The sequence below is a fragment of the Alloalcanivorax venustensis ISO4 genome, from assembly GCF_015356855.1.
GTDB lineage: Bacteria > Pseudomonadota > Gammaproteobacteria > Pseudomonadales > Alcanivoracaceae > Alloalcanivorax > Alloalcanivorax venustensis.
On sequence record NZ_ARXR01000004.1, the window covers coordinates 1 to 56,130 of the forward strand.

The 56,130-nt window shown below is 64.3% G+C and carries 51 protein-coding genes and 1 pseudogene (1 of these 52 only partly in view); 24 read left to right on the forward strand and 28 right to left on the reverse strand.

The window, feature by feature from the left end:
• Positions 1-56 precede the first annotated feature (56 nt).
• The 4 genes from ISO4_RS03180 to pdxH form a co-directional block, all read right to left on the reverse strand.
• Complete coding sequence (locus ISO4_RS03180; protein WP_228547893.1) at positions 57-431, reverse strand: metal-binding protein; 375 nt, start codon at positions 429-431, stop codon at positions 57-59.
• Positions 432-527: 96 nt separating this feature from the next.
• Positions 528-749, reverse strand: a complete 222-nt coding sequence (locus ISO4_RS03185) for a hypothetical protein (RefSeq protein ID WP_194855128.1) — start codon at positions 747-749, stop codon at positions 528-530.
• A gap of 597 nt (positions 750-1,346) precedes the next feature.
• Positions 1,347-1,811, reverse strand: a complete 465-nt coding sequence (locus ISO4_RS03190; protein WP_194855129.1) for a hypothetical protein — start codon at positions 1,809-1,811, stop codon at positions 1,347-1,349.
• A 1,214-nt stretch (positions 1,812-3,025) separates the two neighbouring features.
• Positions 3,026-3,655: a pyridoxamine 5'-phosphate oxidase gene (gene pdxH / locus ISO4_RS03195; protein WP_194855130.1), complete on the reverse strand. Its 630-nt coding sequence runs from the start codon at positions 3,653-3,655 to the stop codon at positions 3,026-3,028.
• 161 nt (positions 3,656-3,816) lie between these two features.
• On the opposite strand from pdxH, the gene ISO4_RS03200 reads away from it, so the two are divergent.
• On the forward strand, positions 3,817-4,383 hold the full coding sequence (locus tag ISO4_RS03200) for a gamma-glutamylcyclotransferase (protein WP_194855131.1): 567 nt from the start codon (positions 3,817-3,819) through the stop codon (positions 4,381-4,383).
• 94 nt (positions 4,384-4,477) lie between these two features.
• Here ISO4_RS03200 and ISO4_RS03205 read toward each other — a convergent pair whose 3' ends face one another.
• Positions 4,478-5,500: an AraC family transcriptional regulator gene (locus ISO4_RS03205; protein ID WP_067605056.1), complete on the reverse strand. Its 1,023-nt coding sequence runs from the start codon at positions 5,498-5,500 to the stop codon at positions 4,478-4,480.
• 148 nt (positions 5,501-5,648) lie between these two features.
• On the opposite strand from ISO4_RS03205, the gene ISO4_RS03210 reads away from it, so the two are divergent.
• The 3 genes from ISO4_RS03210 to ISO4_RS03220 all read left to right on the forward strand — a co-directional run bounded on the left by ISO4_RS03210 (position 5,649) and on the right by ISO4_RS03220 (position 8,008).
• The gene (locus tag ISO4_RS03210; protein WP_194855132.1) at positions 5,649-6,851 is read left to right on the forward strand and encodes an alkane 1-monooxygenase; all 1,203 of its coding nucleotides are present in this window, start codon (positions 5,649-5,651) and stop codon (positions 6,849-6,851) included.
• A 90-nt stretch (positions 6,852-6,941) separates the two neighbouring features.
• Positions 6,942-7,562 carry a flavin reductase family protein gene (locus ISO4_RS03215; protein ID WP_194855133.1) on the forward strand — a complete coding sequence of 207 codons (621 nt, stop codon included), beginning with the start codon at positions 6,942-6,944 and terminating at the stop codon, positions 7,560-7,562.
• Positions 7,559-8,008 (forward strand): YchJ family protein, encoded by a 450-nt coding sequence (locus ISO4_RS03220; protein WP_194855134.1) that lies wholly within the window; start codon positions 7,559-7,561, stop codon positions 8,006-8,008. Before ISO4_RS03215 ends, ISO4_RS03220 begins: the two co-directional genes overlap by 4 nt.
• On the opposite strand, the pseudogene ISO4_RS03225 reads toward ISO4_RS03220, so the two are convergent.
• A pseudogene (locus ISO4_RS03225) lies at positions 7,989-8,779 on the reverse strand (siderophore-interacting protein). The gene ISO4_RS03220 and the pseudogene ISO4_RS03225 overlap by 20 nt on opposite strands.
• An 89-nt stretch (positions 8,780-8,868) precedes the next feature.
• On the opposite strand from ISO4_RS03225, the gene ISO4_RS03230 reads away from it, so the two are divergent.
• Positions 8,869-9,300, forward strand: coding sequence for a MarR family winged helix-turn-helix transcriptional regulator (locus tag ISO4_RS03230; RefSeq protein WP_194855135.1), 432 nt, complete (start codon positions 8,869-8,871; stop codon positions 9,298-9,300).
• 196 nt (positions 9,301-9,496) lie between these two features.
• Here the strand turns inward: ISO4_RS03230 and ISO4_RS03235 are convergent, their stop codons facing one another.
• The 3 genes from ISO4_RS03235 to ISO4_RS03245 all read right to left on the reverse strand — a co-directional run bounded on the left by ISO4_RS03235 (position 9,497) and on the right by ISO4_RS03245 (position 15,378).
• A complete protein-coding gene (locus tag ISO4_RS03235) occupies positions 9,497-10,921 on the reverse strand; it encodes an efflux transporter outer membrane subunit (protein ID WP_194855136.1) in 1,425 nt (474 codons plus the stop codon).
• Positions 10,914-14,108 carry an efflux RND transporter permease subunit gene (locus ISO4_RS03240; protein WP_194855137.1) on the reverse strand — a complete coding sequence of 1,065 codons (3,195 nt, stop codon included), beginning with the start codon at positions 14,106-14,108 and terminating at the stop codon, positions 10,914-10,916. Before ISO4_RS03240 ends, ISO4_RS03235 begins: the two co-directional genes overlap by 8 nt.
• 82 nt (positions 14,109-14,190) lie before the next feature.
• Complete coding sequence (locus ISO4_RS03245) at positions 14,191-15,378, reverse strand: efflux RND transporter periplasmic adaptor subunit (protein WP_194855138.1); 1,188 nt, start codon at positions 15,376-15,378, stop codon at positions 14,191-14,193.
• A 706-nt stretch (positions 15,379-16,084) separates the two neighbouring features.
• Between ISO4_RS03245 and ISO4_RS03250 the strand changes: the two genes are divergently transcribed.
• Positions 16,085-17,026, forward strand: coding sequence for an AraC family transcriptional regulator (locus tag ISO4_RS03250; RefSeq protein ID WP_228547899.1), 942 nt, complete (start codon positions 16,085-16,087; stop codon positions 17,024-17,026).
• A gap of 13 nt (positions 17,027-17,039) precedes the next feature.
• Here ISO4_RS03250 and crcB read toward each other — a convergent pair whose 3' ends face one another.
• Positions 17,040-17,426, reverse strand: a complete 387-nt coding sequence (gene crcB, locus ISO4_RS03255; RefSeq protein WP_142949835.1) for a fluoride efflux transporter CrcB — start codon at positions 17,424-17,426, stop codon at positions 17,040-17,042.
• A 172-nt stretch (positions 17,427-17,598) separates the two neighbouring features.
• On the opposite strand from crcB, the gene ISO4_RS03260 reads away from it, so the two are divergent.
• The 7 genes from ISO4_RS03260 to ISO4_RS03290 all read left to right on the forward strand — a co-directional run bounded on the left by ISO4_RS03260 (position 17,599) and on the right by ISO4_RS03290 (position 22,696).
• Positions 17,599-18,396, forward strand: a complete 798-nt coding sequence (locus tag ISO4_RS03260; RefSeq protein WP_194855140.1) for a LysR family transcriptional regulator — start codon at positions 17,599-17,601, stop codon at positions 18,394-18,396.
• A 134-nt stretch (positions 18,397-18,530) separates the two neighbouring features.
• Positions 18,531-19,538 (forward strand): isocitrate dehydrogenase, encoded by a 1,008-nt coding sequence (locus ISO4_RS03265; protein ID WP_194855141.1) that lies wholly within the window; start codon positions 18,531-18,533, stop codon positions 19,536-19,538.
• 112 nt (positions 19,539-19,650) lie between these two features.
• Complete coding sequence (locus tag ISO4_RS03270) at positions 19,651-19,920, forward strand: DUF883 family protein (RefSeq protein WP_142949832.1); 270 nt, start codon at positions 19,651-19,653, stop codon at positions 19,918-19,920.
• A 3-nt stretch (positions 19,921-19,923) separates the two neighbouring features.
• Positions 19,924-20,400, forward strand: a complete 477-nt coding sequence (locus tag ISO4_RS03275) for a hypothetical protein (RefSeq protein WP_194855142.1) — start codon at positions 19,924-19,926, stop codon at positions 20,398-20,400.
• Positions 20,401-20,480: 80 nt separating this feature from the next.
• Positions 20,481-21,422 (forward strand): cation diffusion facilitator family transporter, encoded by a 942-nt coding sequence (locus ISO4_RS03280; RefSeq protein WP_142949830.1) that lies wholly within the window; start codon positions 20,481-20,483, stop codon positions 21,420-21,422.
• 100 nt (positions 21,423-21,522) lie between these two features.
• Positions 21,523-22,257: a glutathione S-transferase gene (locus ISO4_RS03285; RefSeq protein WP_142949827.1), complete on the forward strand. Its 735-nt coding sequence runs from the start codon at positions 21,523-21,525 to the stop codon at positions 22,255-22,257.
• A 109-nt stretch (positions 22,258-22,366) separates the two neighbouring features.
• Positions 22,367-22,696 carry a hypothetical protein gene (locus ISO4_RS03290; RefSeq protein WP_194855143.1) on the forward strand — a complete coding sequence of 110 codons (330 nt, stop codon included), beginning with the start codon at positions 22,367-22,369 and terminating at the stop codon, positions 22,694-22,696.
• A 7-nt stretch (positions 22,697-22,703) separates the two neighbouring features.
• Here the strand turns inward: ISO4_RS03290 and ISO4_RS03295 are convergent, their stop codons facing one another.
• The 5 genes from ISO4_RS03295 to ISO4_RS03315 all read right to left on the reverse strand — a co-directional run bounded on the left by ISO4_RS03295 (position 22,704) and on the right by ISO4_RS03315 (position 29,201).
• Entirely contained in the window at positions 22,704-23,579 is an 876-nt protein-coding gene (locus ISO4_RS03295; RefSeq protein WP_194855144.1) for a CHAD domain-containing protein, read from the reverse strand.
• A 146-nt stretch (positions 23,580-23,725) separates the two neighbouring features.
• Positions 23,726-25,219: a flavin-containing monooxygenase gene (locus tag ISO4_RS03300; protein WP_194855145.1), complete on the reverse strand. Its 1,494-nt coding sequence runs from the start codon at positions 25,217-25,219 to the stop codon at positions 23,726-23,728.
• A 181-nt stretch (positions 25,220-25,400) separates the two neighbouring features.
• A complete protein-coding gene (locus ISO4_RS03305) occupies positions 25,401-27,122 on the reverse strand; it encodes a flavin-containing monooxygenase (RefSeq protein ID WP_194855146.1) in 1,722 nt (573 codons plus the stop codon).
• Positions 27,123-27,396: 274 nt separating this feature from the next.
• Positions 27,397-28,326: a ferritin family protein gene (locus ISO4_RS03310; RefSeq protein WP_142949822.1), complete on the reverse strand. Its 930-nt coding sequence runs from the start codon at positions 28,324-28,326 to the stop codon at positions 27,397-27,399.
• Positions 28,327-28,355: 29 nt separating this feature from the next.
• The gene (locus tag ISO4_RS03315; RefSeq protein WP_142949821.1) at positions 28,356-29,201 is read right to left on the reverse strand and encodes an SDR family NAD(P)-dependent oxidoreductase; all 846 of its coding nucleotides are present in this window, start codon (positions 29,199-29,201) and stop codon (positions 28,356-28,358) included.
• A gap of 80 nt (positions 29,202-29,281) precedes the next feature.
• Between ISO4_RS03315 and ISO4_RS03320 the strand changes: the two genes are divergently transcribed.
• On the forward strand, positions 29,282-29,902 hold the full coding sequence (locus tag ISO4_RS03320) for a TetR/AcrR family transcriptional regulator (protein WP_194855147.1): 621 nt from the start codon (positions 29,282-29,284) through the stop codon (positions 29,900-29,902).
• A gap of 4 nt (positions 29,903-29,906) precedes the next feature.
• On the opposite strand, the gene ISO4_RS03325 is transcribed toward ISO4_RS03320, so the two are convergent.
• The 3 genes from ISO4_RS03325 to ISO4_RS03335 all read right to left on the reverse strand — a co-directional run bounded on the left by ISO4_RS03325 (position 29,907) and on the right by ISO4_RS03335 (position 35,502).
• On the reverse strand, positions 29,907-30,362 hold the full coding sequence (locus ISO4_RS03325; RefSeq protein ID WP_194855148.1) for a DUF2147 domain-containing protein: 456 nt from the start codon (positions 30,360-30,362) through the stop codon (positions 29,907-29,909).
• Positions 30,363-30,574: 212 nt separating this feature from the next.
• Complete coding sequence (locus ISO4_RS03330) at positions 30,575-31,708, reverse strand: aminotransferase class V-fold PLP-dependent enzyme (protein ID WP_194855149.1); 1,134 nt, start codon at positions 31,706-31,708, stop codon at positions 30,575-30,577.
• 503 nt (positions 31,709-32,211) lie between these two features.
• On the reverse strand, positions 32,212-35,502 hold the full coding sequence (locus ISO4_RS03335) for a carboxyl transferase domain-containing protein (protein ID WP_194855150.1): 3,291 nt from the start codon (positions 35,500-35,502) through the stop codon (positions 32,212-32,214).
• Between the two features lie 161 nt (positions 35,503-35,663).
• Here ISO4_RS03335 and ISO4_RS03340 point away from each other — a divergent pair, with 161 nt between their 5' ends.
• From ISO4_RS03340 to ISO4_RS03350, 3 genes are all read left to right on the forward strand, one after another.
• Positions 35,664-36,299 carry a TetR/AcrR family transcriptional regulator gene (locus ISO4_RS03340; RefSeq protein WP_194855151.1) on the forward strand — a complete coding sequence of 212 codons (636 nt, stop codon included), beginning with the start codon at positions 35,664-35,666 and terminating at the stop codon, positions 36,297-36,299.
• A gap of 69 nt (positions 36,300-36,368) precedes the next feature.
• Entirely contained in the window at positions 36,369-38,249 is a 1,881-nt protein-coding gene (locus ISO4_RS03345; protein ID WP_194855152.1) for a choice-of-anchor I family protein, read from the forward strand.
• Positions 38,250-38,568: 319 nt separating this feature from the next.
• Complete coding sequence (locus tag ISO4_RS03350; protein WP_194855153.1) at positions 38,569-39,009, forward strand: MarR family winged helix-turn-helix transcriptional regulator; 441 nt, start codon at positions 38,569-38,571, stop codon at positions 39,007-39,009.
• A 19-nt stretch (positions 39,010-39,028) separates the two neighbouring features.
• On the opposite strand, the gene ISO4_RS03355 is transcribed toward ISO4_RS03350, so the two are convergent.
• A complete protein-coding gene (locus ISO4_RS03355) occupies positions 39,029-39,649 on the reverse strand; it encodes an HD domain-containing protein (protein WP_067607322.1) in 621 nt (206 codons plus the stop codon).
• A 137-nt stretch (positions 39,650-39,786) separates the two neighbouring features.
• On the opposite strand from ISO4_RS03355, the gene ISO4_RS03360 reads away from it, so the two are divergent.
• Both ISO4_RS03360 and ISO4_RS03365 read left to right on the forward strand, forming a co-directional pair.
• Positions 39,787-40,482, forward strand: coding sequence for a Crp/Fnr family transcriptional regulator (locus ISO4_RS03360; protein WP_194855154.1), 696 nt, complete (start codon positions 39,787-39,789; stop codon positions 40,480-40,482).
• Positions 40,483-40,615: 133 nt separating this feature from the next.
• Complete coding sequence (locus ISO4_RS03365) at positions 40,616-40,885, forward strand: hypothetical protein (RefSeq protein ID WP_142949812.1); 270 nt, start codon at positions 40,616-40,618, stop codon at positions 40,883-40,885.
• Between the two features lie 3 nt (positions 40,886-40,888).
• Here ISO4_RS03365 and cysQ read toward each other — a convergent pair whose 3' ends face one another.
• The 3 genes from cysQ to ISO4_RS03380 are packed head-to-tail and all read right to left on the reverse strand — an operon-like array spanning position 40,889 to position 43,830.
• On the reverse strand, positions 40,889-41,701 hold the full coding sequence (gene cysQ, locus ISO4_RS03370) for a 3'(2'),5'-bisphosphate nucleotidase CysQ (RefSeq protein WP_194855155.1): 813 nt from the start codon (positions 41,699-41,701) through the stop codon (positions 40,889-40,891).
• Complete coding sequence (nudE, locus tag ISO4_RS03375; protein WP_194855156.1) at positions 41,702-42,256, reverse strand: ADP compounds hydrolase NudE; 555 nt, start codon at positions 42,254-42,256, stop codon at positions 41,702-41,704.
• A 56-nt stretch (positions 42,257-42,312) separates the two neighbouring features.
• Positions 42,313-43,830, reverse strand: coding sequence for a flavin-containing monooxygenase (locus tag ISO4_RS03380; RefSeq protein WP_194855157.1), 1,518 nt, complete (start codon positions 43,828-43,830; stop codon positions 42,313-42,315).
• A gap of 133 nt (positions 43,831-43,963) precedes the next feature.
• Between ISO4_RS03380 and ISO4_RS03385 the strand changes: the two genes are divergently transcribed.
• Entirely contained in the window at positions 43,964-44,971 is a 1,008-nt protein-coding gene (locus ISO4_RS03385; RefSeq protein ID WP_194855158.1) for an AraC family transcriptional regulator, read from the forward strand.
• 182 nt (positions 44,972-45,153) lie between these two features.
• Here the strand turns inward: ISO4_RS03385 and hldE are convergent, their stop codons facing one another.
• Positions 45,154-46,581 (reverse strand): bifunctional D-glycero-beta-D-manno-heptose-7-phosphate kinase/D-glycero-beta-D-manno-heptose 1-phosphate adenylyltransferase HldE, encoded by a 1,428-nt coding sequence (gene hldE, locus ISO4_RS03390; RefSeq protein WP_142950029.1) that lies wholly within the window; start codon positions 46,579-46,581, stop codon positions 45,154-45,156.
• Positions 46,582-46,742: 161 nt separating this feature from the next.
• Here hldE and ISO4_RS03395 point away from each other — a divergent pair, with 161 nt between their 5' ends.
• The 4 genes from ISO4_RS03395 (at position 46,743) to ISO4_RS03410 (ending at position 51,511) form a co-directional block, all read left to right on the forward strand.
• A complete protein-coding gene (locus tag ISO4_RS03395) occupies positions 46,743-47,921 on the forward strand; it encodes a hypothetical protein (RefSeq protein WP_142950028.1) in 1,179 nt (392 codons plus the stop codon).
• A 131-nt stretch (positions 47,922-48,052) separates the two neighbouring features.
• Complete coding sequence (locus tag ISO4_RS03400; RefSeq protein WP_323745329.1) at positions 48,053-48,829, forward strand: lysophospholipid acyltransferase family protein; 777 nt, start codon at positions 48,053-48,055, stop codon at positions 48,827-48,829.
• The gene (locus ISO4_RS03405) at positions 48,826-50,085 is read left to right on the forward strand and encodes an O-antigen ligase family protein (RefSeq protein ID WP_194855159.1); all 1,260 of its coding nucleotides are present in this window, start codon (positions 48,826-48,828) and stop codon (positions 50,083-50,085) included. Before ISO4_RS03400 ends, ISO4_RS03405 begins: the two co-directional genes overlap by 4 nt.
• A gap of 322 nt (positions 50,086-50,407) precedes the next feature.
• On the forward strand, positions 50,408-51,511 hold the full coding sequence (locus ISO4_RS03410; protein ID WP_194855160.1) for a glycosyltransferase: 1,104 nt from the start codon (positions 50,408-50,410) through the stop codon (positions 51,509-51,511).
• 24 nt (positions 51,512-51,535) lie between these two features.
• Here the strand turns inward: ISO4_RS03410 and ISO4_RS03415 are convergent, their stop codons facing one another.
• The 5 genes in view from ISO4_RS03415 to ISO4_RS03435 are tightly spaced (at most 8 nt apart) and all read right to left on the reverse strand, a layout consistent with a single transcriptional unit that may run on beyond the window.
• Entirely contained in the window at positions 51,536-52,993 is a 1,458-nt protein-coding gene (locus ISO4_RS03415; protein ID WP_194855161.1) for a hypothetical protein, read from the reverse strand.
• Positions 52,994-53,001: 8 nt separating this feature from the next.
• Positions 53,002-54,357 (reverse strand): lipopolysaccharide kinase InaA family protein, encoded by a 1,356-nt coding sequence (locus ISO4_RS17230; protein ID WP_194855162.1) that lies wholly within the window; start codon positions 54,355-54,357, stop codon positions 53,002-53,004.
• On the reverse strand, positions 54,354-55,268 hold the full coding sequence (locus ISO4_RS03425) for a glycosyltransferase family 2 protein (protein ID WP_194855163.1): 915 nt from the start codon (positions 55,266-55,268) through the stop codon (positions 54,354-54,356). The genes ISO4_RS17230 and ISO4_RS03425 overlap by 4 nt, the downstream gene beginning before the upstream one ends.
• The gene (rfaP, locus tag ISO4_RS03430) at positions 55,265-56,119 is read right to left on the reverse strand and encodes a lipopolysaccharide core heptose(I) kinase RfaP (protein WP_194855164.1); all 855 of its coding nucleotides are present in this window, start codon (positions 56,117-56,119) and stop codon (positions 55,265-55,267) included. Before rfaP ends, ISO4_RS03425 begins: the two co-directional genes overlap by 4 nt.
• Positions 56,116-56,130: the 3' end of a glycosyltransferase family 4 protein gene (locus ISO4_RS03435; RefSeq protein ID WP_194855165.1), read on the reverse strand. Its footprint extends 1,086 nt past the window's final position; only the last 15 of its 1,101 coding nucleotides appear in the window; its start codon lies beyond the right edge, outside the window; its stop codon occupies positions 56,116-56,118. Before ISO4_RS03435 ends, rfaP begins: the two co-directional genes overlap by 4 nt.

Sequence of the window (56,130 nt, forward strand, 5' to 3'; positions counted from 1 at the left end):
GGTGTCCACTAAAGCGGGGGAACTACAGAGTCCGACTGCCGCAACTTGTTAAATGCTCACGCATGCGTGCCGCCTGCGTAGAGATGGTTTACACAATAAGCACTGCCATTCACCTGCTTTTCTTCACAACCAGACCGCATGCATACCTTAGAGGCAAGGCCGCCTCGATTCTCCATCATTCGCTCTTTGATCAAGCGCTCGCCATCGAATTCACGCCAGCCTTCTGGTGATGGTACCTTTACTGCATAGCAGGTTTGATACTTATCCCATTCATCCACTTTATAGAGCTGCCCACATACCGGGCACTCCATAAGCTTCACCCAATCACCAATGTCGCGCTCAATTAAGCCCGAAATAAACTCAGAATGAGCATTGCTTATATCAGTTAGCGTCGGCTGACTGGGAAATCCACACATGACTTCCTTGCCCATTTAACGTTCAAACAGCGGCGCACGCAGTGCGTCCGCGAACTGCTTTTCTTGGTTATATACACAGCTTTCATAAAACGATCACATATAATAACTACATCAGCCTCTAGGCTCGATTTTGTCTTCCTGACTTGACTCAGACAAGCTTTGACTTTCTTTCTTCATCTGCTTTCTCACCATAACACCCATTAAGTATGAGTTTGCGAAACTCCAGACGAGAACGATTAAAGGTGCATACCATGGCACCCAGCCAAAAAAGGCTGCGACGATAGCTGCGAGCAACAGGTACCAACCAAACTGAACCATAGCTCTTGGATTCATACCTACACGCCTCTCAAAAATTCAAAAGTATTGCATAGCGTTAGACGCTAGATAAAAAATACGACTACACTTGTATATAACGCCCAGCAAAGGCTTCGTAGGTCGGCCTGCTGTTGCTTTTTATGTGTTGCTCAGTATGCTCTACACGCATTCCCCTTCCAGCGCCATGAAGAAATATAGCCATCGTTGATTTCGAATGTTGTTTGGCAGGACTTTGTGTATGAATAGCCGGAACTACCGCCGACGCTGGTCGTGGTTGCTGTGTTTGTATAATTATTATACGTCGTATAATACGTTGGGCTCGTTCCTGGCACATAACCACTACGAGACTCTTGATAGGTTAAGTATTTCACCCCGCCCGTTGCTTCATATACTTGTTGCGGCGGCCCCCATTTACTTATTAATTCCATCTCTGTGCTTCCAATCCATGTCTGCAATATAGCCTCATAGTTTGCCGTGGTTGCACACCCTGCAAGCAAAAATACAATAACAAAAAAAGCTATTCGTAGATTCATTTCTCCCCCCAACTTCTTATCTTGTTGTACATAACGCTCGAGCTAAGCCGCGCTGCGACGCGGCGTCGGCTTGAATGAACTGTTAGGTGCGTGTGCGACGTTGCACCGAGATCTGTTTCGTGATGCGGCGATTGATCTTTCGCTTCCATTCAAGCTGTTTGTCCGAGAGCTTTCGCTTTAGGCGCGTACTGACCAAGAATCTATATTCAGTGTCATAGATGTATCCCATCTGGCACCCGTGCTCGATGACGTCGAGGTTAGCGTTGGCATACGGGTCTTTTGCAATTCGTTTCAGGCCATCGAAAAGGTTGCCCGTATCAATACCAATGAAGCGATTGATACAAACGTTGCCGACGTACGTTGACTGGCCTGTGATGCGATTTCTTATGTAGCAGTGTTCTTTGATTTCTTGTCCACAAGGGCAGTGATCGAACTCTTCCGTTATCTCAACACTTACCAAGTCCCACTCAGTGCGAGCTACCTCGAATATTTCCGACCGTGATAGCGGGAGTATGTGAGTCTTCAACCTTTCGAAGTTATGTTCCACAGTGGTCTCCGGCACGGACCTAACAGGTATTAGGACGCCAGCTCGAATAGCCAATGAACGCACCGGCGTCGTATCACGTTATAGTTTTCAACAAGACGACGGGGTCCAGTCTTATCTTTTGCTTCAACCGGATACACCTTCTTCATACGACCATCAGACAAAAAATCAAAGCCGGATCCCGGAATGCATCCATACCTGCGCTGAAATTTTTAGGTTTCTTTCAGTCGCAGTAATAACCATAGCAATTTGACTTTGGTTCTGGAGACCGATCATAACGATTGGTAACGCCATCGTTATCATTATCTCTGTAGTCCCATGATGAATTATTACGATTCGTCGCCCCCATTCCAGAGCTGAATTCATCGCGTTGATAACCGCCGTTACTTTGAGAGTTTCTATTGTTATACCGGTAGCTGTCGGGGCCACTTCTATAGTGACCCTGAACGTACGTTCCATCACTTTTCATATAGCCGTTAATCCACTGGTCTGAAAGGGCTGAGCCAGAAACGAAAAAGCAACAGACGATTGCCGCAAGTTCCAATCTCTTTCTCATTGGTCACCTACTATTTTTTAAAGTCTTCACAAAACAGCACAAACTATGTGCGCCCCAATATTGCTTTGGCAGTGTCGTATTCAGGTATATTTTGAATTAATCATGATTTTCGCCAATGGCCTGTCACCCATTCCCATTGGCTGTGATTGTAGTCATACCTCCAATGACCTTTCACCCATTCGCTTTTCCCTGGTGGTCTCCGTGGTCTAAGTGCTTGGGGCCGATCTGGTGGTTTCGGCGGCCGCGATCGCTTTGGGCTTTTCATTATAAGCGCCCTCCTTCAGGTTCTGCTTGGACCAACGACTACGTACTTCCGTTGTCTCTTTGGGACTAGAGCTTCGTCGGCATCTTTTGATTCGACTATGTAGCCGAAGCCTACGTTTGGATACGTACTAGACTTCTGTCTTTTCGTTGCTTCTGCAAATAAAAGCGTGACCCGTTTCACAAGTCAACACTTGTAGCCATTTGTCGCTAAAGCACAATAATCGTGAGATATAGAAGCCTGCGAAAAGTAATGACTAACTAACGTTGTTCTGGGCGAGGTTTCATATTGAGATTTAAAAGGGTATGCATGCGAAATAAACGCCATCGCGGCTGAAGCGGTGCGCCGCCCGACCGCTCCTACAGGGCGGGTGCGGGTGGTTTTAGCCGGGGTGGGTAGTCAGGGCGCCAAGCGTTCCCGCGCCCATTCGCCGCCATCCCTGATATAGCGGAACCGGTCATGCAACCGACTAGGCCGCCCATGCCAGAACTGGATCTCCTCGGGAACGATACGGTAACCACCCCAGGTCTCCGGCATGGGGATGGTCTCACCTTCCGGATACTGCTCGTCCAGCTTCGCCATATCCGCTTCCAACTGCTCCCGGCTTGCAGGCCGGCTCTGATGGGAGACGGCGGCGCTGAGCTGGCTGCCCCGGGGGCGGCTGGCGAAGTAGTTGCGGGATTGTTGGGCGGGGATTTTCTCGGCGCGGCCGTTGACGATCAGTTGGCGGTCGAAGGGGCCCCAGAACATGACGAAGGAGACGTTGGGGTTGGCGGCGATGTCGTCGCCTTTACGGCTGTCGTAGTGGGTGAAGAAGACGAAGCCGCCGTCTTCAATGCCTTTGAGCAGCACCACGCGGCTGGAGGGGCGGCCGTCGGCGGAGACGGTGGCCAGAGTCATGGCGTTGGCCAGGGGCAACTCGGCGTTGATGGCGTCGTCGACCCAGCGGCGGGCTTGTTCCACCGGGTCCGCCAGCAGGTCGGCTTCGGTGAGGCCGGGGGCGTGGTATTCCTGGCGTACGTCTTTCATGAGATATCCTTGGCGATTCCGAGAGGCGTCTAGGTTATGCGCAACGCATAAGATGTTATCCGTTACGCATAAAAGATGCAGTCGCGGGTAAAGGCCGTGCCGGCTGCACGGCCGTGCCCGCGCTTCATCCTGTATCCTGCATCCTGTATCTTCCTTCCGTTATGACTCTCGACACTTCCGAACTCAATAAATCCCGCCAGGACCTGAGCGGCCGGGCCGATGTCTGGCTGTTCGGCTACGGCTCGCTGATTTTCAAGGCGGACTTTCCGTTTCTGGAGCGCCGGCCCGCCAGCATCGAGGGCTGGGCGCGGCGCTTCTGGCAGGGCTCCCACGATCATCGCGGCACGCCGGAGCGGCCGGGCCGTGTGCTGACGCTGGTGGAGAGTACGGGCACGGTGTGCGCGGGCATGGCGTACCGGGTGGCGCCGTCGGTGTTCGAGCATCTGGATGTGCGGGAGAAGAACGGCTATTTGCGGTTCGCCACGCCGATGACGTTCGCCGACGGTGGCCATGAAGAGGGGCTGGTGTACATCGCCACCGAGGATAACGCGGCCTTTCTGGGGCCGGCGCCGGAGGACGAGATCGCGCGGCACATTCATGGCAGCCATGGGCCCAGCGGGGCGAACCGGGATTATTTGCTGCGTTTGGCGGAGGCTTTGCGGGAATTGGGGGCGGAGGATGAGCATGTTTTTGGGTTGGAGCGGCGGCTTCTTGCCTTGGTGCCTTAGCGGGGGTGTCGGGTTACGGCCTTTGGCCTAACCCGACCTACCGCCTGTAGGTCGGGTTGAGCGCAGCGAAAGCCGACGTTCCTGTGGCGTCGGGTCAGGGCGCGCGGCGCATTCTTAGTGGCGTGGTGCCGAACCAGCGCTGGAAGGTGCGGCTGAAGTTGGAGGGGTCCTGGTAGCCGAGTTTCTCGGCGATGCGCTCCACCGGCAGGCTGGTTTCCAGCAGGTACCAGGCGGCCAATTCGCGGCGCACGTCGTCGAGCAGTTCCTGGAAGCTGGTGCCTTCGGCTTTGAGCTTGCGGATCAGGGTGCGGCGGGACATGGCGAATTCCTCGGCGGTGTCGTCCAGGGTCGGGTAGTCGCCGTCGCGGTCGAGCAGCATCACGCCGATGCGCTGGCTGAGCGGGCCGCCGCTCTGGATCTGCCGTAGTTGGTGCTCACAATCGCGCAACGCCGCGCGGTGCGTGGTGGGGTCGGCGGTCAGGCAGGGGGTGTCCAGCAGCGCGGCGGGCAGCGTGATGGTGAGCTGGCCGGTGCCGAAGGTCACCGGGCAGCCCAGATACTCTTCGTACACCGACGCCCAGGCGGGCTCGTCCAGCGGCAGGGTGACGGCCACGTCGCGCAGCCGCCGCGAGGTCACCGTGTCCACCAGCTGAAAGTAGGTGGCGAGGATCGAGCCGGTGACGAACTCGCGGATCTCGGCCAGGTCCACCTGCTCGTCCAGGGTCAGCACAGCGTGGTCGTCGAATTCCTCGAAGCGCACCCCCACCAGCTGGAACCTTACTCCCACATAGCGGGACACCACCCGCAGCACTTCGCGCAGGTCCGGCGCGGACACCACCGCGTAGCCCAGTGGCCCGTGGGCGGACACCGAGGTGACGCCGGCGGTTTCCAGGCCGATCCAGGGCTGGCCGGTGAGGTCGATGGCGCGGCGGATCAGGCGCGACATCTGCTCCAGGCTCAAATAGCGGTGATCGCCCAGCAATTGCTCCCATTGCAGGCGGGTGTCCTGGAATATCACCGCGTTATCGAAGCCCCGCTCATGCAAATACGCGCACAAAAGGCGCGGATAGGTGGGGTGAATCGCGGGGCGCAGCCGGTTTGTGATCTGCACGGTCATGGGTGCCGCTCCCTGGAAGCCTTCCCTCCAAGGTAGTGAATGTCGGCCGCCTTGTCACTTTATGACGATTTATTGCCACTCTAAGCGGTGCCGGTTGGCCCCGGACAGGCGGAGGATGGAACCATTACATAACAAAGAGGTGAGGTTTATGAGCAAGGCAGGTGTATTCACCGGGCCGTCCGGTGTGATCTACCGCGACCGCAAACGGCATCTGTGGTTTTCGTCGCTGTTCGTGCCGGCCATCGTGTTCGTGGGCCCGGCGCTCTATTTCGCCACCGGCAACAACGCGCTGATGTTGTGGCTGCCGCTGGCGTTCTACTACCTGACCGTGCCGGTGCTGGACATGCTGATCGGCGAGGACACCAGCAACCCGCCGGAAGAGGTGGTGCCGCAGCTGGAAAACGACCCCTACTACCGCTGGATTCTGTACGCTCTGGTGCCGCTGATCTGGGGCGCCTGGTTCTACGGCGCCTGGTTCGTGGGCACCCAGAACCTGCCCTGGCACGGCGTGCTGGCGATGATCTACCTGATCGGCGGCACCTGCGGCGTGGGCATCAACCTGGGCCATGAGCTGGGCCACAAGAAGGGCAAGGGCGAGCGCTGGCTGGCCAAGTTCGTGCTGGCGCCGTGCGCCTACGGCCACTTCTTTATCGAGCACAACAAGGGCCACCACAAAGACGTGGCCACCCCGGAAGATCCGGCCTCCTCACGCATGGGCGAGAGCATCTGGAAGTTCGCGCTGCGTGAGCTGCCCGGCGCCGCGAAGCGCGCTTGGCGCCTGGAGAAGGACCGCCTGACCGCCCAGGGCAAATCGGTCTGGTCCCTGGAGAACGAGATCATCCAGCCGGCGATCATCACCCTCGTCGCCTGGGGCACCGTGCTCGCCATCTTCGGCATCGGTCTGCTGCCCTACATTCTGGGCACCGCCTTCTGGGGCGCCTTCCAGCTGACCTCCGCCAACTACATCGAGCACTACGGCCTGCTGCGCCACAAGAAGGCCAACGGCCGCTACGAGCGCACCCAGCCGCACCACAGCTGGAACAGCAACCACATGTTCTCCAACTGGGCGACCTTCCACCTGCAGCGCCACTCCGACCACCACGCGCACCCGACCCGTCGCTACCAGAGCCTGCGCCACTTCGAGAACCTGCCCGAGCTGCCCAACGGCTACTTCGGCATGTTCTTTATCAGCTACTTCCCGCCGATCTGGTACAAGGTGATGGACAAGCGTCTGCTGGAGCACGCCGGCTACGATGCCCGCAACATCAACTTCGATCCGGCCAAGCGCGAGAAGCTGATTGAGAAGTACGGGATCAAGCACGGGGATGCGCCGGCGAAGGTGGTGGTTTGAGTTGATAGTTGATAATTGACAGTTGATAGCTTCAAGCGTGGGCCTGGCCCGCGCTTGTCGGTTATAGCCCGGCCCAAGTAGCATTGCTCAATGACTACTGACATTCATTTCTACGAACCCTCCGCTGGCCATGGGCTGGCCCATGATCCGTTTAACGCTTTGGTGGCGCCCCGACCGATCGGCTGGATTTCTTCGCGTAGCCGCGATGGGGTGCTGAACCTGGCGCCGTACAGTTTCTTCAACGCCTTCAACTACAAGCCGCCGCTGGTGGGCTTCGCCAGCATCGGCTACAAGGACAGCGTGCGGAACATTGAAGAAACCGGGGAGTTTGGCTGGAACCTGGCCACCCGCCCACTGGCCGAGGCGATGAACCAGAGCTGCGCGGCGGTGGGCCCGGAGGTGGACGAGTTCCAGCTGGCGGGGCTGACGCCGGAGCCGTCACGGGTGATCGGCGTGCCCCGGGTGAAGGAGACACCGGTGTCGTTCGAGTGCCGGCTCAGCCAGATTCTGCGGCTCACCGGCGCCGACGGCACCGAGACCGACACCTGGATGGTGTTCGGCGAGGTGGTGGGCGTGCACATCGCCCGGCATCTGCTCAAGGACGGCGTCTACCAGACCGCCGACGCCGAACCGATCCTGCGCGGCGGTGGCCCGGCGGATTACTTCGGCATCAGTTCGGATACGTTCTTCCAGATGTACCGGCCCAAATGATTGAACCCATCCCCTGCCCCTGTGGTTCCGGCCTGGATTACGCCCAGTGTTGCCGGCCGCTGCATCGCGGCGAGCCGGTGTCCTCGCCGGAGGCGTTGATGCGCTCGCGCTACAGCGCCTTCGTGCGCGACGACGCTGACTATGTGCGCGCCAGTTGGCACCCGGATACCCGGCCCGCCGAGCTGACGCTGGAAGGCGGCGATCAATGGTTGGGCCTGGAGATCGTCGACGCGAAGCAGGACGGCGACGCGGGGCAGGTGCACTTCCGCGCCACCCACCGGGATGGCGATGGCTTCGCGGTGCTGAAGGAACATTCTCGCTTTGTGCGCGAGAACGGCCACTGGTTCTATCTGGACGGCGAACACACTGTCACGCCGTTCAAGCCCGGCCGCAACGACCCCTGCCCCTGCGGCAGCGGCCGCAAGTTCAAGAAGTGCTGCGGCTGAGTGCCTCTTTATCCTTGCGTTTTTCGAGCTGGTGGCGGTCCTCGGTGAGGCCGATCTGCCAGTAGCCGCTGGCATAGAGGCGGTGGCGCTCGATCTGGCGTTCCTGGGTGAGGTAGCGCCGCACGGCGCGCACCGCGCCGCTTTCGCCGGCCACCCAGACCGACGGCGAGCCGTCCAGCCAGGGTAGCCCGACGATGGTATCCACCCAGCCCATGGCGGGCTGTTCCGGGTTGGGGTTCACCCGCCAGATCACTTCCATGCCGGGCGGGAACGGCAGGGCCTGTCGAGAATATCCAGCACCGCGTAGCCGCGGGCGCTGGCGGGCAGGCGTTCGATGTTGGCGCCGATGGCGGGCAGCGCGGACATGTCGCCGGCGAACAGGAACCAGTCCGCGTCGAAGTCCGCGAACTTGGGCGCGCCGGGCCCGGCAAAGCCGATCCGGTCACCGGGACGGGCGGCGGCGGCCCAACCGGAGGCGGGGCCGTGGTCGGCGTGCATCATAAAATCCACCGCCACTTCGCCGCGTTGGTGGTCGAAGTGGCGCAGGGTGTAGGTGCGCACGATGGGTCGTTCTTCCGGCGGCGCGTCGCCGAACGGCGGCAGCGGGATCTCCGTTTGCCCCGGGCGGGGAATCAGCAGTTTGAAGTTGGCGCTTTCGTGGTTCTTCGGGAAGTCGCTGAGATCGCCGCCGCCGAGCACCACCCGTTTCATGTTCGGGGTGACACTCTCGGTGCGCAGCACTTCCAGAATACGGGGGGCCGGTCTGGGCATGGGTTACCTCATGGTGGTGGCGCTTGCGGCGCCCGCCTAACTAGTGGACAATATCAACCATAATTTAACTAGTTGATGTTGTCAACCATATGAATGACGATTCCGATATCCGCCAGGTGCTCTGGCAACTGGCGTTTCAATTCAAGGTCAGTTCCAAGCGCGCGGTGCGCGATTACGATCTGCCGCTGAACGGCATGCACATACGGCTGCTGCAAATGATTCGCCGCCACCCCGATTGCACCGCCCAGCAGATCGCCAGTGTCACCGGCCGCGACAAGGCGCAGATCACCCGGGTGATCAAGGAGCTGGAGAGCATGGCGCTGATCACGCGTACGCCGGATCCGGGGGACCGCCGCGCCCAACTTCTGTCGCTCAATGAGAAGGGGCGGGGTCTGATGGCGCGTATCAAAGACGCCGAGGACGAGGTGAAAAAGACGCTTCTCAAAGGCATTAATAAGAAAGACCAAAATACCTTTATTGAAATCGGTAATCGAATGTTGGATAACCTTCGCGAACATTAGAACAGACTCCGCTACAAAACCGGTCTCTGGGATCCTGCCGGGTGGCTGTAAGCCACCCTTTCGCGGGCGGGGCCCGCTCCCACAAGGCCCGCTCCTCCAGCACCCGCTCCCAAAGAGCACCTTCTCACAAGGTCTTAAAAAAAGGGGGCCGTCCTGGCCCCTGGGGTAAGAAAACGAATCAGCGCGTCGTTTTCGGTTAATCGTTTGCCGAGGCGATGGGTGTGGCGTCGCCGGGGGCGCCGGCCAGGGCGCGATAGATGTTGACCATGGCCAGGGTTTCGGCGGTGCGGCTTTCGATCAGCGCGTCGCGGGTGTCGATCAGCTCCTGCTCGGCGGCGAGCACTTCGAAGAAGCCGATAAAGCCCTGCCGGTAACGGGTGCGGGCAAGCTCGGCGGCTTCGCCGGCGGCGTCGGTGGCGGCGCCCAGGCGTTCGCTGCGTTCGCGGCTGCGGGCGTAGCGCACCAGCTGGGTTTCGGTTTCTTCCAGCGCCAGCAACACGGTCTGCTCATAGTTGGCCAGGGCCGCCTGGCTGTCCGCGTCGGCGGCGTCGATGCGGCTGCGCACCCGGCCGAAGTCCAGGAAGGTCCAGTCCACGCCCAGCGCCACCCGGCGGGTTTCCGCGCCGGCGCTGAACAGGTCGCCGCTGTCGCTGGCCACGGAGCCGATCAGCGCGTCCAGGCTGAAACTCGGGAACAGATCCGCTGTGGCCACGCCGATGCGGGCGCTGGCCGCGGCCAGGCGCCGTTCCGCGGCGCGGATGTCCGGCCGGCGGCGCAGCACCTCGCCGGGGCTGCCCACCGGGATCACCGGCAGGCTTTCCGGCAGCGGCGCCGGCGGCGCCAGCTCGTCCACCAGCGCGCCCGGGTTCTGCCCGGTGAGCACGGCGATGCGGAACATGCGTGCGCGCACCGCCGCCTGCAGATCGGGGATCACCGCGCGGGTAGCCTCCAACTGGGATATCGCGCGGACTTCGTCGAAGGCGGTGCCGCGCCCTGCCCCCACCCGCGAGCGCACGATCTCCAGGGACTGGCGCTGGTTGTCCACGTTGCTGCGCGCCACCAGCAGTTGCTGTTGCAGGCCGCGCAGCTCGAAGTAGCTGGTGGCCAGCTGACCGACCAGCGCCACCTGCAGCGCGGCCAGGTCGGCACCGGCGGCGCCCAGCTCGGCCCGCTGCGCTTCGCTGGCGCGGCGCAGGCGGCCGAACAGATCCAGCTCCCAACTGAGACCGGCGGCCGCCTGATACAGCTCGACGCGGTCGTCACCGGCGCCCGGCGGCGTGCGTTCCACATCCGCCAGGTGCTGCTCGGCGGCGGACGCGGAAACGCCCACGTTGGGCAGTTGCTCGGCACGGCTGCCGCGCAGCAGCGCTTCGGCGCGCTGGTAGCGGGCCAGCGCCGCGCGCAGGTCGCGGTTGGCGTCCAGGGTCTGGCGGATCAACCCCGCCAGCATCGGGTCGTCGAAGCCGGCCCAGAAGCGCTGCTCGTCGGCGCTGCCGGCCGACGCCTGCGGCGCCTCCAGGAAGCGCTCCGGCGCGTCCGGTTGCACCGGTTGATAGTCCGGCCCCACGGCGCAGCCGGAAAGCCACGCCAGGGCCGTCAGCAGGACAATGGATTTATGCATGATTGTCTCCAGAAGTCTGGCCGTGCGCTTCGCCGTCCATGGTTGAACCGTGATGGCTCACCGGCCGGCCGCCGCCGGCCAGCTTGCGCAGGGCGACGTAGAACACCGGGGTCAGGAACAGGCCGAACAAGGTCACGCCGATCATGCCGGCGAACACCGCCGTGCCCAGTGCCTGGCGCACTTCGGCACCGGCGCCGCTGCCCAGCACCAGCGGCACCACGGCGGCGGTGAAGGTGATCGAGGTCATGATGATCGGGCGCAGCCGCAGGCGGCAGGCTTCCAGCGCCGCTTCCACGGTGCCCTTGCCCTGCAGCTCCAGCTCGCGGGCGAACTCGACGATCAGAATGGCGTTCTTGCACGCCAGCCCGATCAGCACCACCAGGCCCACCTGCACGAAGATGTTGTTGTCGCCGCCGGCGAACCACACGCCGATCAGCGCCGAGAGCATGCACATGGGCACGATCAGGATCACCGCCAGCGGCAGGGTCCAGCTTTCGTACAGCGCCGCCAGCACCAGGAACACCAGCAGAATGGAGAGCGGGAACACCACCAGCGCGGCGTTGCCCTGGGTGGCCTGCTGGTAACTCAGGTCGGTCCATTCGAAGTCCATGCCCGGCGGCAGAACCTCTTCGCCGAGGGCGGTGAGGCCGGCCATGGCCTGGGCGGAGGACAGCACGGTGGGGTCGGTTTCGCCGGCCAGGTCCGCCGCCGGGTAGCCGTTGTAGCGCAACACCGGATCGGGCCCGAAGGTCTCGGTGAGCGTGACCATGGAACCGATCGGCACCATTTCGCCGCGGTCGTTGCGGGTGCGCAGCCGGGCGATGTCTTCCACGTTTTCCCGGAACGGCGCGTCGGCCTGGGCCATCACCTGCCAGGTGCGCCCGAAGCGGTTGAAGTCGTTGACGTAGGTGGAGCCCAGGTAGGTCTGCAGGGTGTCGAACAGCTCCGTCACCGACACGCCCTGGGCCTTGGCTTTCAGCCGGTCCACTTCCGCGTCGAGCTGCGGCACGTTGGCCTGGTAGCTGCTGATCGGGAAGCCCATGCCCGGCGTCTGCGCCACCGCGCCCTGGAAATTGTTGACCGCGTCCTGCAGCGCGCCGTAGCCCAGGTTGCCCCGGTCCTCGATAAACAACTGATATCCGGAGCCGTTGCCCAGGCCGAGGATCGGCGGCGGCATAAAGGAAAACGCCAGCCCTTCCTTCAACGCGCCGATCTTCTGGTTGATTTCCGCGTTGATCTCGGAGGCGCTGCGCTCGCGCTGGTCGAACGGCTTGAGCGGGAAGAACACCACGCCGGTGTTGGAGGTGTTGGTGAACTGCAGTGCGTTCAAACCGGGGAACGCGATGGCGTGCTCCACGCCTTCGGTGTTCATGGCGATATCGACCACGTCGTTGAGCAGTTCGTCGGTGCGCTGCAAGGACGCGCCCTCCGGCAGCTTCACCCCGGCCATCAGGTAGAGTTTGTCCTGGATCGGAATAAAGCCCGGCGGCACCACCTGGAACATGGCGCCGGTGCCGGTGAGCAGCAGGATATACACCAGGAACACCGCACCGCGTTTGCCCAGCGCCCGGGACACCGCGCCCTGATACTTGTTGGAGCTTTTATTGAAGAAGCGGTTGAACGGCCGGAACAGCCAGCCGAACAGCGCGTCGATCACCCGGGTGAGCCGGTCCTTGGGCGCGTCGTGGGGCTTGAGCAGCATGGCCGCCAGCGCCGGGGACAGGGTCAGCGAGTTGATGGTGGAGATCACCGTGGAGATGGCGATGGTCACCGCGAACTGCCGGTAGAACTGCCCGGTAACGCCGTCGAGAAACGCCATCGGCACGAACACCGCGCACAGCACCAGGCCGATGGCGACGATCGGGCCGGACACTTCCTTCATGGCCTGGTGGGCGGCGGCGAGCGGCGTCAGCCCCTCTTCGATGTTCCGCTCCACGTTCTCCACCACCACGATGGCGTCGTCCACCACGATGCCGATGGCCAGCACCAGGCCGAACAGCGTCAGGGTATTGATCGAGTAGCCGAGCAGATAGAGCGCGCCGAAGGTGCCCACCACGGACACCGGCACCGCCAGCAACGGAATGATCGAGGCGCGCCAGGTCTGCAGGAACAGCGTCACCACCAGCACCACCAGCAGCACCGCTTCCAGCAGCGTCTTGATCACCGACTTGATGGAGTCGCTGACGAAGATGGTGGTGTCATAGACCGCTTCGTACTCCACCCCTTCCGGGAAGCGCGGTTCCAGCTCATCCATGATGCCGATCACCTGCTCGCGGATTTCCAGCGCGTTGGCGCCGGGGGCCTGGAAGATACCGATTGCCACCGCGTCCTTGCCGTCCAGCTGCGCGCGCAGGGTGTAGTCGCCGGCGCCCAGCTCCAGGCGCGCCACGTCGGAGAGCCGCACGATCTCGCCGTCGTCGCCGCTCTTGAGCACGATGTCGCCGAACTCCTGCACGGTGCGCAGTCGGCCGCGGGCGTTGATCAGCGTCAGGAAATCACTGTCGGGCATGGGCTCGGCGCCCAGCTGGCCGGCGGACACCTGCACGTTCTGTTCGCGCATGGCGCCCACCACATCGCTGGCGGTAAGCCCGCGCGCGGCCACCTTGCCCGGGTCCAGCCAGGCGCGCATGGCGTAGTCGCCACCGCCGAACACCTGGGCGTCGCCCACGCCCTGAACCCGCGCCAGCCGGTCCTTCACATGCAGCCGGGCGTAGTTGCGCAGATAGAGGGTGTCGTAACGGCCGTCCGGCGACGTCAGGTGCACCACCATCAAAAAGGTGGGCGACTGTTTCTGGGTGGTCACGCCCTGGCGGCGCACCGCTTCCGGCAGCCGCGCCAGCGCCTGGCTGACCCGGTTCTGCACGCGCACCGTGGCGTCTTCCGCGTCGGTGCCGGGGCGGAAGGTGATGGTCATCTGCAGCACGCCGTCGGAGCCGGCCACGGATTTGAAGTACATCATGTCTTCCACGCCGTTGATGGATTCCTCCAGCGGCGTGGCCACGGTTTCGGCGATTTCCTTGGGGTTGGCGCCGGGGTAAACGGTGCGCACCACCACCGACGGCGGCACCACTTCCGGGTATTCACTCACGGGCAGGTTGGGGATGGAGATCAACCCGACCGCGAAGATAATGATGGACACCACCGCCGCGAAGATCGGTCGGTCCACGAAGAAACGTGAAAAATTCATCGCAATAGCTCCCATGCGACGGGCCGCCGGCCCGCCGGATGCAGTCGTTCCCCGAGAATTAAGGTTTTAGGGTGGTAAGGCTTTAGGGCTGCGACGCGGCAACGGCCTTGCCGTCGACGGCCGGCGCGTCGCGCATGGCGACGTCGCGGGGCGCCACTTGCATGCCCGATCCGAATATTTTCTGCAGGCCGTTGACGATCACCCGGTCGCCGCTTTCCAGGCCCGATTCGATCACCACCAGCTGGCCCACCTGGCGGCCGGTGACCACCTGATGGCGGCCCACCGTGTTGTCGCCGTCGATCACATAGACGTAGCGACGGTCCTGGTCAGTGAGCACCGCTTTGCGGTTCACCAGCAGGGCGCGGTCCAGTTCCGCCACCGGCATTTCCACGCGCGCGAACTGGCCGGGTTTAAAAGCGCCATCCGGGTTCTCCAGCACGGCGCGGTATTGCAGGGTGCCGGTGTTGGGGTTGAGCCGGTTGTCGATAAAGTCCAGCGCCCCCTGGTGCGGGAAGCCGTCCTCGCCCACCAGGCCGATGCGTACCGGCTCGGTCTTTCCCGGCTCAAGCGACTGGCCGCTCCGCACAGCGCTGTCCTCGTTGCTGTCGAAGTACACGTACAGCGGATCCACCGACACCAGCGTGGTCAGCAGCGTCTGGTCGGCGCTGGCCAGGTTGCCCTTGGTGACCAGGGCACGGCCGGCGCGGCCGTCCACCGGCGCGGTGACGCGGGTGTATTGCAGGTTCAGTTCGGCGCTCTGCAGCGCGGCCTGGGCCTGCTGCACACTGGCGCGGGCGTTAAGCAGGGCGGCGCGGCGCTGGTCGTATTCCTCCTGGGAAATGGCGCGGCTCTCCAGCAGCCGCTGGGCGCGGCCGGCCTCGCCTTCGGCCAGTTGCAGCCGGCTGCGCGCCTGCTCCAGTTCGGCGCGCGCCGCCCGGGCGCGGGCCTGGTAGGGGCGCGGGTCGATCTGGAACAACAGGTCACCGGCTTTCACCAGCTCGCCTTCCTCGAACGCCACCTGATCGATGTAGCCGCTCACCCGCGGGCGCAGCGCCACGGTCTGCGGTGCTTCCACCCGGCCGGTGAAGGTTTCCCTCAGGGTTACCGGCTCGGCGAGTACGCGCGCCACGTCCACCTCCGGCGGTTCGCCGGCGTGCTGCGCTTCGCTGCGCGCGTCGCAGCCCGCCAGGAACACCATGGCCAACAGCAAAGGCGTCAGCCCCCAGAACAAGCCCGCGTCGCTGGCGGACTCACCGTTAAAAATATCCATGTCGTTTCTCTCCACATGTAATAAAAGGCCACATGTCATAACGGCCACACTGAACAAGGGTCCGCCTCGCGGCCTGGCCTTGGCACTAATCGAACGGGTCGACCCGAACTCGACAGGACGGTAATTCCTCAAGTCGGGAGCCTCTGGGCAACTCCCTTGCGTGCTCTGCGCGTCCTGAAGCGAGCAGATGCAAGGCGTGGTTCGCCGCCAATGGCCGCAGCCCTTGGCAAGAAGCACAACGCAGCAGATGTTCGCTTCAGGACGCGCCCTTCGGGGCTTTCAGGCGAGCCCGCCCTCAGCGTTGCGCTTTTTCGTCGGGCCGTCAGCACGACTTCAAAATCGCGCCTTGACGGCGGACTCGCCTGAAAGCCAGAGCACGCAAGGGAGTTGCCCAGAGGCTCCTTAGGTCAATTAAAAAAATGAATGCTTTCGTCTATGGCGACGATGAAGCGCTACTTTAGGGAGAGGGCATCGGACGGCGGTAGCGTATTCCTGCCGCGTGCTTGCCCGATTCTGTTAAGCAGGGAAAGGTTCACGAAACTGTTATCTGCGTATTCCTTCCACGGGTTGCGCGATCCTGCAGGGTGCTTGCCCAAAACTGCAGCCCGTGTCGGAGTCGCTTTCCGGGGCCGCCGCCGGGCGTATACTGAGCCGCAAGCCAATTCGGGAGGGTTACGACGTGAAGGCAAGCACTTCGATCGCGAGCATGGAAAACGAAGCCGCCGAGGAACTGCGACGTCTCGGCGAGATTGTGTCTCGCAAGATTCTGCCCTGGGCGCCGCTGGACGGCCTGCAGCCCACCCCCATCGAGGGCCTGGAACTTATCCGCTCGGACACCCCCACCACCTGTGTGTCGTCGGTGTACGAGCCTTCCCTGTGCCTGATCGCCCAGGGCGGCAAGACCGTCTGGCTGGGCGACAAGGAGATCGTCTACGGCCCGCTGAGTTGTCTGGTGTCGTCGGTGCATCTGCCGGTGCTCGGCCAGGTCACCCAGGCGAGCCCGGACAAACCCTATCTGGGCGTCAAGCTGTCGGTGGACCCTCAGGAAGTCACCGATCTGATCATCGAGCTGGGCGACGATCTCAGCGAACCGGAAGAAGAGTGCCCCGATATCTCCTGCGGTCTGTGCCGCACCCAGGCGGAAAAAGGCATGGTGGAGGCGGTCACCCGCCTGGTGTCGCTGCTGGACAGCCCCGCGGATGCGCGCATCCTGGCGCCGCTGGCGCGCCGCGAGATTATCTATCGGGCGTTGATCGGCGAGACCGGACCGAGAATGCGCCGCTTCGCGTCGGCGGACAGCCAGGCGCACCGTATTTCCAAAGTGATCGCCGTGCTCAAGGATCGCTTCACCGAGCCGCTGCGCATCCGCGAGCTGGCGGAACAGGCGAACATGAGCGAGTCGTCCCTGTTCCACAGTTTCAAGCAGGTGACGCGCATGTCGCCGCTGCAGTTCCAGAAGAAGCTGCGCCTGCACGAAGCCCGGCGCCTGATGCTGAGCGAGGGGCTGGAAGCGGCCACCGCCAGCTTCCGGGTGGGGTATGAAAGTCCGTCCCATTTCAGCCGCGAATACAGCCGCCTGTTCGGCGCGCCGCCGCGGGCGGACGTGATCAAACTGCGCGGCGAGACGCCGCAGGCGGTGCGCCTCTAGGCCTAATCAGGGGCTACAGCCGGTCGCGCACCAGCGCCACCATGGCGAAGCCCAGGCCGGTCATCGCCAGGGAGCCGGCCACGTGCACGGCGATGCCGGCCAGCGCCACCGCCCAGCGGCCGCTTTGCAGATGCTCGAACATCTCCGCCGAAAAGGTGGAGAACGTGGTCAGCGCGCCGAGAAACCCGGTCACCAGGAACAGCCGCCACTCCGGCGCCAGCGCCGGCAGCCAGGCGAACACCCCCAACGCCAAGCCGATCAGCCAGCCGCCCAGCAGGTTGGCCGCCAGCGTGCCCAGCGGCAGCGCCGGAAACAAGGCGTTCAGCCACAGCCCCAGCAGCCAGCGGGCATTGGCGCCCAGGGCAGCGCCGCCACTGATCGCCAGTACGTATAACCACATGCGTTCGTTTCCCCAGCGGATGGAAAGGTCTATTAGCATGCCATTCCATGGGCGCGAACGTTACCCCTGGTTACCTCATTTGCACCGGCTATAACACTGAACGGTGACAACACTATGGCGTCCGCCGCCAACAGGGGTACTGTGGTAAAAAAACAACCCGCCGGTGAATGCTATGGACCGGATCCGCAGCGAGGACCTCAGGGACTTTCTTACCGTCGCCGAGGAAGGTGATTTCGCCCGCGCCGCCCAACGCCTGGGTCGCCATCCCATGTTGTTGAAGGAGAGCGTGCGGGAGCTGGAGCGCGACATGGGCGCGCCCCTGCTGATCGTTAACGCCACGACGGTGAGCCTGACCGGCGCCGGCGACGCCCTGGTGATCAGCGCCCGGGCGCTGCTCGCCAGCCAGGAAGCCAGCCGCGCGCCGCGCACGCGCCTGCCCGCCAACGGCCAGTTGCGCATCGGCGTGCCCGCGGCGCCCTTGCCGCCGCTGGTGCCCCGCATTCTCAGCGCCTTCCGCGCGCTGTTCCCGCGTATCGCCCTGAACATTCGCGAGGCCTCGGACGGTGCCCAGTTACACGAACTGGAGGCCGGCCGGCTGGACATCGGCTTCGTGCATTCCGCGCAGAGCCCGGCAGCGCTGCCCTGGGAGGCGCTCACCGAGGAGCCGCTGTGCGTGATACTGCCGCCCCGGCACCCGCTGCTGACGCTGCGCACCGTGGCCCTGGAACTGCTCGCCGCGGAGCCCTTTATCCTGCCGTCGGCGGGCCTGGGCGTGGCGATCGTGCCCTGCGACCCGGACACCGACGATCAATATGGGGCACTGCTGCGCCCCCTGACGGTTCACGGGCGGCCGGCGCCCGCCACCCTGCCGCTGCTGCTGGCGCGCGGCAAAGGCCCGCCGGGCGTGGTGCTGAGCCAGTTTCTCGACACCGCGCGCCAGTTCGCCGGGCACCCGCCGACGACCCACTGAGCGTGGCACGGTCCTTGTATCCCTGGGGCCACGCCTGCACAGAAGCGGCCCTGTTCGTATAGACTAAGGTCGCTTGCGGCGCCCCCGCACGCTTGCTTGAATAGCGTCCCGAAAACCGGCAATCAGGAGTTCCCATGGCGGCAACACGCGTTACAGTCATCCCCGGCGACGGCATCGGCCCGGACATCATGAGCGCCACCATCCGTGTTCTCGACGCGCTCGATTGCGGCCTCACCTATGACTACGCGATCGCCGGGCAAACCGCCCTGGACAAGGGCGAGGACCTGGTGCCCCAGGAAACCCTGGATCTGATTGAAAAGAACCCGGTGGCGCTGAAAGGCCCGATCACCACACCGGTGGGCAAGGGCTTCCGCTCGGTGAACGTGACCCTGCGCAAGCACTTCGATCTGTTCGCCAATCTGCGCCCGGCGCTGTCCATTCCCGGCGTGCGCTCGCGCTACGACAACGTGGACATCGTCACCATCCGCGAAAACATCGAAGGGATTTACTCCGGCGAAGGCCAGACCGTCAGCGACGACGGCGAGCGCGCCGAGCTGCGCAGCGTGATCACCCGCAAGGAGTCCAAGCGGCTGATGCGCTTCGCCTATGAAGCGGCCCGCCGGCTCAACCGCCGCAAAGTGACGGTGGTGCACAAGGCCAACATCATGAAGTCCACCTCCGGCCTGTTCCTGGACGTGGCGCGCTCCATCGCCAAGGAGTACGACGACATCGAGCACGAGGAGATGATCGTCGACAACTGCGCCATGCAGCTGGTGATGAACCCGCACCGTTTCGACGTGATCGTCACCACCAATCTGTTCGGCGACATCCTCTCCGACCTGTGCGCCGGCCTCACCGGCGGCCTGGGCCTGGCGCCCGGCGCCAACGTGGGCGAACACAAGGGCATCTTCGAAGCGGTGCACGGCAGCGCGCCGGACATCGCCGGGCAGAACATCGCCAACCCCACCGCCCTGATGCTGGGCGCGGCGATGATGCTGGAATACCTGGAACGCAACGAAGACGCGGAACGGATGCGCAAGGCGATTCGCTTCGTGGTGGGCGAAGGCAAGGTCACCACGCCGGACCTGGGCGGCAAGGCCTCCACCTCCGAATTCACCGACGAGGTGATCCGTAACCTCTGAGCTTTTATCCGGCGCTTTATCAATCTTTTGCATGTGTCCGTAGGCAGAGGCTCTGTTCATCCTCTATGCTCGAATTCCACTTACGGATTCTTCATCGCAACAGGAGGTTGTAATGAGTCAATCGCCGGAAACCGAAGCTCTCAAGAAGGACATGGACCAGCTGCGCCGCGATCTGGGCGCGCTTACCGAAGCGTTTAAACGCAACTCCCAGCAACGCGCCCAGGCCGGCGTGGAACACGCCCGCGATCAGTTCGACCAGGTGCGCCGTCAGGCCGAAGGCCAGGCCGAGCAAGTGGGTTCGCACATCAAGGAGCGCCCCTTCACCAGCGTGCTCAGCGCGTTCGGCGTGGGCCTGCTGATCGGCAAACTGATCAGCCGCTGATCGATGAATATACGCGGCCCCCTGTCCAGCCTGTTCAGCCTTAACGCGCTGGTCTGGCTGGCCATGCTCACCGGCTTCGCGGCCCTGCTTTGCCTGGCGGCCGCCGCCTGGTTCGCCATGGCGCCGCCCCTGGGCGCGCCCCTGGCGTCCCTGTTCACCGGCCTCGGCCTGCTGGTCATGGCGGTGCTGCTCGTGATGGTGGTGCAACGTACCACTCACAAATCCGGATCCAGCGGCAAGGACAGCCGCGAGCTCTCGCGCCAGGACGAGCGCATTGAGGACAATCTCCGGCCCCTGGTGGGCGACCGCGCCGCGCAATGGACCCGGGAGCACACCGGCACGGTGGTGGTCGGTGCGCTGGCCGCCGGCATCCTGCTGGCCGCCAGCCCCAACGCCCGCCGTCTGGTTACCCGGGCGGCGGGCCCGGTGCTGACCCGCAAGGCCATGGACGCCTACAAGGATTTCTCCGACCAGGGTTGAAACCCTCGGTAACCATGGTGCCGTTCCGCGCGCCGGGATTTGCGCTAGACTGCGCTTTTTAACGGCAACCGGAGCGGGCCATGAAAAGCGAGCGCGGCGCACTGATTCTTTCCGTGGTGATGTCCCTGGTCGTGGGCGCCGCCGCGGTCACCGCCGCGTCCCTGACCCAGTCCAAGGCCATCCTTCTGGATGGCCTGTTCAATCTCATCTACTTTCTGGTCGCCCTGGTGACGGTGCGCATCAGCGTGCTGGCGGCCCAGCCCGACGACCGCAAATTCCCATTCGGCTACGGCTACTTCGAATCCCTGGTGAACGCCGGCAAGGGCCTGCTGATTCTCGGCGTGGCGCTGTTCGCGCTGGTCGACGCGGTGCTGGCGCTGCTCGCCGGCGGCCGCGAAATCGTCGCCGGCCCGGCCATCGGCTACGCCGTGTTCGCCACCCTGGCCTGCTCGCTGACCGCCTGGGCGCTGCACCGCAGCCGCCGGCACGTGGACAGCCCGCTAATGCGCGCCGATTTCGAGAACTGGCTGGTGAATGCGCTGATCTCCTCCGGCGTGCTGCTCACCTTCTGCATGATCCCGGTGGCGCGCTTCTTCGATCGCGACGACATCGTGCCCTACGTGGATTCGGTGCTGGTGATCGCGGTGGTGCTGTTCTGCCTGAGCGTGCCCATCCGCATGGCCAAGGGCGCGATCATGGAGCTGCTCAACCGGGCACCGCCCCGCGAGCTGCGCCGCCCGGTGCTGGCCGCCATCGACGCGGCGCTGGCCGACCTGCCCGTGCGCCAGTGTCAGGTGCGCATGGTGCGCCCGGGCCGCCAGCTGTATGTGATGATCCATGTGGTGCTGCCGGCGGATTTTCCGCTCACCGGGCTGCCGCAGCTGGACACCCTGCGCGAGCGCCTGACCAGCGCGGTGTCGGCGGTCTACCCGCACCAGGTCACCGACACCCTGTTCACCGCCGATGCGAAATGGGCCGAACCCTGCGAGGCCATGCCGGTGGTGTCCACGCCCCGGCGCTAGCGACGGCGGGACGGACCCCCGGTATTTCATTTGTCAGCGCCCGCGGTTTGCCCTACCGTTCCAGCAACGAGCCCATCCGGGCCGCGCTGGGAGGAAAACCATGCGCTATGAACTCTTCTACTGGCCCGGCATTCAAGGACGCGGCGAGTTCGTCCGACTCGCCCTGGAAGATGCCGGCGCGCCCTATCTCGATGTGGGGCTGGGCGACGCCCGCGACGGCCTCGGCCTGCCCGCCATCGACAGCTACCTCAACGGTGACGCCACCCCGCGCCCGCCGTTCGCGCCGCCCTTTCTGAAAGCCGGCAATCTGGTGATTTCCCATGTGGCGAATATTCTCCAGTTCCTCGGCCCGCCCCTGGCCCTGGTGCCCGACAACGAGCCGGCGCGCTACTGGATCCACGGTCTGCAACTGACCGTGAGTGACTGGGTGGCGGAGATCCACGACATTCATCACCCGATCGGGCCGTCGCTGTATTACCACCAACAGGAAGCGGAAGCGCGCCGCCGGGCGGTTGCCTTCCACCAACAGCGGCTGCCACGCTTTCTCGATTATTTCGAGCGGGTTCTGGAACTGAACCCGGCCGGGCCGGAGTATCTGGCTGGTGGCGAGCACTGCTACGCGGACCTGTCGCTGTTTCAGGTCATTCGCGGTCTGCAGTACGCGTTTCCGAGAACCATGAACACGCACAGGGCGCGCATTCCCAGAACGCTGACGCTGGTTGAACGGGTCGCGGCACGGCCGGGCATCCAGGCGTATCTGCAGTCGGATCGACGCCAGCCGTTCAACGAGAGCGGCATCTTCCGCCACTACCCGGAGTTGGATACCGTCGCCTGAACCGGCGCTCTTTACAGGAGTTTGCGTTTGCAGCGCGCCCCTGTGTTGTCGAAGCCGGCGACGCGGCGCACTCTGTCCGGTGAAGCGTCACACACATGGAGCGTACTGAATGAGAGCCATCGAATGGGATTCACCCGGCGACCAGAGCGTCGCCGAGTACTACGCGAAGGACCCGAACATCGACGCCACGCCGCACAAGGGCAGCGTGCTGTCGGCCCGTTTCCAGGGCCTGGTGGCGCGGGTGCGGGTGGACGCCTACACCGACGGCACCAGCTACGGGGACGTGGTGGCCCTGATCGACCCGGAAACCGGTAAGCGACTCACCGAACACCGGGGCATCGCGGTGGGCGACACGGTCGCCCTGCCGGATGCGAAACGGGCCTTCGAGCCCAACCTGGAACCGGAAGAGGACGAGGACGGCGACGAAGAGCGGGACTGAAACCCGCTCAGGCGGCGCCGGCCGCGCCGGCCAGGGCTTTGCGGAACGCCTTGGGCTTGAGGCTGTAGCAGCGGCGGGTGCGCTTGCGGCATTCCGCCACCCGGTCCGCCTCCAGCCGGGCGATCAGCTGGTGCACGATCACGAAGGGTTCTTTATCCTCGCTGTCTTTTTTGCGCTTGCGCAGATGCTCGTCGAGCACATGCAGGTCGTGCAGCTCGCCGAGCAACTTGCCCAGCTTGCGGAACTCCTTCAGTGAAAGGGCGGAGTCGTCCAGGCTGCTTTCCAGCGGTTCCAGTTGATAGAGCTGATACTTAACCCGCTTGCGGAACCGGTGCCAAAGCTCCGGCTGGTTCTCCACCACCGCTTCCAGCCCCTGCTGCCGGCCTTCGGCATAGAGCCGGCCGAAGCCTTTTTTGATCAGCTCCGCATTATCCGCTTCGATGTTCAGGTTGCGCCACAGGTAGAGGTCGGCGCGGAACACGCCTTCCAGACCTTCCGGCATCGCCGGCGACGCCAGTTCCTGCTCGGCTGCCAGGGCCTGGGCGCGCACCGCGTCGATGGCCTCGCTTTCGTAGTCGCGGGCGCCTTTGCGCAAACTCTCCAGAGTTTCGCCCATCACCTGCGTATCGCGGGCGCCGGCCAGGGCCCGTGCCGCCATGCGCAGGGCTTTGTCCTGCCGACGCGCGGTCTTCTTGTCGACCACACCGGCCATCACCCGCCAGATCGCCCGCAGCCGCTTCACGGCCACGCGCACCTGGTGCACCTGCTCCGGGGTCAGGCTGGTCTGACCTTCAAGCACGGAAAGTACGGTTTCGTCCTGATCGCAGGCGGCGCCGGCGAGGCGTCCCGGCAAATCCGAAGCGGATGTCGCGGCTTTGCTCATGGAGGGCTCCGATGTTGGCGGTTCTAATGGGGAGCCCGATTATGAATTTTTCCGGCGACAATTACCGTGACAACTAAATGACAGCGCCCGCGAACGACAACGCCCGCCGAAAGGCGGGCGCTGAACGATGCCGGACCGCGTCGGTGTCAGCCGCGTGACACGCCCAGGCGACGGCGTTTACCGCCTTCCGCCTTGACGAACTCCAGGGCGTCATCGTTAAGCCGGCCATAGCGCAGGCGCGGCAGATCGTAGAGGTAGTTGCTGAGTACCTTCCAGGGGGCCTTGTCGCCCTGGCGCGGCAGCCGGTGGGCGGCGCGCTGCACATAGCCGGACTGCAGGTCCAGGAAGGTCTTGTCGGTGTCGCTGCCGTCGTGGTCCTTCGGGGTGACCTGCTGCAGCCCCTTGCGGGACATATAGTTGAGCAGCCGGCACACGTACTCGGCGGCGATGTCCGCTTTCAGCGTCCAGGAGGCGTTGGTGTAACCGAACACCATGGCCATGTTGGGCACGTCGCGCAGCATCACGCCTTTGTACACCAGCACGTCGCGGGGCTCGCGGGTCTCGCCGTCCACCGACAGCTCGGCGCCGCCCAGCAGCTGCAGGTCCAGGCCGGTGGCGGTGATGATGATGTCCGCGTCCAGCTCTTCGCCGGACTTCAGGCGGATGCCGTTCTCGGTGAAGGTATCAATATGATCGGTGACGATGGACGCTTCACCACGGCGCAGCACCTTGAACAGGTCGCCGTTGGGCACCGCGCACAGGCGCTCGTCCCAGGGGTTGTAGCTGGGCCGGAAGTGCTTCATGTCGATGTCGTCGCCGAGCTGACGGCGGGCGGCGGCCAGCAGGGCGCGGCGCACCAGGCCCGGGCGCTGCTTGGACAGCCGGTAGACCAGACGCTGCAGGCCGATGTTACGGGCCCGCGCCATGCGGTAGACCACCATTTCCGGCAGGAAGCGGCGCAGCTTCACCGACAGTTCGTCGCGCTCCGGCACGGTGGCGATGTAGGTCGGCGAGCGCTGCAGCATGGTGACATGCTCGGCGTCCTTGGCCATGGCCGGCACCAGGGTCACCGCGGTGGCGCCACTGCCGATCACCACCACTTTCTTGCCGCTGTAATCCAGATCCTCCGGCCACTGCTGGGGATGCACCAGGCGCCCTTTGAACTGATCGGCGCCGGGGAAGTCCGGCGTGTAGCCGGCGTCATAGTTGTAGTAACCGGTGCAGCAGAGCAGGAACTGGCAGGTGAAGATTTCGCTTTCACCGCTGCCTTCGTTTTCCACGCGCACGGTCCATTGACCGTCGCGGGTGGAGAAGTCCGCGTCGACCATGCGGCGCTCGAAATAGATCTTGTCGTCGATGTTGTATTCGGCGGCGGTGTCGGCGATGTATTCACGGATCGACGGGCCGTCGGCGAGCACCTTGGGTTCGGTCCAGGGGCGGAAGTTATAGCCCAGGGTGTACATGTCGGAATCCGAACGGATACCGGGATAACGGAACAGGTCCCAGGTGCCGCCGATGCGCTTGCGGCGCTCGATCAGGGCGAAACTGCGATCCGGGGACTGACGGCTCAGGTGACACGCCGCGCCCACCCCGGACAAACCGGCGCCGATAATCAGCACGTCGAAATGGTTATTGGACATTACTACCTCCAGCGCCGGTCCGCCGCCAGCGCGCTTTGCGCGGCTGCCGGGCGGCCAGGCTTACATTGCTCAATGGCATCTTTTCCTGGGGGGCAATAATGCCTTCGCCCGCCCGTCACCGAAAGTGCAGAGTGGGCCGTTCCGTCGTCGCTACGGCCAATCCGCTGGCGCGATCCTCCCTTCAGGCAGGCACCAGCTGATAGTCCTGCTCCTCGAACTGCGCCATCTGCCTTTGGTACTGGGTGGCGAAGCCCGGAAACATGGTGGCGTTGAAGCCGTCCTCGGTGAGGTACCAGCTCTTGCAGCCGGAGTTCCAGTTGGTTTTGGCGAGGCGCTTTTGCAGGCGCTGGTTATGACGCTGCTGCACGTCTTCCTTCACATCCAGCATTTTCAGATTGCCGTCGAGGATGCGCAGAATGCCCTTCACCGCATAGTCGAGCTGGGACTCCATATACACCAGCGCCGAGTTATGGCCCGGGCCGGAGTTGGGGCCGAAGGTGAGGAACAGATTCGGGTAGCCGGCCACGTTAATACTCTTGTAGGCCTGGGCGCCGCCCTGCCATTCCTCGTCCAGCCGGCGGCCGTCCAGACCCTTGACCGGGAAAGGCGTGCCGCTCTTGCTGACGTCGAAGCCGGTGGCGAACACGATGCAATCCAGCTGGTGCTCGACGCCGTCCGAGGTGCGGATGCCGTTTGGCGCCAGCCGCGCGATCGGCCAGGTAATCAGTTCGGCGTTGTCTTTCTGCAGGGCCGGGTAATAGTCGTTGGAGACCAGCACCCGTTTGCAGCCGATGCGGAAGTCCGGGGTCAGCTGCCGGCGCATCCAGTCGTCTTCCACCTGGTTATGCAGGTGCGCCAGACTGAGACGCTCGGCCACGCGGGTCAGCGGCGAGTTCCAGATCACTGCCATGGCCATGGTTTCGTGGGTCCAGAACAGCGCCTGGCGCACCGCCTTTTGGCTGGCGGGTACTTTCTTGAACAACTTCTTGTGCCAGTCCGGCGTTTTGAAATCCGGACGCGGCACCACCCAGCCCGGCGTGCGCTGGAACACTTTCAACTTGCCCACGGTTTTTACCAGCTCCGGAACAATTTGAATGCCGCTGGCGCCGGTACCGATCACCGCCACGCGCTTTCCGGTGAAGTCGTAGTCGTGGTCCCAGCGCGCGCTGTGAATCTTCTTGCCCTCGAACTCCTCCAGGCCTTCGATGTTCGGAAAGCTGGCGTTGGACAACGGCCCCTGGGCCATCACCGCGGTGCGGCCGCGCACCACCTCGCCTTTTTCCAGCGTGGCTTCCCACAGGCCGGCTTTCTCCTGGAACGACAGATCGGTGACGTTGCAGTTGAAGCGAATGTGTTTTTCCAGATCGAATTCGTCCACCAGATAGTGGATGTAATCGAGAATCTCGTTGCTGCCGGAGAAGCTGCGCGACCACTCCGGGTTGGGCGCGAACGAATAGGAGTACAGATTGGAGGGAATGTCGCAGGCGGCGCCCGGGTAGGTGTTGTCCCGCCAGGTGCCGCCGACGCGGTCGCCCCGTTCCAGAATCACGAAATCATTGACCCCCGCCTGCTTCAGCCGGATCGCCATGCCCAGCCCGGCAAAGCCGGCGCCCACGATCACCACCGAGGCCGGCTTCGCCTGGCGCTTGGCGGCGGCTTTTTTGGGCGCCGCTTTTTTCACGGTGGCCTTTTTAGCCGGGGCTTTTCTGGCGGCGGCTTTCTTGGCCGTCGCCTTTTTAGCTGTCGCCTTCTTCGCGGTGGCCTTCTTCGCCGCCGCTTTCTTGCGCGGCGCTTTGGCGGCGGCGTTCTTAGCGGCGCCGTTGTTAGCCGCGTTGTCTTGCGCCTTCACTTCAGGCTGGTCCGCCACACGGCTTTCGTTGCTGTTGGGGGTGTCGTCATTCATAGGAATTCACTGGCTGAAAGATCGGATTGAAAGGGTCATCGCTTGGCAAGCGGATGTAGGAACAGGCTTTGTGGGAGCGGGCCCTGTGGGAGCGGGCCTTGCCCGCGAAAGGGAGCGAAGCTCCCGGCGGGATCCCAGAGACTTTCCTAACGGCAGCACAAACAGCCTCTCTGGAATCCTGCGGGGCAACCTTTGCCGGCCGGCGTTGCCGGCCTTTCGCTTGCAAGCAAGCTCGCACAATCTTGCTGCCGTAGTACCGGGAAATTCCGGGCCGTTACGCTGTTGGTTTGTAGGTAATGCCCTTCACCCAGGTCGGCACGCGGGACGGCATCACCCATTCCGGCACGCGGTCGGTGAGCTTGACCATGGCGTCCACCGGCGCGTGGTACATGCGGTTGCGGCGGTTCACCACCATCCGGCCGTGGCGGCTGATGATCTGGTACCAGGGGTTGTTGCGCCCTTCCTGGGTGCGGCCGCCGATGCGCTCGAACTTTCTCATCGCCGCGTAGAGGCGCTCTTCGCCGAGGCCCATCTCGATGATGTTGTCGCGCATGCGGTTGAGCAGCGGCACATAGGAGGCGACGCCAAGAATCAAACGCGGGTCGGCGATGGTGCCCAGCGCTTTCAGGGTCTTCAGGTAGAGCGGACCGTGGCCCTGCATTTCCAGCACGTGGAATCCCACGCCCAGGTGGCGGGATTCGTCGTCGTTGATCTTGGCGAACGCCTGGTGGCACACCGGGTCGTCCACGGTTTCCAGCAGGAAGGTGCAGAGCGCGCCGTCCAGGGCGATCTCCAGCATCGGAATCACCGAGCCCAGCACTTCCAGGGGCATGTCGTCGCTGTAGCGGTCCAGCCACTGGATCACCAGCTTCAGGTTCTTGTTGGGCTCGGGAATGTTGTCGCCGTCGAGCATGCCCCAGCGCTTCATCAGCGCCATTTCCGCGTTGGCGTGGCGCTGCTCCTCGGCGTGGAAGTAGGTGTAGATTTCCTTGAGCGTGTCGTTGGGCGCTTTCTTGGCCATGGCCGCGAACCCGCGCGCGCCGACGTGCTCGATCCACATCAGATCGGCCATGAAGGCTTTCAGCTTGGGCCACTGCTCGGCGGTGATCCTGTCGGCGCCGGGAGCGTCCCAGTCGATGTCCGCCAGGGCCCACTGGCTGGCTTTGACTTTGGCGAGCATTTTTTCGAGATCGATGGAAGCCATGCGTGTCTCCTTCCGGTACGGAACGGGGTTCAGGGTTTGGCCAGCGTGAAGCGGCTCAGCAGGCCGGCTCCGCGCGCGTAGGTGGCGGGCAGATAGCGTTTGGCGCGCCAGATCAGGCGGGCGTCCACCTGCGGCAGCACATAAAGACGGCCCTTATCCAGGGCTTTCAGGGTGGTCGCGGCGACGCCCTCGGCGGACACGCCGGTGAGCGACACCCATTTGTTCATCAGCGGCGTCACCGAATCGTCGATGCGGCCGTCGCGGAAAATATTGGTCTTCACCACCGTGGGGCACAGCGCCGTGACGGTGATGCCGGCGCCGGCGGTTTCCGCCGCCAGCGTTTCGGACAGCGCCAGCACCGCCGCCTTGCTGGCGTTGTAGGGGCCCATGCTGGGCGCGGCGGCGAAGCTGGCGGTGGAGCACACATTGATGATGCCGCCGCCACCGCCGGCGCGCAGGCGCGGGGTGAACACGTGGCAGCCGTGCACCACGCCCCACATATTGACGCCCATCACCCAGTGCCAGTCGTCCATGGAGATCTCGCCCACCGGCTTGCCGCCGGCGCCGACGCCGGCGTTATTGATCACCAGGGTGGGCTCTTCGCCGAACCATTCCCGGGCCTGGTCCGCCAGGGCTTCCACCTGTTCCAGCACGGATACGTCGCAGGGCACGGCCAGGGCGTGGCCGCCCTGCTCCTGGATCGCCTCGGCGGTGGCCGTGGCGGTGGCCGGGTTAAGGTCGCTGCACACCACCCGGCCGCCGCGGCGCGCCAGCTCCAGCGCGAACGCCCGGCCGATGCCGCTGCCGGCGCCGGTAACCACGGCGCGGCTGCCTTTGGAGAGCTTGTTACTGGTAAACACTTTGCTGCTGAGCATCAGGGCGAACCTCGCCGAATTGACCGTGACATTGATTAATGGCAACTTAGTCCGACTAATTGTTCGGATTCAACTCGGATATGCCTCGTAAACCCCAGCAGCCGCGCGCCCACGCCACCGTCGGCGCCATCGTCGAAGCCGGCTTTATCTCGCTCGCCCGCAACGGCGTGGAAAACACCACCACCCGGCATATCGCCGATATCGCCGGGGTCAGCGTGGGGTCGCTCTATGAGTATTTCGCCAACAAGGAAGAAGTGTTCGATGCCATGCACGAGCACATGGTCCGGGAGGTGGTGGGCATGGTGCGGCCGCTGATCCCCACGCTGGTGCGCATGGACATCCGCGAGCTGGTGGCGGAGCTGCTCTATCGGTTCCGTGACTTACTGGAGCGCGACGACGGCCGTTACCTGCGCTATATGAGCTACGCCGCCTACTTCGCGCCGCGCGATCAGATCGAGCCGATCAACCGGCTGCTGATGGATTTGCTGATGAAGTACGTGATGCACCATCCGCAGCTGGTGCGGCTGGGCAACCTGCCGGCGATGGGCTTCATTATGATCAACGGTGGGGTGTTCACGGTGATTCGCTATCTCACCGAGCCCAACCCCACCGTCACCTTCGACGACCTGGTGCGCGGCCTGGGGGACATGGTCGCGCACTTCGTGGACGGCGAGCTGCAACGGGCGGGCGGCACCGACTGAGCGGTTATTTCAGCAGGTCGGTATGCAGGTTGGGGGCGTCGCGGTCCACCCGCTGCCAGGTCTGGCTGCGGCCCAGCAGGCTGATGCCCAGATAACCGCGCGCTTCCAGGGTGTTCTCGTCGGTCAGGGTGGCGCGGGCGCTGTAGGTTTTGCCGTTGTCCGGGGAATAGATGCTGCCGTCTTCCCACTCGTTGTCGCCGGCGTACTCCAGCCCCTTGAGCACGGTCACGCCGAGCAACCGGCGGCCGCGCAGCTTCTCGTCCGGGTTCTCGGTGTCGTAGCGGGCTTCGCCGCTGCGCGAGCCCACCACGGTGCCCACCCAGGCGTCGCCCTCTTTATGAATCTGCACATAGCCGCCGGTATCGGTTTCCCAGATACCTTCAATGGCGTTTTCGTCGCCGGCGGCCCAGGCGATGGCGCCGAAAGCCAGCAAGGCGGTAATCAGGATGGCACGGATCATGGTTCAGTCCTCTACTTCAGAACGGTCTTTAGGGGCAACGGTTTTGCACTGCGCAATATTTATGAGCACATTGCGGGCAGCGCAAAAGAGTAAACAAAGTCGACCCTGTTGTCTGTCACTTTAGAGGGGTGAAACGGGGTGGGGTTCTTAAAACAAGATCAAATCGCCCCCGCGCGAACGGCGGGGGCGGAAAGCGGAACCGGCGGCGGCCCTCAGCCGAGGATTTTCGCCAGCGCCTGCTCCAGGTTTTCCACGGTGCGCTCGATGTTGTTGAGCTTGTCGAGCCCGAACAGGCCCACGCGGAAGGTCTTGAAGTCGTCCGGCTCGTCGCACATCAGCGGCACGCCGGCGGCGGTCTGCAGCCCTTCACCGATAAACTTCTTGGCGTTGTGCAGGCCGTCGTCGCCGGTGTAGCAGACCACCACGCCGGGCGCCTGGAAGCCGGTGGCCGCCACGCTCTGAATGCCATAGCGGGTGAACAGCGCCCGCACCCGGCCGCCGAGCTCTTCCTGCAGGGCCTGAACCACCGGGAAGCCCTGGGCGCGGGTCTCTTCCATGATGTCACGGAAGCGCGCCAGGCCATCGGTGGGCAGGGTGGCGTGGTAGGCGTGGCCGCCGTCCTCGTAGGCGCGCATGATGCCCAGCCAGCGCTTCAGGTCGGCGGCGAAGCTGGTGCTCTGGGTGTCGTCCAGCCGGCGCAGGGCCTCTTCGCCCAGCATCACCAGGGCGGCGCAGGGCGATGAGCTCCAGCCCTTCTGCGGCGCGCTGATCAGCACGTCCACACCGCGCGCTTTCATGTCGACCCACAGGGCGCCGGAGGCTATGCAGTCGAGCACGAACAAACCGCCCACCTCGTGCACCGCTTCGGCCACGGCTTCCAGATAGTCGTTCGGCAGCAACAGGCCGGCGGCGGTCTCCACATGGGGCGCGAACACCAGGTCCGGCTTCTCGGCGCGGATCGCCGCCACCACGTCCTCGATGGGCGCCGGCGCGAACGGTGCGGGCTCGCCCTCGCCCTCCACCTGACGCGCCTTTAGCACGGTCTCGGCGGCGGGGATCGAGCCCATCTCGAAAATCTGGCTCCAGCGGTAGCTGAACCAACCGTTGCGGATCACCAGGCATTTCTTGCCGGTGGCGAACTGACGCGCCACCGCTTCCATACCGTAGGTACCGCCGCCGGGCACCACCGCCACGGCCTCGGCGTGGTAGGCCTGTTTCAGGGTGGCGGAAATATCCCGCATCACCTGCTGAAACGCCTGGGACATATGATTCAGCGACCGGTCCGTGAACACCACGGAGTATTCGAGCAGACCGTCCGGGTCTATCTCGGGCACCAGTTGAGACACAAGCACTCTCCCGACTTCAGTTCGTTTGCGACAGGGCAATTGGTTTGCGACAGAGTAGCTGTTATAGAGGCGTGAGTCTCGGGCTGCAAGCCTCAGGCTGCAAGCTTCAAGCCTCAAGCTGCAAGCAGGCCGTGCTGGCGGAGGGGTCGTGCTGCTAACCAGGACGGCAGCAAGTTGAAAGTTGAAGGGGCCGTGCCTGCGGGGAGGCCGTGCCGTGGCGGCGATACAGGGTTCAGGATGCAGGATACAAGGGAGGGCTTAAATGAGATCCCAGGTTATTGCTTTTGCGCAAGGCTGGGATTGCGCAAGCGCAACGTGCGCGGCGCACGGCCGGCCAGCACTCTAAGACCTCGTCCGCGTTGTATCCTGTATCCTGCATCCTGAATCGCCCTTGCCCGCCGCCCCGCCTTCACCTTTCAACTTGCAACTTGCTGACGCCCGGCCAGCGGCACGGCCGTTACTCCAGCACGGCCTGCTTGCAGCTTGAGGCTTGTAGCTTGCAGCTACCACGTGTCGATCATCGGCCGGCGCTTGCCGGCGATGGGTTCGCGGCCGCCGGCGGGGGCGGCGCGCAGGCCGCGCAGCACCCAGGCGCGGGAGTCGGCCGGGTCGATGACGGTGTCGATCTCCAGGGCGGCGGCCATGCTCAGGGCCTCGCCGCGCTCGTAGAGTTTGCCCACCAGCTCGTTGAACAGCGCCTGACGCTTCTCCGGGGTCTCCTGGGCGTCCAGTTCTTTCTTGTAGGCCAGGTTCACCGCCCCTTCCAGGCCCATGCCGCCGAATTCGCCGCTCGGCCAGGAGGCGCAGAAGAACGGCGCGTGGAAGGAGCCGCCGGTCATGCCCTGGGCGCCCAGGCCGTAGCCCTTGCGGGTGACCAGGGAGAACAGCGGCACGGTGAGGCTGGCGGCGGTGACGAACATGCGGCAAGTGTGGCGCACCATGGCGGTCTCTTCTTCCTCGGGGCCGACCATGAAGCCCGGGGTGTCGCAGAAGCTGACCATGGGCACGCCGAAGGCGTCGCACAGCTGCATGAAGCGCGACGCCTTGTCGGCGCCGGCGGCGTCGATGGCGCCGCCGAGCACTTTCGGGTCGTTGGCGATCAGGCCCAGGGGCCGGCCCTCCACGCGCACGAAGGCGGTGATCATGCCGGGGGCGAAATCCGGGCGCAGCTCGACCACGGAATCGGTGTCCGCGAACACGTTAATCAGGTGGCGCATGTCGTAGGCGTGCAGGCGGTTTTCCGGCACCGCCCGGCGCAACCAGCGCTGGTCCTCGCAGGTCCAGTCGGTGATCTCGCCCTGGAAATAGCCCATCAGCTTCTTGGCCAGGGCGGCGCCCTCTTCCTCGTCCTTAACCACGCAATCGATCACGCCGTTGGCGCGCTGCACCGAGACCGGGCCCACTTCTTCCGGCTTGAAAGAGCCCAGGCCGCCGCCTTCGATCATGGCCGGGCCGGCCATGCCGATGCAGGCGTTCTCGGTGGCGATCATCAGGTCGCTGCAGCCGGCGAACACGGCGTTGCCCGCGAAGCAGCGCCCGGACACCACGGCGATGCGCGGCACCAAGCCGCTGAGGCGCGCGTACTGCAGGAAGCTGGGGCCGTCCAGGCCGGCCACCTTGGTGGCGTTGTCGGTGTCGCCGGGGCGGCCGCCGCCGCCCTCGGCGAAGAAGATCACCGGCAGTTTCTGCTGCTCGGCGATCTCCAGAATGCGGTCGGTCTTCTTGTGGTTCATGGTGCCCTGGGTGCCGGCCAGGACGGTGTAGTCGTAGGCGAGCACCGCGCAGTGGCTCCTGTCCTCGCCGAACAGGTCGCCGTTCACCGAGCCGATGCCGGTGATCAGGCCGTCGGCGGGGGTGTTCTGGATCAGGTCGTCCAGTGAGCGGCGGGCGCGCTGGGCGGCGATGGTGAAGCCGCCGTATTCGATAAAGCTGTCGGCGTCGCAGATCGCCGCCACGTTCTCCCGGGCGGTGCGCTGGCCGGTCTTGCGGCGCTTGGCCACCGCGTCCGGGCGGTGCTCATCGCGCAGCAGGGCGTCACGGCGCTGCAGTTTGGCGAGATCCGGGCGGATGTAGTCCAGGTCGATCTCTTCCGCTTCCTGGTCGGCGTCGCCGGCCACCTCTCCGGGCTCGATAAAGTAGAGGGGGTCGCCGCCGCCGACGGCGTCGCCCACCGCGAACGCCACCCGGCGCACCGTGCCGCTGACGCCGGCCACCACCTGGTGCTGCATCTTCATCGCTTCCACGAACGCCACCGGCTGACCTTCGCGGACGCTGTCGCCCTCATCGACCATCAGCTCCACCACCACGCCCTGCATCGGCGTGGTGACCGCTTCGGTGTCCGCCGGCCCCTGAACGGCCGCCCGGGTGGTGGCGGCGCCGGTGTCCTCGGCGGCGCCGAAATGCAGGGACGGGTGCTCCCCCTCGCCCACCAGTTCGGCCATGTGATCGTCGACGAAGCGGGTGTAGACGTGGTTCGCCGTCACCTCGTCACGGCGCAGCAGGTTCTGCAGAAAGCCGATGTTGGTGTCCACGCCCTCGATACGGAACTGGCACAGCGCCCGGTAGCCGCGCCGCACGGTGGTGGCGTAGTCACCGCGGCCGTGCACGATCAGCTTGGCGAGCAGGGAGTCGTAGTGGGGGCTGGTGCGGTAGCCCCGATAGCCGAAGGTGTCCACGCGCAGGCCGGGGCCGGTGGGCGGCTCGAAGGTGGCCAGGGTGCCGCCGGCGGGGCGTGCCTCGCCGCTGGCTTCCATGGTCTCCATATTAACGCGCAGCTGCATGGCGAAGCCCAGCGGCTGCGGCGGGCGGGTCAGGCCCAGGTCCGCCAGGGAGGCGCCGCCGGCCACTCTCAGTTGCGCCTGCACCAGGTCCACGCCGGTGATCTCTTCGGTGACGGTGTGCTCCACCTGCAACCGGGGGTTGGCTTCGATAAAGGCGAAGCGGCTTTCGTCCGCGTCCACCAGAAACTCGAAGGTGCCCAGGCTGCGGTAGCCGACTTTCGCCGCCAGTCGCAGGGCGGCGTCCAGCAATTGCTGGCGGGTGTCCTCGGAGAGCGTCGGGCTGGGCGCCACCTCCACCAGCTTCTGGTTGCGCCGCTGCAGGCTGCACTCGCGCTCCCACAGGTGGACCGGCGCGTCGCCGCCGTCGCCGAGCACCTGCACTTCGATATGCCGGGCCCGGTCGATAAAGCGTTCCACATAGACGGCGTCGTTACCGAAGGCGGCGCCGGCTTCCGCCTGGCAGCGCTTGAACGCCTCGGCCAGATCGTCGCCGGGGCCCACGATGCGCATGCCGCGCCCGCCGCCGCCGGCGATCGCCTTGACGATCACGGTGGCGCCGTCACCGAGGCCGTCGCGGAATGCCTCTGCCTGCTCCAGGGTGGTGTCGGCGCCGGTGCCGGGCACCACCGGCACCTGGCACTCCTCCGCCAGCACCCGGGCGCGGGCCTTGTCGCCGAGCAGGGCCAGGGTGTCCGCGTCCGGGCCGACGAAGATCAGGCCGGCGTCCGCGCAGGCGGCGGCGAAATCGCGGCTCTCGCTAAGAAAGCCGTAACCCGGATGCACCGCGTCGCAGCCCTGCTCCAGCGCCACCTTCACCAGTTGCTCGCCGTCCAGATAGGCGGCCACGCCCTGGCCGGACAGCGCCACCGCCTGGTCCGCCACCCGGGTGTGCAGGGCCCGTTCGTCATCGGCGGGGTAGACCGCCACGGTGGCGATATCCAGGTCGGCGGCGGCGCGGGCGATGCGTACGGCGACTTCGCCGCGGTTGGCAATGAGCAGCTTTTTAATGGTCATGAAGCGGGGTCCGTCTTGTTCTGGGGCGGGTACGACACGCCGAGGCGCCGTCCGGGTCAGGGGCAACATAGCCAGATACTGACTTGCACGTCAATTAGCATTGACAGTGGTTTTATTTACTTCCAGATTAATTGCCACACGCACAGGAGAGGAGCCGGCGCTTGGCCAGACCGAACAAAAAATCGCAATTGGGCCAGCCGCCGATGAAGACGCGGATCAAACAGGCGGCCCGCGATTTGTTTATTCAGCGCGGCCTGGCCGATGTCAGCTACGGCGACATCGCCGAGGTGGTGAACACCACGCGGGCCAATCTGCACTACCACTTCGGCAACAAGAACGCGCTTGTCGAGGCGGTGTTCCAGGAGATCTTCGACAGCCTGGAAGAGCAGTTCCAGGAAGTGTGGGCCAAGCCCGGCCTGACCCTGGGTCAGCGCATCGGGCTCACCGCCGAGGACTGCGAACGCCGCTTCTACGAGTTCAACAAAGACGCCAAGGGCCGCAACCCCTGGAGCCTGTCGGCGCGGGCCCGGTTCGAGAACCATCTGCTGTCGCCGCGCATTCAGGCGGGTATTTCCGAAATGTCCCGCCACTTCGAGGACTACGTGGCCCATGCGGTGACGCTGGCGATCGGCGCCGGCGAACTGCGCCCGGACACGCCGGTGCGCCAGGTGGTGATGCTGATCACCCCGCTCTGGTATTTCGGCTCCTTGCTGACGCAGCACAGCGGCCTGGACAAGCTGCTGGACCACTACAAGGCGGTCAGCGACACCATCGCCGCCGCCTACGGGACACATTAAAGTCACGCCGCTGTCATGTCGGGAAGGTACACACCCAGGGTGACCTTCCGATAATGACAAGGAGCTGACATGAAACTCTGGCTTGCCCTGGGCGCCGGCACGCTTGCCGCCGCCATGCTCGCCGGTTGCGGCGGCGACAGCGACAACGATCCCGTTCCGTCCACCGACACCCCCGCCGTAAGCGGCGTAAAACTGAATTTCATGGGCCGTTACAGCACCGGCCAGTTCGATGAGAGCGCGGCGGAAATCCCCGCCTACGACGCCGGCACCCGGCGCCTGTTCGTGGTCAACGCGCAGAAAGGCGCCCTCGACGTGCTGGGCATGAACGACCCGGCCAATCCGGCGCTGGTGGACACCCTGACCACCTCGGACATCGCCGCCAACACCGAAGTAAACAGCGTGGCGGTGCGTGACGGTCTGGTTGCGGTCGCGGTGCAGGCGCCGGTCAAGACCGACGCCGGCTATATGGCACTGTACGACGCTGAAACCCTGGAGCTGATCAGCTTTGTCGAAGTCGGCGCGCTGCCCGACATGGTCGCGTTCACCGCCGACGGTCAGTACGTGCTGACCGCCAACGAAGGCGAGCCCAGCGACGACTACAGCGTGGATCCGGAAGGCTCGGTGAGCGTGGTGGACATCAGCGACCCGCGGAACCCGGTGGTCGCCACCGCCGATTTCACCGCCCTCAACGGCCAGGAAGACGAACTGCGCGACCAGGGTGTACGAATCTACGGGCCCGGCGCCAGCGCCGCCCAGGACCTGGAGCCGGAATACATCGCCTTGGACGCCGATGGTACGACAGCGTGGGTCGTCCTACAGGAAAACAACGCGCTCGCCAAAGTGGACATAGCCAGCGCCACGGTGACCGAACCTCTCCTACCACTCGGCACCAAAGACATCAGCCAGGACGGCAACGCCATCGACGCCAGCGATGACGACGGCGTGATCAACATCCGCACCTTCGACGGCGTGGTCGGTCTTTACTTGCCGGACGCCATCCACGCCTACAGCGCCGGCGGCGACACCTATCTGGTCACCGCCAACGAGGGCGACGCTCGCGCCTGGGGCGAGGACAACGATGCCTACTGGGGTACCGAAGGCGCGGGTTGCGCCGGCGATGCCAGCCAGGGTTTCGTGGAAGAGTTCCGGGTCAAGCACCTGGTGCACGCCGACGGCTTCGACCGCCGCTGCGGCGACGACCTGCCGCCTCAGCTGCGCGCCCTGGGCGCCGGCGGCCTGCTCAACCCCACCACCTTCGGCTACTGCGGCGCGGTGGACGGCGATCCGGGCGACTGCCGCGAGGACGACGTGTTGGGCCGCCTGAACATCACCTGGACGGAAGGCTACCGCACCGACAGCAACGGCGACCCGGTGATGTTCACCGCCGCCGGCGTGGAAGACCCGGCCGGTGACCGCATCATGTACGACACCCTGTACGCCTACGGCGGCCGCTCGTTCGCGATCTGGGATGCCGAAGGCGCCCTGGTGTGGGATTCCGGCGACGCCATCGAGCAGTTCACTGCCAGCGATGAGTGCATGGCCGGCGCGCAGCGCAACATTCCCTGCGCCGACTACTTCAACAGCGGCCACGACGAGGGCAGCGCCTTCGACAGCCGCAGCGACGCCAAGGGCCCGGAGCCGGAAGGCCTGACCATCGGCACCCTGGGCGGCAAGACCTTCCTGTTCCTGGGCCTGGAGCGCATGGGCGGCATTCTGGTCTACGACATCACCGACCCGACCGCGCCGGTGATGCAGGACTACCTGAACAGCCGCGAGGACTGGGTCACCGAGGACACCGAATCGGTGCTGGCCAGCGCCGGCGACCTGGGCCCGGAAGGCCTGGTGTTCATCCCCGCCTCCGACTCCCCCAACGACAAAGCGCTGCTGGTGGTGGGCTACGAAGTGAGCGGCACTACCGCCGTCTACGAAGTGGAAGCGCTGCGCGACTGACCCTTCCCAACACGCCACCCCGAACGCCCGACGTGCCACGGCACGCCGGGCGTTCTTCGTTTCCGGGCCCGGAAAACTGGACCCGGCGGCCCAGCCACGGCAGTCTTGCGGGTAAACACGCCTTCACGCGGCCGCCAAGGCGCGGACGTTAGCCTTCCGCTTCCTTGAAAGGCGCGGTCCGCTCTACGGCCAACGGTCATACAGGTTACACTTTACGGGCCCGAAGGCGGCGCCCCCGGGGGAAACGCTTGCATGGCGCGCCGATTAAGGTCAACCTTTATGACCTGTTACTCAAAATCAAGACTGGTGGTGAACCCATATGGTTGAAGACGCTTCGCTGGACCGGCTGAACAAGTACCTGGAAACCCTGCATTTCGCCTTCCGGGGGCTGGTGGCCGAACCCGACAGCATATTGAAAAGCCAGGGGCTGTCTCGTATCCACCACCGGTTGCTGTTTTTTATCGGCCGCAACCCGGGGCTCAGCGTCAACGAACTGGTGGAGAGCATGCGCCTGACCAAGCAGGCGATCCATAAGCCGCTCAAATCCCTGGTCGAGAAAGACCTGGTCGAAGTGACCCGGGACGCCTCGGACAAGAGGGTGAAACGGCTGGCGCTGACCTCCCAGGGCGTGGCACTGGAATCGCGCCTTACCGGCATCCAGCGGGAGCTGCTCACCCACGCCTTCGATGAGGTGGGCGAAGAAGGCGCCGAGGCCTGGTTCCGGGTAATGGAGACCATGGCCCGACGCCTCGGCGTCTGACGCCGACGGAGTCACCGAATCAGGCGGTCTGGCGCTGTTCCTGCTGGTCCGCGTCGAGTTTGTTCTTGTACAGCGAGCGCTTGGGCTTGGCCATCACCCGGCGCAGCATCGGCTCGAAGAACGACAGCGGCAGGGTCTCCTGCTCCGGGTCGAAAGCGGCGGCATCGTACTTGGCGCAGAACTCCACGGTGCGGTCGAAACACGGGTGGTCACGGTATTTCTCGCGCAGCTCCGGGTCCAGGCCCAGGTGCTCGAAGAAGTAGTAGCCCTGGAAGATGGCGTGGTGTTTCACCATCCAGTGGTTTTCCTCGCTGACGAACGGCTCCAGCAGGGCGGCGCCCACGTCGGCGTGATTGTAGGGGCCCAGGGTGTCGCCGATGTCGTGCAGCAGGGCGCACACCACGTACTCCTCGTCCTGGCCGTCGCGGTGCGCCAGGGTGGCGGTCTGCAGGCAGTGGGTGAGGCGGTCCACCGGGAAGCCGCCGCAATCGCCTTCCAGCAGCTGCAGGTGGGTGATGACGCGATCGGGCAGTTCCTTGGCGAAACCGCCGAAGGCCTGGCCGATGATCTTCCAATCCTCGGCGGTGCCCTCTTCCATATGCTTGAACTGAGCGCGCGGCTCGTCGTGATGACCGTCCATACTTCTCTCCTCGGCTGGGGCTTGAACGCCCTGGCGTTTATTGGATGTATGATGGGGAGTCTAGGCCGCGCGCCGGACTGAGACTGTCAACGGTTTGACAGTTGGCGCGCGAGGCGGTGTTACGGGGTGTCCGGGCGATGGTCGATCACGTTCTCGAAGTACTGAAAAGCTGCTCGCTGCTGTCCGGGCTGCCCGAGGCGGCGCTGCGCGAGGTGGCGCCGCTGGCCCGGGTGCGCCCATTCCGCGCCAACGAGGTGCTCTACCAGTGCGGCGAGGTGCAGTCGGCGCTGTCGGTGGTGGGCGCCGGCAATGTGCGCATCGGCTCCACCAACGCCGAGGGCCGGGAAATCATGCTCACTCTGTTCGAGCCCGGCGCCTGGTTCGGCGACACGGTGTTTTCGCCGGGCATGCCGCGGGTGTTCGGCGCCACCGCCCACACCGACGGCGAGCTGGTGGAGGTGCCCGGCCAGGACTACCGCGCCCTGCTGGCGCGCTATCCGGAGGCCTACCCGCGCACCCTGGACATGCTCAGCCGGCGCCTGTGGTCGGCGATCTCCATCATCGAGGACAACGCCCTGCGCGACATGCCCGGGCGGGTGGGCCGGCGGCTGCTGTTCCTGGCGCACATGCACGACCCCCAGCGCGGCCCCGGCCCGGTGACCTTCAAACTGACCCGCGAGCACATCGCCAACATGATGGGCATGACCCGCCAGGGCGTGCACGGCGTGCTCAAGGCCCTGGAGCAGCGCGGGCTGATCCGGTTCAGCTACGGGCGCATCACGGTGCCGGACCCGGACGCCCTGAAGGCTTACCTGGACGAACGTGCCGGGTAGTAACTATTACCTACATGATGGCACTTTGGCATTAGCTTTGTGACGCAATTAAAGGAATTCCTACTATTGGTCGATAACACTCGGTAACAGACACAAACATACGGAAATATTCCGACCGTACCGAGTGAAAACGATGCCTAGCCTGATCAATGACCTGCCCCTGGCGTTCACCCTGCCCGATTACAATCTCTGGGAAATGCTGGCGATTCCGCTGGGTGCGCTGGTGATGGTGGCGGCGGTTCTCTGGACCGGTCGGATTCGCCAGCGCCTGCTGGTCAATGTGCTGGCGCTGGGCATCATGATGCCGCTGGTGCATCTGTGCATGATCACCGCCGGCGCCCACCTGCTCAGCCAGCGCCTGCAACTGGTGCTGCTGGACGTGATGCCGACCTGGCTGACCTGATCCTCAGGCCAGCGCGGGCTCGATAAAGCGCCAATCTTCCGCGGACTGCCCCAGCACCAGAAAGTGCGGGTTCAGCACATCCGGCTTGTTATAGGCCAAGGGCTCAAAGTGAGTGTTCACTACCACCCCGCCGGCGGCGTTGACCACCGCGTGGGCGGCGGCGGTGTCCCACTCGCAGGTGGGCGCCAGGCGCGGGTAGATGTCCGCCGCGCCTTCCGCCACCAGACACAGCTTCAGCGATGAGCCCATGGAGGTTTTCTCCACCGGGCCCAGCTGCCCCTCGATCAGGCGCTCCAGCGCCGCCACCTGCTCGGCGCCGTGGCGGCGGCTGGCCACCATCACGATCGGCGCGTGCCGCTCCCGACAACGGATCGGCGAGCGCTGGCCGCCCTCTTCCTTGAACGCCCCCAGGCCGCGGCCGCCGGAGTAGGTGATCGCGGTGACCGGCACGTGCACCACGCCCAGCACCGGCACGCCGTCTTCCACCAGGGCGATGTTGACGGTGAACTCGCCGTTGCGCTTGATGAATTCCTTGGTGCCGTCGAGCGGGTCCACCAGCCAGAAACGGGGCCAGTCCTTGCGGTCTTCATAGGCGATGCCGCCGGATTCCTCGGAGAACACCGGAATCTCCGGGGTCAGGGCCTGCAGGCGCGCCTCGATCAGGTTGTGGGCGGCGCGGTCGGCCTCGGTGATCGGGCTGTTGTCGTCCTTGTGGTCCACGTCCACGTCGCCGCGATTGTAGATTTCAAGGATGGCGGCGCCGGCGTCCACGGCGATGGCGGATACCGGGCCCAGCAGGGCGTTCAAATCGTTCATTCAGCGGTCCATCAAACGTTGGGTCATCAACAGGGCGGCGATCACGCGGGCTTCGGTCATATCCTCGCGCTGCAACAGCTCATCCAGCCGTGACAGTTTCCAGGGAATCACTTCCAGGGGTTCGGGTTCGTCGCCGGGCAGGCGCTCTTCGTAGAGGTCCTCGGCCAGGGCGACGGTTATATGGTGGCCCATATAGCCCGGGGACAGGGTCATGCGCTTGAGCAGGGTGAGCTTGCCGGCGCCGTAGCCGGCCTCTTCCTTGAGTTCACGGTTGGCGGCGTCCCGCCAGTCCTCGCCGTGTTCGTAGGCGCCCTTGGGCAGGGTGATCTGATACTCGTCGACGCCGGCGCCGTACTCGCGGATCAGCACCACGGTGTCGCGGTCGAGCATCGGCACGCACATGACGCCGGCGATCGGCGGGGTGCGCAGGCGTTCGTAGGTGCGTTCCACGCCGTTGCTGAAACGCAGGTGCATCTCCTCGATGCCGAACAGGCGGCTTTTCGCCACCAGGCGGGTATCGAGAATTTCCGGTTTGCGGTTGCCTTCGCGGGTCATGGCCACTCCTTTGCGACGGCGTTAAGCCTAACCGCAAAGGAAGTGGAACCCAACATTCAGGAGGCGGCTTTTTGCGCCTGGCGGACCTTTTCCCAGTGGTAGACACCGTCCTCGACGCGGCGCGTTTTCAGCCAGTAGCGCCAGGTGCTGTAGGGCCAGATCGCCACGTTCTTGCCGTCCGCCTGCTGGTACCAGCTGCTGCAGCCGCCCTGCTGCCAGACGGTGCCGGCCACGTCTTCCTGGAGCTTGTCGTTGAAGGCGTCCATCTCGGCGCGCTTCACGTCCAGGTAGTCGCCGCCCTTGGCGTCCAGCTTCTGGATCGCGTCGCGGATGTACTCCGCCTGGCACTCGATCATGAAGATGATCGAGTTATGGCCCAGGCCGGTGTTGGGGCCGACCATCTGGAACATGTTCGGGTAGCCCGCCACGGTGATGCCCAGGTAGGCCTCGGAGGCGTCCGCCCAGTCGTCCTGCAGCTTGCGGCCGTCCAGCCCGGTGATCGGGAAATCCTTCATGTAGATGCGCGGATCGACGATGAAGCCGGTGCCCAGGATCAGGCAGTCCATCTCCCGTTCGCTGCCGTCGGTGAACACGATGCTGTTCTCGCGCACTTCCTTGACACCCTCGGTGAACAGCTCCACGTTGTCGCGGTTGAAGGTCGGGTAGTAGCGGTTGGAGATCATGATCCGCTTGCAGCCCAGGGTGTAGCTGGGGGTCAGCTTGCGGGCGGTCTCCTTGTCCTTAACCTGGAAACGGATGAACTGCTTGACCACTTTTTCCAGCAGGCCCGCCAGGCGCGGGTGGAAGATCGGCACCACCCGGGACTCGTTGCTCCAGTAGAGCCGCACCCGGTGCAGCTTGCGCAGCAGCGGGAAGCGCCGGAACAGGGTTTTGGTCAGTTTGGAGTAGGTGCGCTCGTCGCGGGGGATGATCCAGCCCGGGGTGCGCTGCACCACGGTGAGCCGCTCCACTTCCGGGGCGATCTGCGGCACGTACTGAATGGCGCTGGCGCCGGTGCCCACCGACACCACCTTCTTGCCGGTGAGATCGTAGTCGTGGTCCCACTGGGAGGAATGGAACACCTTGCCCTTGAAGCGGTCCAGGCCGGGAAAGTTGGGAATCTGCGGCACATGCAGGGGGCCGCTGGCGAGCACCCAGTGCTGGCACACCACCTGGCTGCCGTCTTTCAGGTCCAGGGTCCAGAGTGCCTTATCCTGGTCGAAGTGGGCACCGCACACCTCGGCGTTGAAGCGGGTCTTTTCCTGAATGCCGTGCTTCTCCGTGGTGCGCAGGATGTAGTCCTGGATCTCCTTCCAGCCGCTGTAGCGGGCGGACCAGTCCGGGTTGCCCTCAAAGGAAAAGGAATACATGTGCGACTGCACGTCGCAGGCACAGCCCGGGTAGCTGTTATCCCGCCAGGTGCCGCCCACCTGCTCGGCTTTCTCCAGCAGTACGAAATCCTCGATGCCGGCTTCGCGCAGCTTGATCGCCATGCACAGGCCGCCGAAACCGCCGCCCACGATGGCCACTTTCACCGGCCGCGCGTACTGATAGACCTTCGCTCGACTGTTCATCTTGTTCTCCCTATTACCGACCACGGTCTTGGACCCTGTTGGTCATCACTGCCCGGCACTTTACCTTGTCCCGGCCCCGGATAAAGGTGTTAAGCTGACCGGAAAATTGATAATTCCGGCCAAGGCGTTTCCCATGCCCCTGCGTTCCATTCTTGCCCTGATGTCCACCGTGGATGTGCTCGAAGAGCGGGGCGTGGACTGTGCCCCGGTGCTGGCCCGCCACGGCCTGGAGCCGGAGCGGCTGGATCCCAACGGGGAGATCGAGCGCGACCGGGAGCTGGCGGTGCTCACCGAACTGCTGCCGCTGGCCGGGGATCCGCTGTTCGGCTTCGAGATGGGCAAGCGCTTCGGGCTGGCCGGCTACGGCCCCCTGACCATGCTGCTGATGACCAGCCGCACCGCCTTCCAGGGCTTTCAGATCGGCGTCCGCTACCAGGCGCTCACCTACCTCTACGGCCAGCTGTCGCTGGTGCCCGGCGAGGACACCACCAAACTAATTCTGGAGCCGGTGCCGCTGCCGGACAGCGTGCGGCGCATCCTCATCGACCGGGACATGACCGGCACCTTCAACCTGGTCAACGAGATTCAGACCCAGCTGGGCCTCAACCTGGCGCCGCTGGAAGTCTGGCTGCCGTTTCCCGAACCCGCCGAAGCATCCATCTACGAGGATTTTTACCGGGCGCCGGTGAAGTTCGACCAGCCCTGGTGCCAGGCGACCATCCGCAACCAGGACATGGCCCAGCCACTGCCCGGCTACAACCGCACCGCCCAGGAGATGTACCAGAACCAGTGCGACGCCCTGCTGGCACGGCGCCAAGCGGAAGCCCCGGAGGGCCTGCCCGACCGCGTGGCGGCCTATCTGGAGTTGTTTATCGGTGAGTTCCCCGGCGCTGACCGGGCCGCCGCCACCTTTGACATGCCCGAGCGCAGCTTCCGCCGCCGGCTCGGCGACGCCGGGCGCAGCTACCAGAAAATTCTCGATGGGGTACGGCTGGAGAAGGCGCGCGGCTACCTGGCGGATTCGTCACGCAGCGTGGAAGAGATCGCCGGCCTGCTCGGCTACAGCGAGCCGGCCGCCTTCATCCGCGCCTTCGAACGCTGGACCGGGCAGACCCCGTCGCGCTACAGAAAGACCTTGTAACCGCGGGCCTTGTGGGAGCGGGCCTTGCCCGCGAAAGGCAAGCGAAGCTTGCCGGCAGGATTCCAGAGACGCTGTTTGTGCGGCCGTCAGAACGGCCTCTGGAATCCTGCCGGGTGGCTGAAAGCCACCCTTTCGCTTGCAGGGCAAGCTCCCACAAGCGGCCCCGCTTTTGAAGCGCGGTGCTATTCGGAGCGGATCTTTTGCACGATGTGGGTGGTGGAAATGTTCTCGACGAAGTCGAGGACTTCCACGCGGCCGCCGTGGCGTTTGACGATGTCGGCGCCCACCACCTGGTCGACGCTGTAGTCGCCGCCTTTGACGAGAATGTCCGGGCGCACCTTTTCCAGCAGCGGCTCCGGCGTGTCGGTGTCGAAGGCGACCACGTAATCCACCGCCTCCAGGGCCGCCAGCACCGCCATGCGGCGCTCCAGGGAGTTGATCGGGCGGCCAGGCCCCTTGAGCCGGCGAATCGAATCGTCGCTGTTGACCGCCAGCACCAGCCGGTCGCCGAGGCGGCGGGCGGAATCCAGATAGCCCACATGGCCGGCGTGGATGATGTCGAAGCAGCCGTTGGTGAAGACGATCTTCTCGCCCTGGGCGCGGGCGTCCTCGATGGCGATCAGCAGCTGCTCCTCGGTCATCGCGCCGCGGCCGGGGCCGCCGGCCTGGTGCACGGCGCGGCGCAGCTCCGGGGCGGACACCACCGCGGTGCCCAGCTTGCCGACCACGATGCCGGCGGCGATGTTGGCCAGCACCACCGCCTCGGCCAGATCGGCGCCGGCGGCCAGGGACACCGCCAGGGTGGAGATCACGGTGTCGCCGGCGCCGGTGACGTCGAACACCTCGCGGGCGTGGGCCGGCAGATGCAGCTCCGTCTGGCCGGCGCGCAGCAGGGTCATGCCCTTCTCGCTGCGGGTGATCAGCAAGGCGCCCAGATCCAGCTCGGCCATTAGTGCCTGGCCTTTTTCCAGCAGGGTCTTTTCGTCCGGTACCGGCCCCACCACGGCCTCGAACTCGGCCAGGTTGGGGGTCAGTAGGGTGGCGCCCCGGTAGCGGCCGAAATCACTGCCCTTGGGGTCCACCAGCACCGGCACGCCGGCCTCGCGGGCCAGGGCGATCAGCCCGGGGCAGTCGCGCAGGGCGCCCTTGGCGTAATCGGACAGCACCAGGGCGCCGCAGCCGGCCAGCCGGCCTTTGACCTTCTCGGCGAACGGCGCCGGGTCCTGGTCCTGGAAGGACTCCTCGAAATCCAGCCGCAGCAGTTGCTGCTGGCGGCTGATCACGCGCAGCTTGGTGATGGTGGGCAGCCCGGCCACTTTCTGGAAGTCGCACAGCACATCGGCGGCGCCCAGGCGTTGCTCCAGAATGCCGGCGGCCTCATCCTGGCCGGTGAGCCCCACCAGTTCCGCCCGGGCCCCCAGGGCGGCCATGTTGAGCGCCACGTTGGCGGCGCCGCCGGGGCGGTCCTCCAGTTCGGTGACGCGCACCACCGGCACCGGGGCCTCCGGAGAGATACGTCCGGTCGGGCCGTGCCAATAACGGTCCAGCATCACGTCGCCGGCGACCAGCACGCGGGCCTGGCCAAAGGGGGGAATTCGCGGGTTGTGCATCACCTACTCCTGCGCCACGGGGAGCCTCAAACTGGCGCGCAGTGTAGCATAGCGGTGGATGCGAGCAGCCCCGCTGAGTACACTTTGCCGCTTGCCGGGCGGGTGCGGCCGGACCAGGGCCCTCCCCGGCGCGACTACGATTCGAGACAGGACATAATTCTATGACGGCTTTGCGCCACAACGCACTGCAGGGAAGGTGGCTGAGACTGTGGCTGACGGTCTCTTTCGCGGTCATGTTCACCGGGCCCTTCCTGTTCCACTCGCGGGTGGCGCTGCTTAACGTGGTGGACGTCCTGTTCTTCCTGCCGTCGCTGACGCTGCTCACCCGCGCCCTGGTGAGCGGCGACCGGCGCCTGCTGCTGGACCCCTGGCTGGTGCCGCTGTACGCCTTTCTGGGCTGGACCCTGCTGACCATGGTCTGGGCCGAGGACGCCAACAGCTCGCGCACCATCCGCGCCGCCGTGGAAATCATCATCCTGGTGGGCATCCTCCGCTGGGTGCATCTTTATTACCGCCACACCCTGAAACAGGCGCTGGCCAACGGCGCCATGACCGCCATGGTGGTGCTGGCGGTGATCATGGTCAGCTATTACACCATTCAGCCGCTCACCAGCCCGCTGTTCAGCCAGCCCGCCAGCCTGATCTTCAACCTGCCCCAGCCGGGGCCGCTGCTGGGCACCATGGCGCTGGTGGCGCCGTCGTTCATTCTGCTCGCCCAGACCCTGGACGAGGGCTTCACCCCCAAGGGCGCCCGCCGCGGCGCCGGCGCGCTGGTGGGTTTCACCTTCCTGGTGGCGGTGCACTGGCAGTCCGGCGCCATGTTGCTGGTGCTGGCCCTGGGCTGGGTGCTGTTGCGCTACCAGCAGCGGCTGCTGGCCGCCCTGGCCGGGGCGGTGGCGCTCTATCTGGCGCTGGATTTCGAGGTGCTGCGCCAGGCCGGCATGTATTTCAGCCACCCGCTGTTCGGCAACGGGCTCAGCCAGGAGGGCGGTGACTCCCTGCTGGTTTCGATTCCGGACGGCCTGCGCGTGCTGCCGCACCCCAACAATGTGCTGCTGGCGGTGGTGCACAGCACCGGCCTGATCGGCCTGGCGCTGTTCATCGCCGCCTGGGCGGTGCCCGCCTGGCGGCTGCCGGACGCCGGCCGCGAACAGCGCGAGGGCGCGGTGTTCCTGGTCGCCCTGCTGCCCGGCCTGCTCACCATGCTGAGCGCCGGCGCCTACCTGCTGGTGCCGTTCCACCCCAGCTGGATGTGCCTGTGGCTGCCCCTGGCGCTGATGCTGGCCAGCCTCAGCAACCGCGACACCATGCGCCGGCCGGTCCGCGCCGGTCAGGGCTAACCGCGCCATGGGAAAGCGCCGACACCGTCCGGTCTCACCGTCCGATCCGCGCCTGTGGCCCACGCGCCTGGGCCTGGCCCTGTTCTGGCTGATCGGCCAGCTGCCCTGGGACTGGCTGCTGGCCGCCGGCCGTGGGGTACCTGGCCGCCTCGCGCCGGCGGGTGGCGCTCACCAACCTGCGGCTGTGCTTTCCGGAGCTTTCCGAGCAGGAGCGCGAGGCCCTCGCCCGGCGCGTCATGATCAGCACCGGCGAGGCGATTCTGGAAATGGCCGGCGCCTTCCATAACCAGCGCATCGACCTGGACAAACGGCTCACCGTCGGCGGCCTGGAGCATCTGGAAACCGCCCGCCGCGAAGGGCACGGCGTGATGCTGCTGGGCATGCACTTCAACAGCATCGACGTGGGCAGCCGCCTGCTCGGCAAGTTCTTCCGTTTCAGCGTGGTCTACCGCCCCAACGACAACCCCCTGCTCGATCATCTGATCACCAAGGGCCGCGGCACCTGGGTCAACCATTCCGTGGACCGCAACGACATCCGACAGACCGTGCGCCTGCTGCGCCAGGGCGAGGTGGTCTGGTACGCGCCGGACCAGGACTACGGCACCGCCCACGCGGTGTTCGTGCCGTTCTTCGGGGTGCCGGCGGCCACCATCACCGCCACCAGCCGCATCGCGCGCATGGGCAAGGCCAAGGTGATTCCCTGCGCCCACTACCGCCTGCCCGGCGGCCGCTACGAGATCGAGTTCGGCGCGCCGCTGGAGGATTTTCCCTGCGGCGACGACGAGGCGGACACCGCCCGCATCAACCGCACCATTGAAAGCTATGTGCGCAAACACCCGGAGCAGTATCTCTGGGTGCACAAACGCTTCAAACACCAACCGCCCGGCCAGGACCATCCGTACCGATGACCCGACCCCGCTCCGTCTCCGATTCCACAGGCTCCGCCCCGGTGCTGTTCAGCGGCTGGCTAACGCTGTGCTTCAGCCTGATGTTTTCCGGCTTGCTGGTATTCCCGTCCCGCACCGGTTTGATGAACGCCCTGGACGCGGTGTTCTTTCTGCCGGCGCTGATCTATGTGGCGGTGGCGTCCCGGCACCAGCCGCTGGCGCTGCTGAAACGGCACGGCTGGCTGCTGGCGTTTCTGTGCTACGCCACCTTCTCCACCTTCTTCGGGCCGGCGCCCAACCCCAGCCGCTTCGGCCGCGCCCTGATCGAGATATTCACCCTGTTCGCGTTCGTGGAGCTGGCCGTGCAGCGCTACCCGCGCGCGTTCTGGGGCGCCCTGCTGATCGGCACCGGGGTCGCCGCGGTGGCCGCGCTGGTGGATTTCTTCGCCTACTATTTTATCGTCGACCGGCCGTTCAGTTCGCAGCTGTACGGCGTGTTCGAGGTGTTTGAAATCCGCCCCTGGCTGGTGCTCGACACCAACCAGCTTTACGCCAGCATGTATTGCATCACGCTGCCGTTCTTCGCTTTCTTCGCCAGCCGGCAACTGCCGCCGGGACGTTTGACCCGGCTCGCCCCTTACCTGATCACCCTGGCGCTGCTGGTGTATCTGGCCGCCAACCAGCGCCGCTCCACCCTGGTGGCGCTGGCGGTGGGCTGCATGGCGCTGCCGATCATTACCATGAAACGGCGGCTGCTGGTGCCGCTGGTGGCGGTGGTGCTGGTCGCCGCCGCCGCGCTGGCCCTGAACCCGGAAATGATCACCGAGCGGGGCACCAGCCAGCGCCCGCAGCTCTGGTCCGCCACCTGGGAAATGATTCTGGAAGCGCCGGTGACCGGCCACGGCATGGCCAACGAAACCCGCGAGCTGCACATCGTGGTCGACGGCGAGCCGGTGGTGCAGGACCACCCGCACAACTATTTCCTGTCGCTGCTCTACCACATCGGCTTTCTGGGGCTGGGGCTGTGGGTGATGCTGTGGGCGCCGGCGCTGTGGCGCGGCTGGCGGCGCTACCCGCAGCGCATTTCGGTGTTGGCGGCGGCCATGGCCACCGGCTTCAGCGCGGTGCTGTTCGACGGCATTCATCCCTATACGCCGTTTATGTATAACTGGCCCAGCGTGTGGATCCCCATGGCGCTGCTGGTCGCCTATGTAAGACAACAGTACGCCCTCTCAACGACGCCTTCCTCCAACTGTGTCGCAACAAATCGGATGTGATCACCACCCACCGGCGAGTTCAAACGCCCGCCGGTGCTAATCGCCAAGCTGTTGATGCGCGATTGGTGGACAACAACACTTTTAATTCTTCCAAGCGTCCGTCACCCAGCTTACGGAATCGAGCCGACATTCGCCCTCGTAAAAAAGCAGCCTGCCCACCTAATCCTTCAGAAATATCGCCCCTTGTTTAAGCGTTAATTGTTTAATCCTGTCAAATATAGACAGAGAAAACTAATTGCATATCCGCTTAAAACAAGCGCATACGTACTCTTTCTGCCTCACCTCGCATCTCCCTCGCGAAGCGACTATCAGAGGCAGCCCCATGAAGATTGTACAAATTTGTAAATACCGAAACTCGACAGTAGAAGGCGTGGACTTATTCGAAGAAGTATTGCGCGCCGCTGAAGGACACAGCAGGAAATTTTATATATTAAATGGTGATGCCGGTGACTTATCTGACCGGCTTGGCTGTGAAACGGTTACTTTTGACCTTAGCAAATCAGCGATCAAACACATCCGGCTTTCCGCGGTTCTTACGGTTCTAAAGCGGCTACGCCACGACAAACCTGACGTTATCGTCACTCACCGCTTTAAACCAGCTGTGTTCGCAGCGTGGCTCGCTCCGCTGTTCTTTCGGAAGACCCGAAAAATTGCTGTCATTCATAACGTCGGGGAATTCAAAAAGCCGCGTCGTTTGATCTTTGCACGAACACTGATGCGCCGGTGGATATTTGTCGCTTGCTCAGAGGCAGTACGCCAAGACATGCTAAGCCGCAACTTTCCGTCTTCTCAAGTAATCGCGATCCCAAACTCTGTGGATGAGAAGCTCGTACGCGACAACCAGCTTAGCCGCGAGCAGGCACGGCAGGACCTGGGGATCCCGGCGGACGCAAAGCGCGTGGTCGGCACTATCGGGCGAATGCGTCCAGTAAAAGGCCATAAGTATTTTCTAGAGGCAATGCGCGACATGGAAGCTCCACCGTACGTAGCCGTGATTGGTGATGGTGAACTGCTTGATGAGATGCGGGCCGCTGCTCGCGAGAGCAACCTTTCACATCGACTCATCTTCGCCGGTGGGCGCAAGAACGCTTACCGCTACATGGCGGCTTTCGACGCCTTCGTGATGCCTTCGCTTCGGGAAGGTCTCCCAATCGCCATGTTGGAAGCCATTGCCTCTGGCGTCCCGGCCTTTGGGACCCCCGTGGGCGGAATTCCGGAAATTCTCAAAAACAGAAAATGGGTATTCCCGAAAGAAGACCCCGAGGCACTGCGACAGATCCTCATCCACATAGCCAACGCAACCGATGAGCAGCTCGAAGAAACGCGTCAGTCACAGCAGAAAATATTCCGCGACAACTTCAGCATCGATCAATACCGTTCCCGCTTTAGATCTTTAATGGAAGGGACTGTCCAGCATAGCGATTAGACATCGAAAGTACGACGGGGTGAGCTATCGTTTTTTAAAAACCAAAACGGTAGCGTCACCACCACTATCAAACCTCCTGATAAATTCATAGTTCCCTTTCGCACCTTCAACAAGCGCTGTTTCTCTTTCCTTATCAGCCAAAAGCACTTGCCAGATATCGTCTTTACTCGGGCCATCTTCCACATCATCGTCTTGCACATAGCCTCTTTCTGCATAGAAGCTTATACGTCCGTCATTGATATGGACTTTATCCTCAGGCAATTTTTCGGCAACCCAACGCCCGGAATCCATTATAACCTTTTTTTCATACCCCTTCGTTGCAATTAAGTTAGAAAGCCCATGAATCACAAACAGAAAAGCCAGCGCGGCGACCAACCCCCGCCGGTTTTGACGAATAAAATCGCCAACGCATACGTACAGAAAGGGCAGCAATGACAGCGAAAGAGGCACCGCATAGCGAGATGAAATAAAAAACCTAGCGAACAAAAATGCAATCAAAACAGCGCCCCAGAATAGCACCAAACTGGCGTAGAGCCTCTTATCCACACAATCCATCCGGGCGCTCTTTGAAACACCGGATCGAGAAAGCGCAGGAACAAGAAACAAAACCCCGAGGTGCCCCATCAGGGTCACGACAACGATGCTAAAGAGCCCGGTTACAAGCACCCATATCCCATAGTCTTTTGATATTTCATGCAGGACCTGGCTTCCAATCACACCGCCAAAATAATCAACCTTCTTTACTATCTCGGTAACATCTATTATCCCCGCGTACTTTTCGAGCCGTTCCGCCGCGCCGTCGATAAAAAAGTAAATACCGGCCAAGAAAGCCATGCCCGCAACAACAGGAAATATGGCAAGAGGAAGAATATTCTTCCTTTGATCCTGCGCCGAGAGGTAAAAAAGAAAAAGCGGAATGTAAACAAATAACATTTCCAGTCTAAAGAGCGTGGCGGCCACAATGCACAAGAAAACAAGTCCTCCACTTAACAAGCCCGGCTTTTCTTTCCGGGCGAGCACCAGCCAAACCGCAAGGACCATAAAGAACCAGGCAGGCCAGTCACGGATCACCAAATCTCTATACTCATTCAGTGCCGGAAAAGCCAAAACGACAAAAGCAGACAGAAAAATGCCACTCTTTGGTGCAACTCTATACAAAAGTGACGCCAAAGTGACTGTTACCCCCGCCGCCGCTAGCGCAGCTATACCGTACGCAACATAAATCGACGGCACGAAGCTCACTTTGCTAACTGCAGCGATCAAGATGGAAAAGAAGGGCCAGTCGAATTGCTTTAGCGCTTCATCGAAATTTCCGGAGAGAAGCAAGTCCGCCACGTGAACATACAGCATTCCGTCGCGATTCAAGACAGGCGAAAAGGCGATGGAAACCAAAGACAAAGAAAGGCTTACAAGGAAAACAGCGACATAAACGTTCCTGCGATTTTCCCAGAATGGTGACAAGCCCTTATCAATAGAAAACACTCAACACCTCAATATTTTATAGTGAACTGCACCCAGTTCCTCTCAAAGCGCTCCAGGTCGCGCTGGATGTTGCGACGCGCCCGGATCCGGCCAAAGCCGGCACCATCCAAATCGATGAGGAACGGCTGATCATCGTCGTCGACGAGAATATTCTGCGCCTTGGCGTCGCCGTGCCAGAAGCCGGTCTCGCCGAGCCGCTTCAGCCACAGCTCCACGCGCGGCGCCACGCGCCGGGCCCGCTCGCGCTGTTCCTCCATCAGAGTGCTCAACGCCAGCGTGCCTTCAAGACGGGGGAAGGCGATCACCGCCTCGCCGTCGGCGCGGCGGCGCAGCATCGCAGGACGCGGCGTGGGCACGCCCAGCAACGCCCAGGTCCAGCCCATCACCCAGGAAATGTCCGCGCGGGTCTTGAACAGCGCGCGGCGCAGGCGGGTCTTCGGGCCGCTTTCCCGGTAGTGCTTCACGATCCACTGGTCGTTGCCGTACACGCTCACCCGGCTGCCTTCTTTGATCAGCGCCAGACTCTTCGGGTCACGCAACCAGGCCGACAAGGCCTCGAACTCCTCGCGGTTCAGCGAACGGCGGTACAGCCATTGTTCCTGCTGTTCATGCCAGACGCCGATGGCGGAGCTTTCCCGGCGCCACTTTTTCATCGCGCTGCGCAGTCGCCGGTCGCTGCGGCGGCGCACCATGGCGGCCAGCGGCTCGCTGCGCAGCCCCTCCTGGCGCAGCCGCACCGCCACCTGCTCCTGCAGCCGGTCACGCAGGTCCAGCGGTGCCTGGGCGCAGAACAGCGCCAGGTTGTCGAGAATCGCCGGTTCGTAGCGCAGGCCGCCGGGCAGCGGCACCACTTCGCCGGCGTCGATGACCAGGAAGCGCTCGCCGTCGAACAGAAAATTGTCCAGGTGCAGGTCCAGCTGGCGCAGGCCGGCCCGGTAGAGCAGGAACAGGCTGTCGAGCAGGTCACCGGCGAGCGCCAGACCTTGCTCGCCGCGCAGGGTCGCCTGGCCGGACTGGCCGTCCACCCATTCCTGGATCATCAACGCGCCCCGGTCGGGTCCCTGATTACCGACGGTCTCGAAAATCAGCCGCGGCGTGGGCACCCCGGCCTCCACCAGGGCGCCGTGGCGGGCCAGCTCGCGGGCGGCTTCGTCGGCGTGGCCGGCGAAGAACAGCTTGGCGAACACGGTGGCGCCGCGCCAGCGGGCGCGCACCGCGATACGGCGGCCGGGCAGATGACGCAGCACCGCCTCGGCGCGCAACGGCTCGCCGTCGATATCCAGGGTGAAGCCACCGGACCGCGCCCAGTCCAGGGCGGCCAGTTGCGGCCAGGTGAGCGGTGTGTCGGCGGCGCTGGTGGTCACGATCGCTTCCCCCGGCGAACAAAACTGGCAAGGTACCGGCGCAGATAGCGCGGCTGCAATGCCCGCCGCCAGTCGGCGCCGAGCGCGCGGTGAAAGAAAAAACGCACCTGGTCGGGCCGGCCGCCGCGGGCCGCCAGCTTGAGCAGCGACAGGGCACGCCGCGCCCGGTAACCGCGCCGCAGCTCGCCGGCCCAGTCGGGCAGGCCGTTGTCGTCAAAGATGGCGCGCTCCAGGTCCATGCCCAGCGCCAGCGCCGCCGCCACGTCGTTGCGGCGGCTGCCGCCGTGGTGGTGTACCCGCAGCACCGGCTGGTCGCTTTTGCAGGCGTCGTAGCAGGCCATCAGATGGGCGAACACCGGCATGTCCTCGGTGTGCGGCAACGGCGACGCCAGCGGCGCGCTGTCGAACACCGACCGGTGCAGGGCGCAGGCGCCGTTGGACAGGCTCAGTTGTTTGTCCAGGTAGGCGGCGAAATTGGCTCGGCGGCTGTCGCTCACCGGCCCCGGCGCGACCCGGCGCTCGCGCTCGCCGTGGCGGGCCAGATGGCCGGCGATGGCGACGCGGCTGCGCGGGTGGGCAGCGATCAGATCGGCGAACACCCGCAGGGCGCCGGGCAACAGTTCGTCGTCGGCGTCGAGAAACACCAGCCAGTCGTGGCGGGCCAGGGCCAGCCCCTTGGCCCGCGCCGCTGCCGGCCCCTGGTTGGGCTGGCGATGATAGGTCAGCCGCTCGCCGAACTCGGCGCTCAGCTTGTCCATCACCGCCGGGGTGTCGTCGGTGGAGCCGTCGTCCACCACCAGCACTTCCACGTCGGCGCCGTCCTGGGTGCACGCCGAGGTCACCGCCCGGCGCAGGAAGTGGGCGTAGTTGTAGGCGGGAATCACGATGGAAAACGCCGGCGCGCCGCTCATATGTCCTTCCCCGGATGCTCGCAGTAACGCAGCGGGAAGCTGGGTTCGATCTCGAAATAGCGGCGGTAGATTTTCTCCGCTTCCTTGCGGCTGGCGCGCCACAGGGCGGCGTGCTCGCGCAGCGCCTCACGCAGCGGCTGGCCGGTGTAGGCGCGCACGAAGCGCAACAGATCGCGGTGGGTCAGGTCCAGCCGGGCGGTGGAGTAATACAGGCCGCCCACGTCCTTGTTGCGCCAGCGGCGCGGCACCGTTTTGCGCACCTGGGAGCGGTGCAGGTCGATCAGATACAGCGGCGCGCCGGCGTCGTGCCCGGCCACCGCGCCACGGTCGATCAGGAAATGGCCCAGGTAGAAATCCCGGTGGTTCACGCCGGCGCCGTGCATGGCCCGGGCGATCTCGCCCACCCGGCGGATCAGCGCCCACTTGAAGGGCGCCGGCCCCGGCTCCAGGCGCCAGGCCTCGCCCAGCTCTTCCAGGCTGACCGTGTCGCTGAGCTCATCGGTGACCAGAAACGATTCCTGCCGCGCCGGGTTGGCGCCGCGGCAGCCGTAACCGGCGATGGTCAGGGTGTCGATGCCGGCGGCGGCCACGGCGCGGATCGCGCGCACTTCGGACATGGCGCCCAGCACCGGCGCCTTGGCCTGGGTCAGGTTCTTGATGATCTCTCGCCAGCCGATGCCGCCGTGGTACTTAAGAAAATAAGACCGGCCGGCGGCCTCGAACCGCAGCGTGCGCCGGCCCTCGCGGGCCCGGTAGACTTCGCCGGTCTGGGTGGCGGCCTGGGCGAACGGCTCCCGCCCGCGCCAGGCGGCGGCCAGATCGTCGCGCAGAAACAGGGCCCGGGCGCTCATTGCCCTGCCCC

What these genes read in the sequence shown, in the direction of transcription:
- ISO4_RS03180 (WP_228547893.1), bottom strand. Translation starts at nt 431, where the DNA reads ATGGGCAAGGAAGTCATGTGTGGATTTCCCAGTCAGCCGACGCTAACT.
- ISO4_RS03185 (WP_194855128.1), bottom strand. Translation starts at nt 749, where the DNA reads ATGAATCCAAGAGCTATGGTTCAGTTTGGTTGGTACCTGTTGCTCGCA.
- pdxH (WP_194855130.1), bottom strand. Translation starts at nt 3,655, where the DNA reads ATGAAAGACGTACGCCAGGAATACCACGCCCCCGGCCTCACCGAAGCC.
- ISO4_RS03200 (WP_194855131.1), top strand. Translation starts at nt 3,817, where the DNA reads ATGACTCTCGACACTTCCGAACTCAATAAATCCCGCCAGGACCTGAGC.
- ISO4_RS03205 (WP_067605056.1), bottom strand. Translation starts at nt 5,500, where the DNA reads ATGACCGTGCAGATCACAAACCGGCTGCGCCCCGCGATTCACCCCACC.
- ISO4_RS03210 (WP_194855132.1), top strand. Translation starts at nt 5,649, where the DNA reads ATGAGCAAGGCAGGTGTATTCACCGGGCCGTCCGGTGTGATCTACCGC.
- ISO4_RS03215 (WP_194855133.1), top strand. Translation starts at nt 6,942, where the DNA reads ATGACTACTGACATTCATTTCTACGAACCCTCCGCTGGCCATGGGCTG.
- ISO4_RS03220 (WP_194855134.1), top strand. Translation starts at nt 7,559, where the DNA reads ATGATTGAACCCATCCCCTGCCCCTGTGGTTCCGGCCTGGATTACGCC.
- ISO4_RS03230 (WP_194855135.1), top strand. Translation starts at nt 8,869, where the DNA reads ATGAATGACGATTCCGATATCCGCCAGGTGCTCTGGCAACTGGCGTTT.
- ISO4_RS03235 (WP_194855136.1), bottom strand. Translation starts at nt 10,921, where the DNA reads ATGCATAAATCCATTGTCCTGCTGACGGCCCTGGCGTGGCTTTCCGGC.
- ISO4_RS03240 (WP_194855137.1), bottom strand. Translation starts at nt 14,108, where the DNA reads ATGAATTTTTCACGTTTCTTCGTGGACCGACCGATCTTCGCGGCGGTG.
- ISO4_RS03245 (WP_194855138.1), bottom strand. Translation starts at nt 15,378, where the DNA reads ATGGATATTTTTAACGGTGAGTCCGCCAGCGACGCGGGCTTGTTCTGG.
- ISO4_RS03250 (WP_228547899.1), top strand. Translation starts at nt 16,085, where the DNA reads ATGGAAAACGAAGCCGCCGAGGAACTGCGACGTCTCGGCGAGATTGTG.
- crcB (WP_142949835.1), bottom strand. Translation starts at nt 17,426, where the DNA reads ATGTGGTTATACGTACTGGCGATCAGTGGCGGCGCTGCCCTGGGCGCC.
- ISO4_RS03260 (WP_194855140.1), top strand. Translation starts at nt 17,599, where the DNA reads ATGGACCGGATCCGCAGCGAGGACCTCAGGGACTTTCTTACCGTCGCC.
- ISO4_RS03265 (WP_194855141.1), top strand. Translation starts at nt 18,531, where the DNA reads ATGGCGGCAACACGCGTTACAGTCATCCCCGGCGACGGCATCGGCCCG.
- ISO4_RS03270 (WP_142949832.1), top strand. Translation starts at nt 19,651, where the DNA reads ATGAGTCAATCGCCGGAAACCGAAGCTCTCAAGAAGGACATGGACCAG.
- ISO4_RS03275 (WP_194855142.1), top strand. Translation starts at nt 19,924, where the DNA reads ATGAATATACGCGGCCCCCTGTCCAGCCTGTTCAGCCTTAACGCGCTG.
- ISO4_RS03280 (WP_142949830.1), top strand. Translation starts at nt 20,481, where the DNA reads ATGAAAAGCGAGCGCGGCGCACTGATTCTTTCCGTGGTGATGTCCCTG.
- ISO4_RS03285 (WP_142949827.1), top strand. Translation starts at nt 21,523, where the DNA reads ATGCGCTATGAACTCTTCTACTGGCCCGGCATTCAAGGACGCGGCGAG.
- ISO4_RS03290 (WP_194855143.1), top strand. Translation starts at nt 22,367, where the DNA reads ATGAGAGCCATCGAATGGGATTCACCCGGCGACCAGAGCGTCGCCGAG.
- ISO4_RS03295 (WP_194855144.1), bottom strand. Translation starts at nt 23,579, where the DNA reads ATGAGCAAAGCCGCGACATCCGCTTCGGATTTGCCGGGACGCCTCGCC.
- ISO4_RS03300 (WP_194855145.1), bottom strand. Translation starts at nt 25,219, where the DNA reads ATGTCCAATAACCATTTCGACGTGCTGATTATCGGCGCCGGTTTGTCC.
- ISO4_RS03305 (WP_194855146.1), bottom strand. Translation starts at nt 27,122, where the DNA reads ATGAATGACGACACCCCCAACAGCAACGAAAGCCGTGTGGCGGACCAG.
- ISO4_RS03310 (WP_142949822.1), bottom strand. Translation starts at nt 28,326, where the DNA reads ATGGCTTCCATCGATCTCGAAAAAATGCTCGCCAAAGTCAAAGCCAGC.
- ISO4_RS03315 (WP_142949821.1), bottom strand. Translation starts at nt 29,201, where the DNA reads ATGCTCAGCAGCAAAGTGTTTACCAGTAACAAGCTCTCCAAAGGCAGC.
- ISO4_RS03320 (WP_194855147.1), top strand. Translation starts at nt 29,282, where the DNA reads ATGCCTCGTAAACCCCAGCAGCCGCGCGCCCACGCCACCGTCGGCGCC.
- ISO4_RS03325 (WP_194855148.1), bottom strand. Translation starts at nt 30,362, where the DNA reads ATGATCCGTGCCATCCTGATTACCGCCTTGCTGGCTTTCGGCGCCATC.
- ISO4_RS03335 (WP_194855150.1), bottom strand. Translation starts at nt 35,502, where the DNA reads ATGACCATTAAAAAGCTGCTCATTGCCAACCGCGGCGAAGTCGCCGTA.
- ISO4_RS03345 (WP_194855152.1), top strand. Translation starts at nt 36,369, where the DNA reads ATGAAACTCTGGCTTGCCCTGGGCGCCGGCACGCTTGCCGCCGCCATG.
- ISO4_RS03350 (WP_194855153.1), top strand. Translation starts at nt 38,569, where the DNA reads ATGGTTGAAGACGCTTCGCTGGACCGGCTGAACAAGTACCTGGAAACC.
- ISO4_RS03355 (WP_067607322.1), bottom strand. Translation starts at nt 39,649, where the DNA reads ATGGACGGTCATCACGACGAGCCGCGCGCTCAGTTCAAGCATATGGAA.
- ISO4_RS03360 (WP_194855154.1), top strand. Translation starts at nt 39,787, where the DNA reads ATGGTCGATCACGTTCTCGAAGTACTGAAAAGCTGCTCGCTGCTGTCC.
- ISO4_RS03365 (WP_142949812.1), top strand. Translation starts at nt 40,616, where the DNA reads ATGCCTAGCCTGATCAATGACCTGCCCCTGGCGTTCACCCTGCCCGAT.
- cysQ (WP_194855155.1), bottom strand. Translation starts at nt 41,701, where the DNA reads ATGAACGATTTGAACGCCCTGCTGGGCCCGGTATCCGCCATCGCCGTG.
- nudE (WP_194855156.1), bottom strand. Translation starts at nt 42,256, where the DNA reads ATGACCCGCGAAGGCAACCGCAAACCGGAAATTCTCGATACCCGCCTG.
- ISO4_RS03380 (WP_194855157.1), bottom strand. Translation starts at nt 43,830, where the DNA reads ATGAACAGTCGAGCGAAGGTCTATCAGTACGCGCGGCCGGTGAAAGTG.
- ISO4_RS03385 (WP_194855158.1), top strand. Translation starts at nt 43,964, where the DNA reads ATGCCCCTGCGTTCCATTCTTGCCCTGATGTCCACCGTGGATGTGCTC.
- hldE (WP_142950029.1), bottom strand. Translation starts at nt 46,581, where the DNA reads ATGCACAACCCGCGAATTCCCCCCTTTGGCCAGGCCCGCGTGCTGGTC.
- ISO4_RS03395 (WP_142950028.1), top strand. Translation starts at nt 46,743, where the DNA reads ATGACGGCTTTGCGCCACAACGCACTGCAGGGAAGGTGGCTGAGACTG.
- ISO4_RS03405 (WP_194855159.1), top strand. Translation starts at nt 48,826, where the DNA reads ATGACCCGACCCCGCTCCGTCTCCGATTCCACAGGCTCCGCCCCGGTG.
- ISO4_RS03410 (WP_194855160.1), top strand. Translation starts at nt 50,408, where the DNA reads ATGAAGATTGTACAAATTTGTAAATACCGAAACTCGACAGTAGAAGGC.
- ISO4_RS03425 (WP_194855163.1), bottom strand. Translation starts at nt 55,268, where the DNA reads ATGAGCGGCGCGCCGGCGTTTTCCATCGTGATTCCCGCCTACAACTAC.
- rfaP (WP_194855164.1), bottom strand. Translation starts at nt 56,119, where the DNA reads ATGAGCGCCCGGGCCCTGTTTCTGCGCGACGATCTGGCCGCCGCCTGG.